This window comes from Pontibacter actiniarum (assembly GCF_003585765.1).
Taxonomy (GTDB): domain Bacteria; phylum Bacteroidota; class Bacteroidia; order Cytophagales; family Hymenobacteraceae; genus Pontibacter; species Pontibacter actiniarum.
Genome location: NZ_CP021235.1, coordinates 4,197,526 through 4,255,196, shown reverse-complemented (window position 1 = coordinate 4,255,196; position 57,671 = coordinate 4,197,526). Strand labels below are relative to the sequence as shown.

Below are 57,671 nucleotides of genomic sequence, written 5' to 3'. Positions count from 1 at the left end.
TCACCTGAACGAGTACCTGGAGAAGAACGGCATCGAAACCGTAGAAACCGACCTGGGCGAGTACATTGTGCAGCTGGCGGAACAGCGGCCTTACCATATTGTAACACCGGCCATGCACATGTCTAAAAAGGACATTGCCGACCTGTTTGTGCGAAAGCTGGGCATCCCTCCTACCGAGAATGCCGAAGAGCTGGTAGGCGTGGCCCGTAAGCTGCTGCGCGAGAAGTACACCTCGGCAGAGGTGGGGATTACCGGCGGCAACTTCCTCATCGCGGATGTGGGCGGCGTGGCCGTAACGGAGAATGAGGGCAATGCCCGCCTCTCCACTACGTTCCCGAAAACGCACATCGCCATTGTGGGCATTGAGAAAATGATCCCCTCGATCATGGACCTCGACCTGTTCTGGCCACTGCTGAGCACCAGCGGCACCGGGCAAAATGTAACGGTTTACAACTCCATTTTTACAGGCCCGCGCCAGCCGAAGGAGGCAGATGGCCCGGAGGAGATGTACGTGGTATTGCTCGACAACGGCCGTACCGACCTGCTGGCCCTGCCGGAGAAGCGCGAAGCCCTGAACTGCATTCGCTGCGGTGCCTGCCTTAACGTGTGCCCGGTGTACAAGAACATTGGCGGCCATACGTATGAGACCACCTACAGTGGCCCGATCGGATCGGTAATATCGCCGCACTACAACGGCATGGCCGAGCACAAGCACCTGAGCTTTGCCAGCTCCCTTTGCGGCGCCTGTACCTCCGTTTGCCCGGTTAAGATCAACATCCACAACCTGCTGCTGCTAAACCGCAAGCAGAGCGTGGACCAGGGCATGGCCGACAGCCAGGAAACCACCGCCTTTAAGTTCTGGCTAAAGGCCATGAAGAGCCGAAAGCTGATGAATATAGCACCTGCCAGCGTCAAAAACTTTGTGCTGCGGTATGTGCAGAAAGACACCTGGAGCAAACGCCGGGAGCCGCTGCAAGCACCTAAAAAGTCATTCAATCAGCTCTGGAAAGAGCAACGCGGATAAAACAGAAAAGCCTGCTGATAAAGCAGGCTTTTTTTGTCTGAATCAGGATTTGCAGGATTATAGGATGGGAGAAGATAAGGTATGGCGCAAGCGTCCGCTTGTGCCTTAGAGTAATCATGCAAAAAGGCACAAGCAGACGCCTGTGCCAGAAGCCAAAACGGCACGTTACCTATCCACCTCGCCCAGCACGATATCCACAGAACCGACGATGGCAATTAAATCCGCCACCATACAGCCCCGGCTGATTTCGTGCAGCACCGACAGGTTTACAAAACTTGGGGCGCGGCCTTTGGCCCGGAAAGGCACATCGCTCTTATCAGTCGTGCGGAAGTAGTAGCCTAGCTCGCCTCGTGGGGTTTCTCCCCGGAAGTACAGCTCTTTGCTGCCAGTCATGCGTATCTTTTTCGGGCAGGCGGCCTGCGGGTCAAAGTCAGGCGTGCGTTTATAGTCGCCGGTAAGTCGATCGAGGCACTGGCGGATGATCTTAACAGACTCGCGGCACTCCAGGGCGCGCACATAGTTACGGTCCCAGCAATCGCCGGTAGTGCCGGCCAGCCCCTGCCCTATGGGCACATCAAAGTCCAGTTCTGGGTAAACGCTGTAGCCATCCACGCGGCGCAGGTCGTGCTTTAGGCCTGAGCCACGCAGCATAGGGCCGGAGCAGGCATAGTTTATCGCCACATCCAGCGGCAGCACGCCTACGTTAGCTGTGCGGTCAATAAATATCTTGTTGCTTAAAAGTATCGTATCCAGCTCATCAAGCTTCGGCTGCAGGTATTCTATAAACTCGCGGCAACGCTCCTCAAAGCCAATCGGTAGATCATAGTATAATCCGCCCACCCAGATGTAGTTGTACAGCATCCGGGCACCGCACACCCACTCCAGCAGCCGCTGTATATGCTCCCTGTCGCGCAGCAGCCAAAGGAAAGGCGTGAAAGCGCCGATATCTATCGCATAGGTACCAATGGCTACAAAGTGCGAGGCAATACGGTTTAGCTCTGTTACCAACACACGTATGTACTCCACCCGCTTCGGAATCTGGTCGGTAATACCCATCAGCTTTTCCACGCCCATACACCACACATGCTCCGAGTTCATGGCGGCCAGGTAATCCATGCGGTCTACGTAGGGGATTGTTTGGTTATAGGCCATACTTTCGGCATGCTTCTCGAAGCAGCGGTGCAGGTAGCCAATGTGCGGCACCACCTCCTGTATGATTTCGCCATCGGTTACCACCTCCAGGCGCAGTACACCGTGCGTGCTCGGGTGCTGCGGCCCCATGTTCACAATCATCTCACCGGCCTTCAGCGCATCCTGGCTGAACTTGTTCGGCTCCGACTGCAGCAGGTAGTTTTTATAGATGGTGGACTGGCTCAATTCTGAATTAAAAATGATGAGTTAGAAATCAGATGCAAGGTCGGAAAAAAGGGGGATTTGTGCAGCAAAGGATAAAGCAGGTTTTGTACACTTTCATTAACTCTGGTGAAAAGTTAGCACAGGCATGTTCACTATATGTTCTAAAAAATAATTTTTATTAAATGTTACTTATTTATGTAAGTTTGAGATTCTAATAATCTACAATTTAAAGAAGAGAAATTCTTTAGTATTTTAAAATGAGTGCATTCAGAGAGTTCTATACAAGATTAGGATTGAAGGAAAATCCTTTTGCATCATTTACCACAGAAAATGAAGGCCAACGTTTCTCAAGAACGTTTGTAAAACCTAATGATTATGAAACAATACTTGAGAATTTTTCTCAGAAAAACTCAATCCTTTTAACCGGCGATAGAGGAACTGGTAAGACTGCTTTAATAAAAGATTTTGTTAGTAAGCTGAACAAAGACACTTCTGTAGTAACACATATCGTTGATTTTTCTCACCTTAGTCAAAGATATGAACTAAATGACTTTTACAAATTTGTAATATCAAATTTATCTGTTGCCATTTTTTCTGCACTTGCAGATAAGAGAAGAAGAATATCAAGGCTAGGAAAAGAAGATAAAATCCTGCTATGTTACCTCCTTAAGAACTTTGTTCCACAAATTTCAAAACGTCTGTTAAGAGAACAAATTGAAGAAGTCCAGATACAATGGCTTACAAGAACCTACAAGAAATTTGAAAACTTTGTAAGAGGAGTGTTTAACTACAGTGCAACAGCTGGAGGAGCTTTGATAGATGACTATATTGCAAAGCACTTTACAGGATTGCCACCTTTAACTGAGAGTGTAAAAATTAAAGATTACTTCCCAGAGCTTCCTATCAATATCGAGGAAGAATTTATCGATCAGGAGGTCTCTTATCAGTTGTTAGTTCGTGTATGTAAACTTGCTTCTAAGCTTGACTTTGAAAGAGTATTGGTAGTATTTGATAGGGTAGATGAAGATTCTAGATTTATGAATGACGCAGAATCTATATCAGATTTTATTGTTAAAATACTTACCGATAATAAATTCTTACTTGAAGAAAACTTTCAGGTAATTTTCTCTACTTGGGCAACACCATTTAACTTTATCAAAGATCAGGTACGAACACAAAAGCACTACTGCCCAACATTAACATGGACAACTGAAGACTTAGTTAAAGCACTTAACCAAAGATTACGTGCATATTCAGATAATAGAGTGCATGACTATAGGCAACTTTTTGCCGACACTGTCACACAGGATGAACTTAACCAAGTATTCAAGATTGCCAACAGCAATCCTAGAGACTTATGGCATATATTTAGTGCTTTATTTAAAGCTCAATTTAATTTAGATTCTCAATCTAATAAGATAGAAAGTAGCACAATCCCTATAGCACTAAATCAGTTCGTAACCACTTTTAACTACTACGAATATTACCCTAAGAAATCAAATGCTAGAGCTAATTCAATGGATATTTATTCCTACTCTAAGCATTTATTAAAGCTAGATTCTGAAATATTCACAAAGAATCAGTTAAACGAGAAGGCTCAAACTGGCAGCTCTACGAACAATTATGTCGTGGGGATGGAAAAGATAGGCCTCATTAGCAATGATAATCAACAAGGAGGAGTAGCATATTATAGAATAAAAGACCAAAAAGTGGTGTACGCACTTCAAAATGCACTAGAAATTATAAAGCAGTAAAAGTCCCCCGCTAGTGCGAGCTTGTAGCTTGTAGCTCGTACTTCCCAGAAACAACAGCACGAGCTGCAAGCTCGCGCTAGCCGAAAGAAAAGGATCCCACTAAGCCATGCACCTGCATCTCTAAACACCTCACTGCCGCAAGTTTAGCGGCAGTGGGGCTTATGCAAGCTTATAGCTTGTACTTCCTCACAAAGGGCCGGCAACAACCCATCTAACGCAAAAAACCATGAACACAAAACTATTAATGACCATAAGTGCTGTTACCATGGGTATGGCAGGCGTGGTGTTATCTTTTTTGCCTCAGGAAGTTTCCAGCAGTTTAGGGATGCCTGAAACTGCTGCCGTCATCTTGCAGGTGTTGGGCGCATTATACTTTGGCTTTGCCATGATCAACTGGACAGCTAAAGCAAACCTAATAGGCGGGATTTACAGCAAACCTGTTGCACTTGGCAACCTAGCCCACTTTGTTATCGGTGCCCTCGCGTTGGCTAAACTAACATTTAAGGACCCAAGCCTGAGCTACCTATGGGTGGCAGCACTGGTCTATTCAGTTTTTGCCGTACTTTTTGCCTATGTCTTCTTTACTACACCTGATTTGAAAAGTAAGTACAGTTAGCGGTGGCATTATAGCCCCCGCTAGTGCGAGCTTGCAGCTCGTACTTCCTACCAGAAACAACAGCACTAGCTGCAAGCTCGCGCTAGCGAAAAGCCAGCGAAAGAAAGCTTCTCTCGAAATCATGAACCTGCACCTCAGAACACTCACCCTTCACGATGCCGAGGCCATCGCCAACCTCTCTTCCCAACTGGGCTACCAAGCATCAGCAGAAACAAGAGTATGGCTGCAGGAAATCTTGGAGAGCAAAGACCACTGCGCCTTCGGGGCGGTGCTGGGTGATCAGTTAATCGGCTGTATACACGGGTTTTATACTTTGCGGCTGGAGTCGGGTGCGGGAGTGGGCCTGGCAAAAGGGAGTTAGCCAGGTAAGGGTGCGCTGTAAAACCTAAAGAGCCGACACACATACTTTTACAAAGCAATTGCCTCTAAGGAAGTATAAACACAAAAGGTTTTTACTATATTGTCTTTATAAAATACTTCCATGAAATTCGCTTATATCCTCCTGCTTGGCCTGCTGCTACTGGTCGACGTCCTGACTTTTACCGAGATAGCCTCGTTGGTGCGGCAGCCGTCCGACCTCCAGGTAGGCATTGGCCTAGGGCTGCTGCTAGTGCTGGTGGTAGCCAACTTCTTCGTCATCCGATTTTCCCTTAACAAACTTAGAGCCTAACCATGAACAACGCCCGCCAGCTCCTCACCTGGAGCCTCAGTTTCATCCTTATACTTGTTTTCTCCATCACCGCCATGAAATCCTGCACCCGCATTGATGCAGGCCATGAGGGGATATTGGTAAAGCTCTACGGCACCGACAAAGGCGTGCAGGACGTGAACCTGGTAACCGGCCGCGTGTGGTACAACCCTTTTACCGAGGAGGTCTTCCAGTTTCCGACCTTTGTGCAGACAGTGGATTACCCTGCCTTTACGGTAAACGCCAAAGACGGCTCCGTTTTCACGGTAGACCCAACCATCTCCTTCCGGGTGAGCCCCGGCGAGAGCCCGCGCATCTTCAGCAAGTACCGCAAGGACATTGAGTTGATCACCAAAACCACGCTGTTTAACTACACCCGCGATGCTTTCCGTATCCAGTTTAACCTCTACACCACCGACAGCATCATCTCGAACCGCCAGACTTTTGAGGATAAGGTACAGATCGCTTTAGACAAAGCCCTGCGCAAAGAGGGCTTCGAGCTGGAGCAAATGACCAGCGGACTGCAGTACCCGGATGAGATCGTGCGTGCCGTAAACCTGAAGAACCGTGCCGTACAGCAGGCCCTGCAGGTAGAAAATGAGCTGAAAGTGGCCGAGGCACAGGCCCGCAAAAAAATAGTGGAAGCCGAGGCCGAAGCCCGTGCCAACGAACTGCGCCAGCGCACCCTCACGCCTCTGCTCATCCAGCAACAGTTTATTGAAAAGTGGGACGGCAAAACCCCGCTCTACGGCAACTCCCCCACGTTCTTCAAAAACGTGCAGTAAGCATAGCCACATATAAAGAGAAGCCGCCGGAAGTACAACCGGCGGCTTCTCTTGTTTTGTCGCAGCACCAGGTCCAGCTATCCCTGCCCTTCCTGGGTAGAAAAGGTAGCTTGGTTGAAGATGCAGAAAACAGCAGCCAAACAAGTGTAGCCAACACTATAGCAGGTTTGGCTCTGTGAGCCAGTTGAGTTACAAACTCAACATCATGGTAAGACACGAGTTAAAAACTCGCGCCAGCAGGGGCAAAAGCAATGACTATGAAAGTAAAAACACAGCTAGCAGAGGCAGTCGAAGGCACAAGCGGACGCTTGCGCCAGAAGAGAGTGACAAAAGCATGACTGCAAAAAGTATAGCAGCAGATAGATAAATATGGCTTTGCTAGCCAGTCGAGTTACTGACTTGACACTATGATAAGACACAAGCCTGAAGACGTGCGCCAGCAGAGGTATTCAAGTATAAACAGAGGCAGCCTGAGACACAAGTGGGTCCTTGCGCCAAGAATGTATCATAATAGGGCAGCTCTGCCAGAACAACCACTACCTTACTCCGGCTTCTCGCGCTTGTCCGAGAAAGGCGTTGGCTGCCCTACTATCCACTGCGGCTCTCCTTTAAAACCATTCAGTTCGTTATGCTGATCGAAGGGTACTTTAATGCCGTGGTAGTACTCCTGCAGCTCGTAGTCTTTGCGAAGCGGGTGGCCCTCCCAGTCGGCGGCGCAGAGGATGCGGCGCATATCGGGGTGGTTTGTAAAGTAGATCCCTAACATGTCGAACACCTCGCGCTCATGCCAGTCGGCGGTGCGCCAGATGTGGCTGACGGTAGGTACTTGCGGCATGGGTTGGTCTGCCGTACTGTTGCGCGGCACCTGTACTTTCAGCGTCAGGTGGTGGTCGTAAGGAATGGAGTACAGGTTATAGGCAACCTCCATCGTGCCAGCTTCCGGCCCGTTATCCAAGCCTGTAACGCAGGAGAGGAAGTCAAAGTAGGTCTGTTCGTTGTCGTGCAGTTCCAGGCACACCTCTGCCAGGCGCTCCGGCGCTATCACCAGGTACGGTTGCAAACTATCGGCCTTTTCTGCCTGTATCAGCTCTGCCCCAAACAGCTGTACCAGCAAATCTCTTACTTCTTCGAAAACCACGCGCTATCCTTTTTATCAGGCCGCCAGCCGAAGGGCATTCGCCCTGGCCTGCAGCCCCTTTTAACTATCACCCAAAAATACGCAGAAATTCTAAAGTACAGGCACTGCACCGAGGCCTGCCCGGCACTTTACCGGTTCTCCCTTAGCAAAGCTTTTCTTTCTTTTAGGAAAACACTAATTTCAAGATTATCAATCAGAAGAGAACAATAAGCCCTAAACCCCAGTAGCAGTAGCGGCGGAAGAGCCCGGTTTCGCAGAACCAAGCCTGTCTCCTTACCTCAATAAACAATGGAATCAGAAAGTAAAAGCACAAAAACATATTTCAGAGGTGGTGGCGAGATGGGCGACCTAATCAGGCAGCTGGCTTGGGAGAAGACGCCGCTTGGGCCTGTAGCGGAGTGGCCACAAAGCCTGCGCACGGCTGTCAACATTATGCTGTCCTCTAAAATCCCGATGATGATCCATTGGGGGCCGGAGTTGATCCACTTCTATAACGATGGGTACGCCACCATTATGCAAACGAAACACCCGGGCGCCCTTGGCGAGCCGGCGTACCCGTGGTGGAGCGAGATGTGGGATTTTCTGACGCCAATCTTTGACCAGGTAAAGGCCGGTGAAACAACTTACTTCAAAGACCAGCTGGTGCTGCCAAACAGGAGCGGGTTTATAGAAGAGGCGTACTTTACCTTCTCCCACAGCCCTATTTATAACGAAGAAGGCGATGTAGCGGGCATTTACGCCACTGCCATCGAAACCACCAGCGATGTGGTGAGCCGGCGGCGACTGGCCATGCTGAGCCACTTATCCTCCTACAGCACCCAGATGCGGGAGCCAGCCGCTGCCTGCCAGGCCGTGAGCGATTCGCTGGCCACCAACCCCGAGGATGTTCCGTTTGCGCTGGTTTACCTGCTGGACGAAACCGGTGAAAAAGCGACCCTGGCAGGCATCACAGGAATAACAGCCGGAAAGAAAGAAAGCCCGGAAGTTGTAGACCTGCAAGAGGATGACGCCGCCTGCCCCTGGCCTTTGGCGCAGGCTACAAAAGCAGGTGCGCCAGTGCTGGTGACAGACCTACAGGAGCGGCTGGGCACACTAACTGCCGGTGCCTGGCCTGAGCCGCTAAAGCAGGCCATGGTGCTACCTATTACCAAAGTAGGGCAAAACGCCACCAGCTTACCCTATGCCATACTGGTGGCAGGCATTAGCCCGCGCAGGCAGGTAGACGAAGCGTACAGTTCCTTCTATACTCTGGTGGCTAACCACATCGGGCGGACCATTGCCAACGCCAAGGCTTACGAGGAAGAACGAAGACGGACCGAGGCCTTAGCCGCCCTGGACAAAGCCAAAACCGACTTCTTCCAGAATATCAGCCACGAGTTCCGCACGCCGCTTACCCTGATGCTGGGCCCGCTAGGCGATTTAATCGAGTCGGGTTTGCCTCAGGAGGCGCAGGAGCAGCTGGTGATGGTAGAGCGCAACGGCAAGCGCCTGCTAAAGCTGGTAAACAACCTGCTCAGCTATGCACAGGCAGAGGCCGGTCGCCTTAAGGCACAGTTTCAGCCGGTGGAGATTGCACAGGTAACACGCGACCTGAGCTCCTACTTCCGTTCGGCTATTGAGTCGGCGGGCCTGGTCTTTCACGTGAACCTCACACCTGTTACAGCGCCCGTGTACCTGGATGCGGATATGTGGGAGGGCATCATCTTTAACCTACTCTCCAACGCACTTAAGTTTACCTTCAAGGGCCAGATAAGCCTAACCCTGCAGCAGCAGAACGAGCAGGTGATTTTAACGGTGGCTGATACCGGCGTAGGTGTTCCTGCCGAAGAAGTACCCAGGCTTTTCTCACGTTTCCACCGCATAGCGGGTACCCATGGGCGCTCGCACGAGGGCTCCGGCATTGGCCTGGCACTGGTGCAGGAGCTGGTAAAACTGCACGGAGGCACCGTACGTGTAGCCAGTGCCCTAGGCGAAGGCACAACCTTTACAGTTACGATCCCAACAGGCAAAAGCCACTTGCCCGCTGCTTTGCTGGCCCCTTCCACAGCTGCAGCCGCTGACAGCCAGCCTCAACCACAAGCCCCCGGTAACTATGGGAGTAGCTTTGGGGCAGGCGCTGGCCTTACGTACCAATACAGCGCAGCATCTGACACGGCCAACGTCCGGTATGCACCGGAGGCAGAAGACGCTCCGGAGCACCCGCTGATACTGGTGGTGGACGATAACGAGGACATGCTGCATTACCTGAAGCGGGTGCTTGGGCAGGACTACCGGGTGCAAACAGCCGCTAACGGTGCCGCTGCCTGGAAGCTTATTCTGCAGAGCCATCCGGCGCTTGTTATTTCGGACGTCATGATGCCGGAGGTGGACGGCTTTGAACTGCTGGAACAGATCAGGTCTGATGAGCGCACAAGGCTACAGCCTGTAATGCTGCTGTCTGCCAGGGCTGGCGAGGAGGCACGTGCCGAGGGAATGGAGCACGGGGCTGACGACTACCTGGTGAAACCGTTTAAGACACGCGAGCTAAAGGCGCGCGTAAAGGCGAACCTAGAGCTTGCCCAGCTGCGGAGCAAACTGACGGCGGTAGTTACAAGTATGGCCGAAGGCTTTGCGGTGCTCGACCACCACTTGCGCTTTACCTTCACAAATGCCCGGGTGCTACGCCTTCTGGGCAAAGAGGGGGCGCACGTAAACGGCCAACTGCTGGAGAATGTGGTGCCAACGAGCGTGTTTAAAGCCCTTAAGGCACGAATCGCCCTTTCGCAGAAGGATGAGCTGACGCGTACATTTGAGTTTCTGGAGAAAGGAAGGAACCGCTGGCTGGAGGTACGCATCCACCCGCTTGCCGAAGGAACCGCCTTTCTTCTCACCGACATCACCTTCCGTAAGAAAGCCAAAAGCAGCCTGGAGCATACGCTGGAGGAGACAGCAAGCCGCAACACGGCGCTGATGAAGGTTAACGAAACGCTGGATAACTTCGTGAACATTGCAGCACACGACCTAAAGTCTCCCATCAACAACCTAAAAAGTTTACTGGAGCTCCACCAGCGGGAGTCGGACCCGGCAATGCAGCGGGCAAGCATCTCCAGGATTGAGACTTCTGTGAAGAAGCTGGACCTGACAGTTACCGGTTTGCTGAGCATTGTGCAGTTTCAGGCAAAAGGCGACCGCGGCACCCACGAGATTAAGTTTGAGGAGCTGTTTCGGGAGTTACAGGAAGAGTTTGCAGAAGAGCTACAGGCACAGAACGGGCAATTGGCCGCCGATTTCTACGAAGCGGAGTCTATTGTTTACATAGAGGCTTACCTGGTCAGCATCATCCGGAACGTGGTGCAGAACGCGCTCAAGTATAAATCGCCCACCAGGCCGCCTATTATCCACCTGCACACCGAGCGCGACCACGACACGGTACTGCTACGGGTATCGGACAACGGCATCGGCATTGATCTGGAGCGCTACGGGCACCACCTGTTTAAGCCGTTTAAACGCTTTACAAAAGCTGCAGAGGGCAACGGCCTGGGGCTGTACCTGGTAAAAAACATGGTGGAGCGAAACGGTGGCAGCCTGGAGGTGGAGAGTCGGCTGGCACAAGGCACCACTCTTAAGATATACCTGAAGGAATACGCCAGAACAGCTGTGCAGCCTACGTCAGCCCCCGAGGATCTGGCACTTTAAGCAAAAAGGCCTGTGGTTAGATAAACCACAGGCCTTTTTACAAGTATGAGTTGCGATTAAGCTTTGTCAGCATCTGCCACAGGTTGCCCCTGTTGCGCGCGTTTGGCCATGATCTGCTGTACAGCCCTCGGTGCACGCACCGTCTCCTTCCGGATGATCTCCTGCAGCTGCAAAAAGCCACCGATCAGCGCCTCCGGCCTTGGCGGGCAACCCGGCACATACACATCCACCGGTATAATCCTGTCCACCCCTTTCACCACATGGTAGCCGTGCTCCCAGTACGGTCCGCCGCAGTTAGAGCAGCTGCCCATCGAGATGACATAGCGCGGCTCCGGCATCTGCTCGTACAGGCGGCGCACGCGGTCGGCCATCTTAAAGGTAACCGTACCCGCCACGATCATCACATCCGACTGCCTTGGAGAAGCCCTGGGAATAATGCCGAACCGGTCCAGGTCATAGCCCGACGCGTAGGCCCCCATCATCTCAATAGCGCAGCAAGCCAGGCCGAAGCCCATCGGGAACAGCGAAGTCAGCCGCGCCCAGTTAAGCAAGTCGTCCAGCTTGGTTATTACAACACCGCCCTCTCCTGTCTTGTCCACTTTGTAGAATTAAGAATGATGAATTAAAAATTATGAATGGCCGTACTTTATACTTCTGAGTTGCCACCTGCTTTGCCTTTGGCCTCGTGGCGGGCGTTTACCTGCTGGTACACATCCATCGGTATTTTAGAGCGGCTCTGCGGAAGCACAGGCTTGGGCTTGATCCAGTCGAGGTGGCCTTTGGCCCAGGCATACGCCAGCCCCAGCACCAGCACCCCGATAAAGATAAACATCTCCACCAGGGAGAACCATCCCCACAACCCGTCGGTAGCCTCTATCAGTTCCCTGCGGCCAAACACCGTTGCCCACGGAAACAGGAAGGCCAGCTCTACATCAAAAATGATAAAGATAAGCGCCACCACGTAGAAGCGCGGGTTAAACTGCACCCATGCATTGCCTATCGGCTCCTCCCCCGACTCATAAGTCGCCAGTTTCTCCGCATTCGGGTTGCTGGGGCGAAGCAGCCTGCTGGTGAGCAAACCGATCACCACAAAAATGGCCCCGCCTACCAGGAAGAGTAAAATCGTACCGAAGTCTGATGTATAGTTTTCTGCCATTGTACTGCAGCTGTTTATGCAAAATTACGATAAAATATGAGATATGGCCGCATGCCCGGACGCGCACAAGAGTTGTAAATACAGAATGGCGCGGCTTACACGCTCCCCCCTGCTGGCGCGAGTTTTCAACTCGTGCCTTACTATGATGTTGAGTCTGTGACCCAACTGGCTTGCAAAGCCATACTTCCCGTTATTGCTTTCTACAACTTTCCTGGCGCAAGCGTCCGCTTGTGCCTCCAACTGCCTTGGCTATACTTGCTGCCACTGCTTTCCGCATCTTCAACCAGGCTATTCTTTCTAGCTGCCACTTATCCTCCAGCTCCCACTCACCTATCGTTTCAATTTATACTTTGGAGCGCTCAACCCAAGGACTGGGATCAATTCCAGTAGCCACTGTTTTTGCTATAGAACCTTTTGTTGTTCTTACTTCAGCCCCTCCTTTGACAAGGCGCTAGCGGCTACTAAACAAAACCCGCTGCAAACCTGTAACAGATAAAGCTACACCCACAAATCGAAAACAGACTGACACTATGCTAACCGGACGCGTAAACGCACCAGAGATCAACACAGAGTATGGCTGGCTCAACACCGACAGGAGTTGGTCGATCAAGGATTTTGAAGGTAAGATTGTGCTGCTGGACTTCTGGACCTTTGGCTGCATCAACTGCCAGCACATTGTCCCGGACCTGAAGCGGCTGGAGGAGGAGTTCTCCGATATGCTGGTGGTGGTGGGGGTACACTCGGCCAAGTTCGACGCCGAGAAGCAAAACGAGACCATCAGGCAAGCTATCCGGAAATTTGGCATTGAGCACCCGGTGGTCAACGATGCCGACTACAAAATTTGGGACCAGTATGGCGTGCGCGCCTGGCCCACCATTGTACTCATAGACCCTAACGGAAAAGTGATTGGGCAGCATGCCGGCGAAGGCGTGTACGACACCGTGCAGCCATATATCCGGAAGCTACAGGAAGAGTTTAAGGAGGTACTCCACCACGAGCCGGTTCATTTCCACGTGGAGCAACCGGCACAGACGACACTACACTTCCCGTCCAAGCTGATCTGCGACGCAGAAGGCAACATTTACCTCTCCGACAGCGGCCACAACCGCATTTTAAAGCTAGACCAGCAAGGCCAGGTGCTGGAAGTGATCGGCAGCGGCGAGCAAGGCTTTGGGAACGGCAGCTATACAGCAGCTACTTTTTACGAGCCTCACGGCTTGGCCCTGCACGGAAGTATACTATACATAGCCGACGCCAAAAATAACGCCATCCGCAAAGTTAACCTTGAACATAAAACGGTGGAAACGGCCGCTGGCACTGGTGAACTGGGCTACTATTTCCTGGATGACAAGCTGGACGAGCCTGTAAACCCCAACAGCCCCTGGGACCTGCTCATCTACGGAAACAGCATGTTTATCGCCAACGCTGGCAACCACCAGATTCTGCGCATGGACCTGGAAACGGAAAGTGTGTACCGCTTTGCCGGCAGTGGCCGCGAGGCCCTCACCGACGGCCCCCTCCGCGAAGCCGCGTTTAACCAACCCAGCGGCCTGGCCAACAACGGGCCGGTGCTCTATGTAGCCGATGCCGAAGCCAGCGCCATCCGCACCGTAAACACCGAGACAGGCATGGTGCTTACTCCCTTGGGCAGGGGCCTGTTTGACTTTGGCGACATAGACGGCGACACAGATGATGCACTGCTGCAGCATTGCGTAGGGGTGGAGAACATCGACAGCGATGTTTATATAGCAGACACATACAACGGCAAAATTAAAGTACTGGACCTGCAGCGCCGCCGGGTACGCACCCTCACCGACGGCTTGCACGAACCCAACGACCTCATGTTCCTAAACGGCCAGCTTTGGGTAACCAGCACCAACAGCCATCAATTGTTCACAGTTGACATCACTACTGGAGAAAAGCAGGAGGTTGTGGTGAGGCTGTAGCAGGTAGCTTTACCCCTCTCTACTCTCCAAGCCCTGCTAAGGGAACGTGGGCCAAACCTTTCCGAAGCGGCGCTGGCTGCTACTCTGCAGCTACACCATAAACTGGTAGCGAAGCCTTCTGTAAACTGCAGTTACGCCAGCTTTTGCCAGAGCATCCTGGCTAAGACCCTATGCCACTGCCTGCTCCAGAAGCAGCTGTTTTACCCGCACGGCCTGCTGCACGTGCCGCTCCTGGTGCACAACCACGAACTCCAGCGCCTCCCCTATCCGCAGGTGCAGGAGCTTAAAGAACTCTACCGGTACCGCACTTTTGTTGAGGTTGGCTTGCCCGGCACTCTGCAACAGGTCGAGCAGTTCCCTCTGGTGCTGCAAAAACTCCTCTACCGTGGCACGGCCCAATGCGCTGTTGCCGGGGTTCATGTGCTTTGCCGTTTTGTACTTCTTCTTATTCTGCGGCCGCACCATCTCTAACGACTTTTTGCCCAGCCAACTGTAGCCTATACTTTCCACACAGCTTGCGGCAGGGTGACCTGCGACGGCTTTGGCAAGGGCAGGGTTGTAGTAACGGCTGTAGCGGTTCAGGTGCTCCAGGCACTCCAATATGCTCCAACTAGCGGGAGAGGGCTTAAAGTTGAGGCTGCTCAGGTCCAGCGAAGCGAATTCGGCAGACACAGTTTCTCGCAGGCTCTCAGTGGTCCGGAAAAGTTGCTCCAGTGTGCTCATCGTATTTCATAGTTTATATTGTACACCACAAAGATACAGCAGGTTATAGCTCCCAATCCTTGATCGAAATCAAGATTTATACCTTCTCAATTCTATACAGCAAAATTTGGAGTTAGTGCAGGGACTCTCTCTTTCCTCGCACACTATCTACATAAAAGCTCTTTTTATTTGAAAATGATACAAAAAAATATATATTTCATGTCATAACCATTCACACCATTTTACTCAAAGCATAAATGAAAAAGAACTTATCAAAGTTAGTCCTAACCTTGGCAGCCGTCTGCTCCTTTGCTCTTTGTACAGCAGCACAAGGTGTCAACATCACTATTGATGGTGAGTCTATGCAGGCGTTCGGCAGAGACTACAATCATATGAAGGGATCGCCTTTTTTGTTCGAAGACTGGGTTAAAGGCACTGTTAAGCTCACAAACGGAATTGTGTACGAAAACGTAAGTCTTATGTATGATCAGGTAAAGGATCAATTGATCTTTAGCACAGAGGATGGGAAAAGCTTTTCTTTTATGTACCCTGTTTATGAATTTACCTTACAAAAGGAAATAACCAGCACAGTTACTGATGAACGAAAGTTCAGAAGTGGCTTTCCTCCTGTTGATGGTGCTAGTGCAGGAGCTTTTTACGAAGTGTTGAATGATGGTGAAACAATATTATTAAAAAGGGCCTCTAAGGCTATCGTAGAAGAGCGCCCCGATGGCTCCATTGTAAAAGAGAAGCTAATCAAAGAGAGTGTTAAGTACTATATTGCTTCGCCTGATAAAATGGTAAAAATAAATAAAAGCAAAAAGTCAATACTTGCTGCTTTTGAGGCCCCAAAACTACCTCAGGTTGAAACGTATATCAAGACAAACCGCTTGAGCCTCAAAGAGGAAGGGCACTTAATAAAGGTTCTGGCATATTACAATACCCTTTAATTTCCTCGGCTGCCTCTAAAACTAATCAAGATTTATACCTTCAGCCGGCTCAACGTTTCCGGCGACATGCGCAGGTAGGAGGCGATGTACTTCCTGGGGATGTGCTGAAACAGGTGCGGGCTACGTTGCATCACCCGCTGCAGGCGCTGCTCTGGTTCAGGCAGCAGCAGGTCTACCTCCCGCTCAATCTTGCCCAGCAGGGCCTTCTCCAGTTGTTCGTACCAAAACAGCCTGATGTTTGGCCGCTCTTCCATCAGCTGCATAAAATCAATCTTGCTGATGCCGAGCAATTCACTCTTTTTCAGGGCCTGTATATAGTACGCAGAGGGTTTGGCATCCACGAAGGAAGGAAAAGAAACAACCAGTGTGTTAGGATAGGCAAAACCTACGCAGATATCCTCGTCGGGGAGTGGGTAGTAGATGCGCAGCGCACCGCTGTTGACAAAGTATAAACCTTGCTCCACCTGCCCCTGCCGGATCAGGAAGGCGTGCCGGTTCAGCAGCACCCGCTTCTTCCAGAGCGGCTCAAAGGCGGCAACGTCTTCCACCGTGAAGTATGGGACCTGCTGGAGAAGGGCATGAAGCATAGGGGAAGGCTAAATCGTTAAGTAAGAAGCATGGCATTTCTTCCTGCACAGCACCTGTCGCCTGTTCTGCCTTCCTTATGTAAAAACGCTACAGAACGGCAGAGACAAGTGCTTGTACTCCTAAATTTACGGAAAGAGTTGCTGACCGGCACAGGGGAGGGCCACTATGTTACATTATACTTTCCTGCCCCCTTCTCCAATACCGAATGCAGGTAGCGCCACTTTGCCCCTACCTCCGCTGCTCAAACTTGCCAAACCCGTTGAGCTCTTCCTTCTCCTCCACCTCTACCTTCTCCACCCTTGCGCGTTTCGGGCCTTCGTGCGCCCACTGCTCCAGCTTCTGAAGGGCTTCAGGGGCTCCTTCGGCTTCCATATAAACCGTGCCATCGCGCTCGTTCTGCACGAAACCAGTCAGCCCTAGTTCTTCGGCTTTTTCTACCGTGCTGACTCTGAAAAACACGCCGTGCACCTTTCCATGCACCCGCATGGCTACTCGCTTTTTTTCTTTTCCCATAATACCAGTTTTCTGTCTTGCCAGCTCTGCGCCTCATGCCTAACGTACGCCTTTTAACTATTTCTGTTAACAGGCTCCGTAATACTGCCGGTAGGCTACAGCGCATTGCAGCTGCCATAAAGTACGGCAACCACCCCGGCCAGGGCGGCTGCCGCAGGTGCTGGTTCAGAATGGAGTACTACGGCCGGGTAGCGTACGAACGCAGTTCAGCCAGCCCGTGGCGGTAGCTGAAGTCGTTGAGCAGGCGTACAAACTCCGTCCGCTCCTGCTCGCTCAGGGCTGTAAAGAAAGCGTTATCAGTTTGCCGCTGCACCCGGAACAGCCCGTCCTGCACAGTCAGGTTCACGCTCACTTCGTAGGGGTAAAGCTTGTAGCGGTTGCGGAGGGCTTTCCAGTACTTTACCGCCAGGTGCGTTCTGTACTTGCCCAGCGGGGCATCGGCGGGCAGAAAAGGGAAGTCGCTGTGGCTACACTTGTTTTCGCTGAGCAGGTGCACCACGGCCATCACCTTCAGGCGGTCGTCGCTGAACGGAGGCACCGGTTCCTGGGCGTAGCACGCCCTATACCCCAGGGCCAGGCACAGTGCCCACAGCAGCAGGTTAATTTTTCTCATAGTTTTATAGGCGTACAGGTTCGTAGTATGCTGATAACCAAAGCATAACAGTGAGCAAAAGTATAATACAAACCCCTGTAAATCAGCAGTATTAAAAGAATTATTGTAAGCGCACCGGCCCGGCGAGGCAAACGTATAAATTACAGGGCAAGCATGCTGTTGCTGTAAAGCAGAGAAAACGCCAAAAGCAGGTACCTGGCACCGAACATTTCCTATGCCTGGCTTTGTTATGGTTTGGGTCATCTGAAAGCCTGATCTAAAAAATAGCTAACTTTAGCGCCCCACGTCGCTGGGGTTACGAACGGAATTAGAAAAAATACTATGTCATTACTATTCACTGATTTTAAGAGCTGGGAAAAGCATTGTGCCGAGACAGGCGAACCGCTTTACCAACCTGTGCTGGAGTACGAGGTCGAGCAGAAGGGCCGCAGCGAAGCATTTATATGGGAAAATATTGCCAACGCCTTTGAGGTGATGAAAGATGCCGTGCAAACCGGGCTGACGGAGGACATGAAGTCGCGCTCAGGCATGGTGAACAACAGCGCCAAAAAAGTGGCTAAGTCGCCGGTTACGGTGCTCTCGCCGGAGTTTCAGCTGCTGGTAGCGCGTGCCCTGGGCGCCAAGGAGGTAAACTCCTGCATGGGCCGCGTGGTGGCTGCCCCTACGGCGGGGGCCTCGGGTATTTTACCGGGCACACTGACCACCCTGCAGGAGCTGCACGGGCTGGAGGACCGGCTGATACACGAAGGCCTGCTCGTAGCAGCCGGCATTGCCCTGATTATTGAGCAGAACGCCTCTTTGGCCGGTGCCGTGGGCGGCTGCCAGGCCGAAACAGGCAGTGCCGCCGCCATGGCCGCAGGTGCCATTGTGTACTGCCTGGGCGGTGACGTAAAGCAGGTGTTTAATGCCGTGGCCATTACCATCCAGTGCATGCTGGGCCTGGTGTGCGACCCGGTGGCGGGGCTGGTAGAGGTGCCTTGCATCGTACGCAACGCCAGTGCGGCCGCCATCGCTTTCTCTTCGGCACAGCTAGGCATTGCGGGCGTAGACCCCGTAATACCGGTAGACCAATGCGTGGCAGCCCTTGGCGAGGTAGGCGAAAGCATGGAGCGCAAGTATAAAGAAACCGCTGAAGGTGGTTTGGCCAACACCCCGAGGGCCCGCGAAATAGAGAACTTTGTGCTGGTACAGGATGTGGAGATCCTGCCGGACGAGGACGAGGCAGACAGTTAGAAGCCAAGCCCGGAAGCACGAAGGAACGCCACGAAAGCCGCCTTTTGCTCTTCCGGGGCACAACACCACCTTCGACAGACACCGCGGCCGCCGCTATAAACACACAGCAATTCTGCCATTTAAGCCGTACCTTTGCAGCGACTTAAATCAGAATGCTTTTCTGTAAAACGATAAAGATATGATCAGAAGACCAAGACGAAACCGCCAAACGGAGGTATTACGCAACCTGGTGCAGGAAACTACGCTTAGCGTAAACGATTTCATATTCCCGCTCTTCGTAATCGAGGGGCAAAACCAGCGTGTGGAGGTTGCTTCTATGCCCGGTATCAGCCGTTTCTCCATCGATACGCTGCAGGAGGAGATCGCTTCCTGCGTTGACCTGGGTATTAAGGCGTTTGCCCCTTTCCCGAGCATCCCGGAGCGCCTGAAAGATAAGTATGCCACAGAGAGCCACAACCCAGACGGCCTCTACGCCAACGCGATCCGTGAGATCAAGCGCAACTTCCCGGAGGTGGTCCTGTTTACTGATGTGGCAATGGACCCCTATAGCTCCGACGGCCATGACGGCATTGTGGAGAACGATGAGATCCTGAACGATGAATCGCTGGAAGTGCTGGGTAAAATGGCCCTGGCGCAGGCGCAGGCAGGTGCCGATGTTGTTGCCCCGTCTGATATGATGGACGGCCGCATAGGCCATATTCGCCGCGTGCTGGATGAGCATGGGTACCAAAAAGTTGGCATCATGAGCTATGCAGCAAAGTATGCGAGCGCCTTTTACGGCCCGTTCCGCGATGCCCTGTCCTCCGCCCCTAAGAAAGGCGACAAGAAAACCTACCAGATGGACCCTGCCAACAGCCGCGAGGCATTGGTAGAGGCAGAACTGGACATAGCTGAAGGAGCAGACTCGCTGATGGTGAAGCCTGCCTTGGCTTACCTAGACATTATCAAGGCCCTGCGCGAGCGCTCCAACCTGCCCATTGCCGCCTACAACGTGAGCGGTGAGTACGCCATGGTAAAGGCCGCTGCCGAAAGAGGCTGGATTGACGGGGAAAAGGCCATGCTGGAAAGCCTGCTAAGTATAAAGCGCGCCGGCGCCGACATCATCCTCACTTACTTTGCCAAAGAGTTTGCACAGTCTCTGAAGAAGTAAACGCACTACAGCAGCTGCCATTTTTCGAAAGCGCGCCGGTTTGTTACCGGCGCGCTTTTGTTTTTCCCGCTGTTGCCCCGCCTGCCTCTCCCTAACCCGATGGCACACAAAGAGCTGTATTTATCTGCGGCAGCAGGAACGTCTTTGGCTTTAATCGACTTTAATACCTATATTGAAAGATACAACACCTCTACCGGTTTACCTTTATGAGAAGATTGCGCCTTTGGTTTATCGCCCTTGGTTTGGCGACAGGCACTACGGCATTTGCACAGCATAACAGCCTTACTCCCAAGGCCAACACAAAAGCGCTGCAACGTATTGCCACCTCTGCTGAGAAAGATTATAAAGCGAACCGGGCCAGGGCACTGGAGCTGGCGCGTGCGCGGGGCTGGGTGATAGAGAAGAAGTACAAAGACGGTTCGTTTATCTCGCTGCAGGGGCTGGATGCCAAAGGCATGCCCATTTACTACATTACCTACAACAACACCAGCGCGGCGGCAACCACCAGAACAGACCAGCTTTGGGCAGGCGGCTCGCTGGGCCTGAGCCTGAGCGGCAGCGGCAACAGCATTGCCAATAAACTTGCTATCTGGGATGGGGGCGGTGTGCGCACCACGCACCAAGAGCTGGCCGGCCGGGTTATCCAGAAAGATAAACCTTCGGAGCAGGATGACCATGCCACCCACGTGGCCGGCACCTTGATTTCCGGTGGCATCAACGCCCTGGCCAAAGGTATGGCCTTCGGCTATAAAACGCTGCAGGCCTACGACTTTAACAGCGATGACGCCGAAATGGCCGCTGCCGCCAAAGACCTGCTCATTTCAAACCATTCCTACGGCAGCATAGCCGGCTGGCGCTATAACTCCGACCGGGACGGGACCGACAAGGACCCTTACTGGGAGTGGTGGGGCAACCCTGAGATAAGTAAGGAGGAGGACGTAAACTTCGGCTATTATAACGAGGATGCTGCCACCTGGGACGAAATCGCTTACAACGCGCCCTATTACCTCATCGTGAAGTCGGCGGGCAACAACCGCGGCGAGCGTGGCCCCGAAGTGGGCAAGCCCTACTACCAGCGCAACAGCAACGGCTCCTTTAAGCTGGTGGGGGCACGCCCGGAGAACCTTAGCAGCAACGACAGCTATGATGTGGTCTCCACGACGGGTACGGCTAAAAACATACTGACGGTAGGTGCCGTGGCCGCTATCACAGAGGGTTATAATCAGCCTGCGGATGTGAGAGTTACAGACTTCAGCTCCTGGGGCCCCACAGATGACGGCCGTATAAAGCCAGACATAGTGGGTGACGGAGACAAAGTGCTTTCGGCGGTGGCAAGCAGCGATAGAAGCTATGAGGTGCTGAGCGGCACTTCTATGGCCGCTCCCAATGTGGCAGGTACCCTGCTGCTGCTGCAGGAGCACTACGCCGCCCTGAACAGCGGCCGTTTTATGCGCGCCGCCACCCTGAAAGGCCTGGCCATACATACCGCCGACGAGGCCGGGGCTGAGAACGGCCCGGACTACGTTTACGGATGGGGGCTGTTAAATGCGGAGCGTGCCGCCAGCCTCATCACCAACGGAAAGGCAGCCCACGTGCTGCAGGAAAAAGAACTGGCGCAGGGCACCACACAAACGCTGGAGGTAGTTGCCTCGGGTGCCGGCCCTCTGAAAGTTACCATCTCCTGGACAGACCCCAAAGGAGGTATCGTTTCGCTTGGCTCCACGGCGCTTAACAACCGCGCCCCAAGGCTGGTAAACGACCTGGATGTGCGCGTAACGGGCAAAGGCAAAACGTACCAGCCCTGGATCCTGGACCCTGCCAAGCCGTCCTTAGCAGCCAAAACCGGAGACAACACAGTAGACAATGTGGAGCAGGTACTGCTAACGGATGCCGTGCCCGGGGAGAAGTACACCATTACTGTTAAGCACAAAGGCACTCTCAGCAAAGGGCCTCAGGCGTATACCCTGCTGGTAAGTGGCGTGGGTGGCGCTGCTGTATGCGCCAGTACGCCAACTGAAAGCGAAGGGCCCAACATCACGAAGGTAACTCTGGGGGCGCAGTCCAAGAGCATTGCGGATGAGTGCGCCACTTACCGCGACGTAACAGGCACTGTGTTCGGCTTTGAGCCAAGCCAGACAAAACAGCTGCAGCTGCAGCTGGGCTCCTGCGGTGCCGCTGCAAACAAAGTAGCCAAAGTGTTCATAGACTGGAACGGCAACGGCAGCTTTGCAGATGCCGGAGAGGAAGCGGCCGCATCTGGTGTGCTGGCCGGAGAGACTGCATTTACAGCACCCATCACCGCGCCGGGCTTTGTACAGGAAGGCAACACGGTGCGCATGCGCATAGTAGTGCAGGAAACCAGCAATGCCGGCGCTGTCACGGCCTGTAGCAGCTACAACCGGGGCGAAACACAGGACTACCTCATCCGATTTGTAAAGCCGCAGCGTGACGTAGCCCTCACACGGGTAGAGCCTGTAGGCACCTTGCTGTGCGCCACCGCAGAGCAGGAGGTTATGGTTACGCTTCGCAACAGCGGCCTGGCGGAGCAGCAAAACATACCGGTACAAGTACGCGTGCTCAAAAACGGGCAGGAGCTGACGACGCTGACAGGCGTGTTTGCCGGCAAGCTGGCTCCCTTTGCCCAAGCGGAGCTGCTGCTCAACGGTGCTTTTGCCACAGAGGCGGGCGCTACCTACGAACTCGTGGCACAGGCAGCGTTAGCCTCCGACGCTGTAGCGGGCAATAACCAACGCGGCTACACTTTTACTGTTTCGCCTGATGCAGCTGCCCCCGCAGAAGCCTCGGCTTTCCGCTGCGGCTCTGACCCGATGTATACGCTGTCGGCACAGGGCGGCGGCACACCGTACTGGTACAGCTCCGCCACCAGCACAACACCGGTGGCGGCAGGCAACCAGATACAGGTGCCGGTTGCGCAGCTGGGCACGGCACTTTATGCTGCCTTCGATGATTTTGCAGGCACCGTAGGCGTCGCGAATAAGAATGTATTTGCTAACGGAGGCTACAACCAGTTCAGCCCCGATGTGATCGTATCGACACAGGCCCCTGTGGTGCTGGAGCAGACGCGGCTCTATATTGGGCACAGCGGCAAAATCACGTTCACCGCATACGATAGTAACGGGGCACCGGTGTCTTCCCGCACGCTGCATGTAACGGCTACACGCACAGTACCTGCCGAAGGCCCACAGCCAAACGACCCCAACGACCAGGGCCAGCTGTACTACCTGGGCCTGCAGCTTCCGAAAGCCGGCACCTATAACATTGCGATCTCCTATGAGGGCGGCGCCACTATTTTCCGAAACGATAAAGGCGTGCAGGGCTATCCTTTCAAAGCCTCTAACGTCTTCTCGATTATCGGCAACACTGCCACCACAGCTTCGCAAGGCTACTATTACTACTTCTACGACTTAAAAGTACGCTCCCTGGGATGCCCTGGCCCACGTGTGGCTGTAACTATCAAGAGTGGCACCCCGATTGAGCAGCCTGCCGTGACACGCAACGGGCAAGCGCTTGTATCCACTGCCCCGGACGGCAACCAGTGGTACCTGGACGGGGAGGCGGTAAAAGGCGCCACCGGCCAGAGCTTTACACCTGCCAAAAGCGGCAAGTATAGCGTGATAGTCTTTAAGGATGGCTGTATCTCGGATATGTCGCTGGCATTTAGCTATGAACTGGAGAGTGCCGAGCGCAATGCAGGGCCAGAGCTGATGGTGTTCCCTAACCCAAGTGCCGACGGTAAGTTCAGCTATACCGTGGAAACCAACGCGCCCGAAGACCTTACCCTGACGGTAGTGGACCTGCTGGGCAAACAGCTTTACACAACTGCCGTGAAAAATGTAAACGGGCAGCACAAAGGCGAGTTCGACATCTCGGCCTGCGCCAATGGCCTTTACATCGTGCGCCTGCAATACGGCGACCGCACCTACACCCGCAAGGTGATGATCAGCAGATAACCTTTAGTTTGAAAGGCCGGCACCTTACAGAGCCGGCCTTTTTTGTAGCCTGTACTGCTCAGGTCTGCACTAACAGCCTCACCGCTTCGGCGCAAGGCTTGTGTAACCGAACAGAGAGGCTACCAACGCAAACGGCCATACCTGCATGCAGGTATGGCCGTTTGCGTTGGTAAAGTAAAAGGGCGCTTTACAGGTCCTCCTCCCGCACCAGCATCAGCACCGCCGACTGGGGCACGATAAAGTACTTCTCACCAAGGTAGTTAATCTCGATGGCGTCGCGTTGCAGGTAAATGGCCAGGTCGCCCTCTTTAGCTTGCAGCGGGATGTAGCGCACCTCTTCCTCCTCCTGCCCCCACGACTCCTCGTCGTAGCCGAAGTCGGCAGGAATCGGGTAGCCGGGGCCTACCTTCATGATGTAGCCCTCCTGCACCTTCTCCTTTGCCTGCACGCCTGGCGGCAGGTACAGGCCGCTTTTAGTCTGGTCGCGGGCGGTCTTCGGCTTTATCAGCACGCGGTCGCCCACTATGATGATCTTCTCCAATTTATTCTCTTCTGAAATCCTCATCTGTATTGTATGCATCTTATAAAGGATCTGCGGTTACTTTAAATCGCATATCGGCTTTGATGGTAATATCTTCTGCTATCGGCTTCGAGATCTCGGCCTGCGTGCGGATCGTGTAGCTGTTGCCCTTGATGTACTCATCCAGTTTGGCATTGGTCGATTTCAGCTTCAGCACAGTAGTACCGGCGGGCACCTCGTCCAGGTAGGCGATCTTTACCTCCGGCTGCTTCTCACTGGAAATGTATAGCTCAATACGCTTCAGGAAATCGAAGTTCTGTGTTTCAGGCGCTGTTATCGTCAGCTCCAGCCTGTTCAGGCTCACGTCCTTCACCAGCCCGGCACGTGTCTTATTGTTTTTGAACGTCTCCTCTGAGTTTGTGGTGACGGTAAATGGTGTGGCCGGGATAAGGGCACCTAAAGGAAAACCAGACTCGATGGCAAAGGTTTCCTCTTCCTCAATGTAAAAGGTTAGCAGGTCATCGATCTTTTCACAGGCAGTGGCTACTACGACAAACAGCAGCACGAGCATCAGCAGCACTCTCTTCATCAATGGCAAGTATAAAGGGTATAAAACACTTACGGCGGGAGAGGCCGGAGCCAGAGCCCGCCTTTCCCGCCGTAAGTTACAAAACTAGCAGCAGTTTAGTCAAACATATCTCCTTTGCGCACGTTGCCGTCGCCATGCTCGTTCCAGCTCATCGGGTAGTTCTCGTCCAGGTACGGCAGGGCATCCACTGTTAAATGCAGCGGCTTAAAGGTATCGATCATCACGGCATACTCCTCTGTCTCCTTTTTGCCGATGCTTGCCTCCACGGTGCCCGGGTGCGGCCCGTGCGGAATACCGCCCGGGTGGATGGTAAAGGAGCCTCGGTCCACGCCTTTGCGGCTCATAAAGTTGCCCTCCACATAGTACAGCACCTCGTCGGAGTCTACGTTGGAGTGGTTGTACGGCGCCGGGATAGACAGCGGGTGGTAGTCGAAAAGGCGCGGCACAAAGGAGCAGATCACGAAGTTGTGCGCCTCAAAGGTCTGGTGCACCGGAGGCGGCTGGTGGATGCGGCCCGTGATCGGCTCAAAATCCTTTATGTTGAAGGCATACGGGTAAAAGTAGCCGTCCCAGCCCACGGCATCGAACGGGCTGAAGTCATAGTAGAACTGATGCAGCTCCCCCTCCTTCTTCACCTGTACCAGGTGCTCACCCTTATCGGTCTCGGTGATGAGCTCCACCGGCGGGCGCATGTCGCGCTCACAGAACGGTGCATGCTCCAGCAGCTGCCCAAAGTGGTTGCGGTAGCGGCGCGGCGTCTCAATCGGGCTAAACGACTCGATCACCAGCAGCCTTACCTGGCTGTCGCTCTTGTCGAAGCGGAACTTGTGGATGACCGTGCGCGGGATAACGAGGTAATCGCCGGGGCCAAACGGGATGCGCCCCATCTGGGTGAGCAGATCGCCGGTGCCGTCGTGCACGAACACCACCTCATCGGCCTGGCCGTTCTTGTAGTAGTAGTCCATCTCGTGCTCCGATGGGTTGCAGAGGCTGATGGCTACATCGTTGTTGAACAGCATGGTTTTGCGGGCGCTGAGGTAGTCAGGGCCAGTGGCGTTTACCTCCACGGTGCGCAGGTGCTGCGGCGCCAGCTTTACGCCCTCGGCTCTTTTCGGCGCGAAAGGCCTTGGCTCCCCGATGCGGCTGATCTGGGTGGGCGGGTTAATGTGGTACAGCAGCGACGAAACACCACTGAAGCCCAGCGTGCCCACCAGCTGCTCTGCATAGAGGCTGCCGTCGGGTTGCCGGAACTGTGTATGCCGCTTGTGCGGGATCTCTCCTAATTTATAGTAAAAGGCCATGTATGATTAGTTTTAAGGTGTCGTTGTATTATTCATATCTCGTAGCACGGCTCTGTTTTATAAACTTTTGGTAAAAGTCTTATCAGGGCATGTGATCATCTCCCTACCCCCTTCCCCAACTGGACATCCTCGGATGCGGGTATAAGAAGGGCAACTATTATTAGAAACTTTTGTCCTTATGTCACCGCATCCTTTATCAAAGAATCCTGATGCTTGCCACGAGGTACGCTAACGCTACATACTTCCTGCGGCCAGGCCCTGGGCCCGGCTAAAGTGCTTGAGCGCCTGCTGAAACTCCTCGTCTGACTGGTGCAGCACCGGGAAGAAGCCGCTATTGCCGTACACGCTGCGCGAGATAAACGCCTTCAGGTTGTTGCGAAGCAGGTTCTTCGACCGCCTGAACTCTGCATCGTTATAGGCCACACCGGAGGCGCGCGCCATCTGCACCACATCCTGCAGCATTTTATCGGTTACTTCAAAGCTCTTGTTAAACTTCTCGAAAGGCATTTTCTCCAGCTCCTTGCGGTGCTTCTGGTAGTACTCCAGGGTATACTCCCGGATGATGTTCTTGTTATACAGCTGGCTCAGGTACTCCGACAGCTCGGTGGTATCGCGGGGCACGAACACATCCGGCATAATGCCGCCGCCGCCGTACACAGGGCGGCCCTTCAGTGTTTTATACTTCAGCGAATCCACAAACAGGCTGCTGTCCGGGTGGAAGTACTCGCCGTTCTCGAAGCGGTTCAGGATGTCCATCTGGTAATCCTCCATCCCCTCGCCGTACGGTTTCTGGATGGAGCGCCCGCTTGGCGTATAGTAGCGCGAAATGGTCAGGCGCAGTTCGGAGCCGTCGTTCAGCGGGATCGGCATCTGCACCAGGCCTTTGCCAAAGGAGCGACGGCCTACAATCAGCGCCCGGTCATTGTCCTGCAGGGCTCCGGCCACAATCTCAGAGGCCGAGGCGCTGCCCTCATCCAGCAGCACGATCAGCGGGCCATCCTCAAAAGCGCCCTGCTCCTCCGCAAAGGTCTTGGAATCGTACTTGTCGCCTTTGCCATCGGTGTACACGATCATCTTGTTGCCAGACACAAACTCGTCGGCCATGCGGATGGCATGGTCCATGTAACCGCCGGGGTTGCCGCGCAGGTCCAGTATCAGCTGCTCCAGCCCTTTGCTTTTCAGGTCCAGCAGCGCCTCCTGAAACTCTTCGTAAGTGGTGGCCGAGAAGCGGCTCACTTTGATGTAGCCGGTCTTCTTATCCACCATATAGCTCACATCCACGGAGTAGGTCGGTATTTTGCTGCGCTCGATGGTGAAGGTGAGCGGCTTCTTCACCGCCTCGCGCTGAATGGTCAGGCTTACCTTGGTACCCTGCTTCCCCCGCAGGCGCTTAAAAACGCCCTCGTTGTTGATTCCCGTGCCGGCCACATTCTCGCCGTTTACCTTAATGATTTTATCGCCGGCCTGTATACCAGCCGCCTCCGATGGGCCGCCGCTCAGGGGCGTGATGACATAGATCGTATCCTTAAAGATGTTGAACTCTACTCCGATACCCTCAAAGTCGCCCTCCAGGTACGAGCGGGCCATGGCCAGTTCATCGGCTGGAATGTATGCGGTGTGCGGGTCCAGCTTGTGCAGCATTTCGGTGATGGCGAAGTCAGTGAGCTTCTCAATATCCACAGTGTCCACGTAATCGCGGTCTATGTAGCTGAGGATGTCGCGGAACTTCAGGTAACTTTTGGCGGTGCCCTGCGGGTTGTTTGAGGACGGCGCGAAGGTTGTGGCCCCCAGGAGCACGCCCACTACCAGTGCCATGCCGATAAACAGCGGCAGCTTTATCTGAAAAGGCGAGTTCCGAATCTCCTGTCTTCCATCCCCTTGCTCCATCTTATCCATAGTTCTTAAATAAATGTTCGGTAGGCCGCCACAGCACGCGCACGGCAAGTAGTGCAACAAATTACCTTAAATATACTGAAGGGCTCTATATCTATACAAATACAAAATTGTTAAAGTTGCGCCACGCTTTCGCTCCCTGCCTGTGTTAGCCGCGCAAAAAGCAGCCGCAACTATCAGATTAAGAATTAATCCGTTAACTTTGCAGCCTTAACCGCTGCTACGGCACTTTATACTTATGGCGAGGATTTTAGGGATTGATTACGGGACAAAGCGCGTGGGGCTGGCCGCTACGGATACGCTCCAGATTATCGCGAGCCCGCTAGAAACCGTTCACGCCAAAGATGTGTTAACATACCTAAAGGCCTATGTGCAGCGCGAGCCGGTAGAGGCTTTTGTGCTGGGCATGCCCAAGCGCCTTTCCGGCGAGGCCACGGATGCCACGCAGCATGTGGTGGGTTTCCAGCGCAAGCTGCTCAAGGAGTTCCCAGGCATCCCGGTGCACATCATCGATGAGCGCTTTACCTCCAAAATGGCGCAGCAGGCCATGCTGGCAGGGGGCCTTAAAAAGAAAGACCGGCAGGACAAAGGCACCGTAGACCGCCTGAGCGCCGCCATTATTTTACAGTCGTATTTAGAAAGCAGAAGTATATGATTTACCCAATTGTTGCCTACGGCGACCCCGTACTGAAAGAGGTAGCCGAAGATATTCCGCAGGACTACCCGAACCTGAAAGAGCTGGTGGAGGACATGTATGCCACCATGTACCATGCGCACGGCGTGGGCCTGGCAGCCCCGCAGATCGGCAAAAGCATTCGCCTCTTCGTGATCGACTCCGAACCGATGATGGACGAGGGCGACGAAGGCAAGGGTGTGAAGAAGGCCTTTATCAACGCAGAGATTGTAGAGGAAGACGGAGAAGAATGGGGCTTTGAGGAAGGCTGCCTGAGCATACCGGGTGTGCGTGAGGTGGTGTACCGCCCGGAGCGCATCGTGATCCGCTACTTTGATGAGGACTGGAACGAGCACGAGGATACGTACGACGGCATGACGGCCCGCGTGATCCAGCACGAGTACGACCACATCGAGGGTGTCCTTTTCACGGACCTGGTGTCTGGCCTGAAAAAGCGCCTGATCAAGAACAAGCTCTCCAAAATCTCAAGGGGCGAGGTAGACGCAGACTATAAGATGAACTTCGTGGGCTTATCCAAGAAGCGCTAAGCTAAAGCTATACTTTAGAAGATACAAAAACCGCCTGCTGCAGCTCCTGTAGCAGGCGGTTCTGCTTTTTATACGCAGCAGCAGCAGTTATTGCCCTCCAGCCTCGCCATAACGCATGCTCAGGATGCGCATGTGCTACCCTAACCCCACTTCTGAACCTTAAGCAACAGGCGTTCAACAACCTATCTCCCACCAGCATGCGTACACCGCAAGTATGGCCTCCAGATCAAAAGCTATACTTCTGCTGCTCACCGTGTTGCTGCCGCTCAACGGCTATACCTGGGGCTTTTTTGCGCACCAGCGCATTAACCGGCTGGCGGTGTTTGCCCTTCCGCCCGAAATGGTGGGCTTCTACAAAAAGCACATTCGCTACATTACAGAGAACGCCGTAAACCCCGACCGCCGCCGCTATGCCGTGGAGGGGGAGGCCGCACGCCACTACATCGACCTGGACGTGTACGGCGACAGCGCCCTGCAAAAAGTGCCGCGGTTCTGGCAGCAGGCTGTGGAGAAGTACACCGAAGACACCTTGCAGGCCTACGGCATTGTGCCCTGGCACATCAGCCTGATGAAATACCAGCTGACGCAGGCGTTTAAAGAACGGAACCTCGACCGCATCCTGCGCCTCAGCACGGAGATAGGCCATTACGTGGCCGACGCCTGCGTACCGCTGCACACCACCCAGAACTACAACGGCCAGTTTACCGGCCAGCGCGGCATACACGCCTTCTGGGAAACGCGGCTGCCCGAGCTCTTCTCCGACAACTATGACTTCTTTGTTGGCCAAGCCAGCTACATTGAGCAGCCGCAGCTACGTGCCTGGGACCTGGTAGCGAGCGCCCACACAGCCCTGGACTCCGTTTTATACTTTGAGAAGCAGCTGACGCAGGAGTTTGACCAGGAAAAGAAGTATAGCTTTGAGGTTCGCAACAACCTGACCACCCGCGTGTACTCCCGTGGCTTTTCAGAGGCCTACAGCGATAAGCTAAACGGCCAGGTAGAGCGGCAGATGCGGCTGGCAGTGCACACCGTCGCCAGTTACTGGTACACCGCCTGGGTAGACGCCGGACAGCCCGACCTCCGCACGCTGGGCAAACTCTCGCCCCAGGAACAGCAGCGCCTGGAGATGGAGAAAAAGGCCTATGAGCAAGGGGCGCACAAGCCCCGCGAAGAAGGCGACCTCTAGCCTACAGGCTCTGTTTCGTGCAGCCGGAGCAGGTTAAAGACCGTCTCCCCTTCGGCGTCTGCCTCATATACTTTTTTGAAGCGGGCATTCCACAGGATCTCGTCGTACAGGTAGGAGAAGCGGGAGTGGATGTACTGGCCAAACGATTCGTCATAGCCTTTGATCATGATCAGCACCTCCGCCCTTAGCTCCTCCAGCTCCGCCGGGGTCCTGTTGTAGAGCGGGCTGTCTTCGTCGATGTGGTGCACAATGGTCCAGTTGAGCGGAAAGAAGTGCAGCGAGGCCTGCTCAAGCTTCAGGTTATAGTAGTGGCGCTCAAACTTCTCGTCCTGCACCATCAGCAACACCCTTGCCTCCATCTCCATGAGCATGTTGTTGCGCTTGTTGGCAAGCCGGAACTCCAGCGTCTTTCCCTCCCCGTGAGGAGTGATAACAGCGTTGTCGCTGTAGAGGATACGCACGTTGGGCTTCGAGAACCGGCTAAACACCACCCCGGTGATAATGGCGAACCCTACCCAGCCCAGAAAGGCCTCTATGGTGACCACCAGGTTGACGGCCACGCCGTACGGCGACAGCACACCGTAGCCCACGGTGGTAAAGGTCTGCACACTGAAGAAGAACGCGTTCAGGAAAGGCGGCAGGTCAGGGTCTATCCCATGCAGGTTCTCCACCCCGCACCACAGGTACAGCAGCGCAAACAGGATATTGATGAAGAGGTATATTACCAGAATCAGCACCGACAGGCGCTCTACCGAAAGGCTGTTGAGGTACTGGTAGGTATCGTAAAGGCGTGGCTGGCTCCCCCGCTTCACAATGTTGAAGGAGCCGTCCTTGTTCATGAGCCGCTTTGTTCTGCCGGCGTATTTTCTTCCCAGGCCGAGGTCAATGGTTCGCCCAAACATAGTCTTCCCGTAGTGTTTGTTTAAAATGCTTGTCACGCAAAGGCCGCGTGGGGTGCTTGCCCCGCGCCTGCGTTTCCCTATCCGTCCAAATATAAGTATATTGCTGCATCACAAACTACCTACACACTTTAAATGACTAACCAAACTACACCCAAGCAGTTCCGGCTGCTACTGCTGCTCCTGGTGGCCCTGCTGGTGCAGCCGCAGGCGTGGGCACAGCAGCGCACCTCCGCCACCCTTCAAAAGCTGGACGCCTACTACCAAAAGGCCCTGAAGGCATGGGATGTGCCGGGCATGGCCATCGCCATCGTGAAAGACGACTCTGTGATCTTCTCGAAAGGCTACGGCGTGCTCAACAACAAGACCGGCGGGCAGGTAGATGCCAACACGCTTTTCGGCATCGCCTCTAACACAAAGGCCTACACCGCCGCCGCCCTGGCCACCCTGGTAGACCAGGGCAAACTGAAGTGGAAGGACAAGGTAAAAGACTACGTGCCTTACCTGCAGCTCTACAGCCCTTATGTAACCGAGAACCTGACCATTGAAGACCTGCTGAGCCACCGGGTAGGCTTTAAGACCTTCAGCGGCGATTTGCTGTGGTACAACACGACCTACAGCCGCCCCGAGATTATCAAACGCATGCGTTACCTGGAGCCGGTGTATGGGTTCCGTGATGGCTACGGGTACTCTAACCTGATGTTTATTACGGCCGGTGAGGTAATTGAGCGCGTGACAGGCAAGACCTGGGAGAACTACATCAAAGAGACTTTCCTGCAGCCGCTGGGCATGAGCCGCACCTATACTTCGGTAAACGACCTGAAGGGGGTGCAGAACGTGGCCTCCCCGCACGGCTTTGATGCGCAGGGCAAGCCTTACGCCACAACCCTCACCGCCTGGGACAACTGGAACCCGGCCGCCGGTATCTTTACCAGCGTTAACCAGGATGCACAGTGGCTGCGCCTGCAGCTGAACCGCGGCACTTACAAAGGCAAGGAAATCTTTAGCGAGGAGTCCAGCCGCAACATGTGGCAGGCACACAACCCGATCCCGGTGTCCAAGCAGGCGGAGGAAAACATTCCGTCCACCCACTTTGCCGCCACGGGCTTAGGCTGGTTTGTGAGCGACTATGAAGGGCACAAGCTGGTGTACCACGGCGGCGGCCACGAAGGCATGAACAGCCGCACCGTGCTGGTGCCGGAGGAGAACCTGGGCATTGTGATACTGACCAACAGCATGAGCAGCATCATGACGCCACTGGCCAACTACACGATCGATCAGTTTCTGGAGGTGGAGCAAAGCCGCGACTGGAGCCAGGAGTACCTGGATAAAGCCGCAGAGGCCAAGAAGGCAGCGGCTGAGGAAGCCGCTAAAAAGCCGAAGGAAAAGAAGCGCAAGAGCAAGCCGGCACGCGAGCTCTCGGCCTACACCGGCACCTACCACAGCCAGCTGTACGGCAACGCCACAGTAACGCTGCAGAACGGCAAGCTACACCTGCAACTGGAGCCGGCCCCTGCCCTCAACGGCACGCTGAGCTTCCTGGAGCACGACATCTTTAACCTCGACTGGAAAAACGACTTCGCCTTGCTGCACCCCACCAATGTGCGCTTTTTAACCGGCGAGGACGGAGGCATTGCCCAGCTGCGCCTGGATTCAGACAACCCGGACTTTCATTTCGATGAGCTGAAGTTTGAGAAGGTAAAGTAGGGTCCTTTTGTCTTCCCTACAAAGCCTGCTCAGGGCTTTGTAGGGAAGCAAGTGGAACTTAGGAAGCGAGAATGGCTACTGCGCTCACTACCGCGAAATAGGCTGCTATGATCCAATAAGCAATGGCATCACTGTTGGGATAGACTTTTTTCATGATCGACAACCTTAACTGTGAGAGATACGATTAAAGCAAGAGCACATAAAACCCTTACTACTAATAGTATACGATTATAATTAAGCTTATGTTGATCATGATGATTTAAGGAATTCAGGCAGGCAAACCCAAGGTAAAAAGCCTAAAACAAAGCCCTCTGCAACACCTGCAGAGGGCTTTGTTTTAAGAGCCTCCCCCGCTCCTGCAGGCATGCTGAAGGCACGCCATAAACACCATTCCCACCCCAGCCGTTTAGGTCCGGATCGGGCATAAAAAATGGCCGCTGCAAAACCGCAGCGGCCACTCTCTGTACTTTACTCAGCACCCTAACGAGGTTAGGGCTACTAGTGCAGCAGAGGCTATACCAGCTTTTTATAGCGAATGCGCTTCGGCTCTATATCGCCCATGCGCTTCTTCTTGTTCTCTTCGTACTCTGTGTAGTTCCCCTCGAACCAGTACACCTGGGAGTCGCCCTCAAAGGCCAGGATGTGCGTACAGATGCGGTCCAGGAACCAGCGGTCGTGGGAGATGATCACGGCACAGCCGGCAAAGTTCTCCAGCGCGTCTTCCAGGGCACGAATCGCGTTCACGTCCAGGTCGTTGGTAGGTTCATCGAGCAGCAGCAGGTTACCGCCTTCTTTCAGCGTCATGGCCAGGTGCACGCGGTTACGCTCACCACCCGACAGTTTCTCTACCTTCTTCTCCTGATCACCGCCCGAGAAGTTAAACTTGCTCACATAGGCGCGAGACACCACCTGGCGACCCGCCATGATCATATGCTCTGTACCGCCTGAGATCACCTCAAACACCGATTTGTTCGGGTCTAGCTGGGCATGCTCCTGGTCTACATAGGAAATCTGCACGGTAGAGCCCACGGTAAAGTCACCGGCATCCGGCTTCTCCTGGCCTGTGATCAGTTTAAACAGCGTTGTTTTACCAGCGCCGTTCGGGCCGATGATCCCCACGATACCACCCTGCGGCAGCGCAAAGTTCAGGTCCTCAAACAGCAGCTTGTCGCCGTAGGCCTTGCTCACATGGTTCACCTCTATCACCTGGGAGCCCAGGCGCGGGCCGTCCGGGATGAACAGCTCCAGCTTCTCTTCTTTCTGAGAGGCCTCTTCTCCGGCCAGTTTATCATACTGGCTGATGCGGGCCTTGGATTTGGCATGGCGTGCCTTTGGGGCCATCTTCACCCACTCCAGCTCGCGCTGCAGTGTTTTCTGGCGCTTGCTCTCTGTCTTCTCCTCCTGTGCCAGGCGGTTAGACTTCTGCTCCAGCCAGCTGCTGTAGTTGCCTTTCCACGGAATACCCTCGCCGCGGTCCAGTTCCAGAATCCAGCCGGCCACGTTGTCCAGGAAGTAACGGTCGTGGGTTACGGCGATCACAGTGCCTTTGTACTGCTGCAGGTGCTGCTCCAGCCAGTCCACCGACTCGGCGTCCAGGTGGTTGGTCGGCTCGTCCAGCAACAGCACGTCCGGCTCCTGCAGCAGCAGGCGGCACAGGGCCACGCGGCGCTTCTCACCACCCGACAGGTTACCGATGATGGCATCCTCCGGCGGCGTGCGCAGCGCATCCATGGCGCGCTCCAGGCGGTTGTCCAGTTCCCAGGCGTTCAGCTGGTCCAGGCGCTCCTGCACCTCGCCCTGGCGCTCGATGAGCTTGTTCATCTCATCGTCGGTCATTTCCTCGCCGAACTTCATGTTGATTTCGTCGAACTCCTTCAGCAGGTTCACCACCTCGCTTACGCCTTCCTCTACCACCTGGCGAACGGTTTTGGTCGGGTCCAGCTGCGGCTCCTGCTCCAGGTAACCCACGGTGTAGCCCGGAGACCACACCACCTCGCCCTGGAACTCCTTGTCTACCCCCGCGATGACCTTGAGCAAGCTGGACTTACCCGAGCCGTTGAGGCCCAGCACGCCGATCTTGGCTCCGTAGAAAAACGAGAGGTATATGTTCTTAAGTACCTGTTTCTTTGGCGGGTAGATCTTGCTTACCCCGGCCATTGAAAAAATAATGGTTTCGTTGCTCATGCTATAAATTATAGTGTTCTGCTAATATAACCTTAACAAAGGGCCGCGCTTTTGCGTGCCACCTGCAGGCGCACCCGGTAGAATACCTATCCGCCTGATTATTATTCCATAAAGAATTACAAATATCGGAAAAATTCATGTCTTTGCACTTCACAAAAGTGCGCCGAAATCATTAAACTTGTAAAAAACTGTATGGGTAAGGTATGCACTTACTGATTTTAGCACCAGACGGCCGGTATGTGCCGCCACTGTTAACGGGCTGCGGCACCGGCAAACGCTGCAGGCCAGCCTGCGTATGCTAAGGTTAGTTTATTTTCTGATGCCTTCCCCAACAATTACGTACGACGCACATAACCCAATCCAGTAAAATGGAAAACAACAACCTATTGGAAGAAGCCAAGAAGTATGGTTTCATTCAGGACCAGCAAGTGTGGCTAAAGCCCTTTATGAATTACCCGGCCAGACAGGTGGGTGAGGTGAAAGAAACGGAAGATGACTCGCTGGTGTACTTTGCCAAGCGCTTCGAGATGTTCCGCGACAAGGTAAACAGCCTGCTGGACCGTATTGCAACCTCTGAGAACAAAGGCTCTTTCCTGATGAAGGTCCTGCACATGAAGGAGCAGGTAGGCAGCTACGATGCCCTGGGCGACTTTGAGGAGATCTATCACACCCTGAGCAAGTCTGAGGAGGAGATAAACGAAACCATTAAGCAGAACCGCGAGAAGAACCTCTCTATCAAAATCGGCCTTATACAGGAGGCGGAGGCACACAGCGAGAGCATTGACTGGAAAGAGGCGACCGAGAAGCTGAAAGACCTGCGCACCACCTGGATCAAGACAGGCCCGGTGGAGAAGGAGCTGACAGATGAGATCGAGGAGCGCTTCCGCAACGCCGTGGAGAACTTCTTCGAGCGCAAGAAGAACTTCTTTGAGGATAAGAAGCGCATGCAGAACCGCGCTTACGAACGCTACAGAGAGCTCATCAACCAGTCTTACGCCATTATGAACTCCGAAGAGTGGGAGGAGACAACGGCCAAGCTGAAGCAACTGCAGAACCAGTGGAAAGAAGTGGACGGCACCCTGCCGCGCAAAACCATGACCAACCTCTGGAACAGCTTCCGCAAGGCGCACAACCACTTCTTTGAGCGCCTGAAACGCAAGATACAGAAAGAGAAGAACGCCTCGAGAGAGCAGTTCTACGAGCAGAACTACGAAAGCAAGCAGGCGCTGGCCTCTCAGGCGGAGCAGCTGCTGCAGGAGTACAGCCTGGGCGAGGCCGTAAAGCGCGCCAAGGAGCTGCAGGCGGAGTGGAAGAAAGTAGGCCCGGTAAGCCCGGAGGTGTCGGACGCCGTGTGGGAGCGCTTCATCAAAGCGTGCGACCGTGTGTTTGAGATGAGCAGCCTGGAGCACTACATCCGCAAGCGCCAGCAGGCCAGCAACGAGACCTTCTCAGAAACCGATGGCCTGCAGGCCCGCATCAACGCCCTGAAAGACTTTATCAAGTCAGACAGGAACGAGCTGGAGGTGCTGGAGACAAACCTGGGCAAGCTGAACGACTCCCCTAGCAATGACACGTTCCGCAACATGCTGAAAGGGAAGATCCGCAACTTCAACAGAAAGATCGGCACCAAGACCGCCCTTATTGAAATGTTCCAGAGCCAGCTGAGCGCCATCTCACGCTAGCCCACGCTATACACTACAAAAAGCGCCTGCTGCCCCTGCAGCAGGCGCTTTTTGCGTTTTTACCGCCGGGGCCCACCGCCGCTTACAGCTCGTGTTACAACCACTGCTGAACCCCTGAAAATTATTGTGCGCATTTTGAACATTTGTGTTTTATTTGCGTTGTGTTGTTAAAAACAGACAAAAAAGCAATTAATATTTCGCAAAAATTTTTGTTCTTGTTTTTATTCATACTTTTGCAAACTATTTTAATTAGCCAATAAGTTAAAGGAGAAAATACTATGTACTGGACACTTGAATTAGCTTCATACCTGGAGGACGCACCCTGGCCAGCAACTAAAGACGAGCTGATCGACTTCTCTATCCGCTCAGGCGCACCGATGGAGGTTGTAGAGAACCTGCAAGCGCTGGAGGATGACGGACAGCCTTACGAGAACATCGAAGAGATCTGGCCTGACTACCCGACCAAAGAGGACTTCATGTTCAACGAGGACGAGTACTAGTCTAATTAAGAATGATGAATTACGAATTATGAATGGTTCGTACGCCTGTAATTCATAACTCATAATTTAAAATTCATAATTGAGCAAAGCTTGATCGTTGACGCACAAAACTTGGTTGCGGGTTATGGCCAGAGGGTCCTGATCCGCAACCTTTCTTTTTCTATTCCCTCGCCTGCCTTTGTAGCCATCATCGGGCACAATGGGGCGGGTAAAACAACGCTTTTCCGGGCCTTTCAGGGGAAAATAGACTATGAGGGGCAGCTACTGGTGCAGGGGCATAACCTGCGGCACCTTTCCAACCCGTCCGCCAAAGGCCTGCTGGCCTACCTCCCGCAGAAGAACACCATCAACTTTCCTATCAAGGTGCACGACCTGGTCGTGATGGGCCTGTTCCGCAAGAAGCGCTTCTTTGAGCACTACGGCCCGGATGACTACGCGCTAGCGGCACGTACGCTAGAGCAGCTGCAGCTCTCCCACCTCATCGACCACGATTTTACCACACTTTCCGGCGGCGAGCAGCAACTGGTGTGGCTGGCCCAACTCATGCTGCAGGATGCAGGCATTAACCTGCTGGATGAGCCGACACAGCAACTGGACGTGTACTACAAGAGCAAAGTGTTCAGCCTGCTGCAGGAGTGGGTTGTGCAAAGCGGCAAAACGATCCTTTGCATTACGCATGACCTGCAAAACCTGCAAAGCCTGCGGGGCTACCTGCTCAACCTGTCCAAGCCAACGCCTGTGCTGGAGGCCATCTCCCCGGAAGCGGTGCAGGAGAACCAGGCTTTCCTGGAGGCTGGCCGGCAGCCTGCTCTGTAGCAGAACAGGCTCAGCACGCAACCCCGCCCCCTACCCCTGTAGGTCCTGGCTGGCAAAGGCCTCTGCAAGTATAAGGTCCTCGGGCGTGGTGATTTTGATGTTGCGGTAACTGCCTTCCACCAGCGTGATTTTCTCCCCTGTGCTTTCCACCACCGAGGCATCATCGGTAAAGTGCTCCTGCTCGGGCTGCTCATAGGCTTTGCGAAGGATGCTTGCCCGGAAACACTGCGGCGTTTGCACCAACTTGTACTTTGCACGCGGCACGGCACGGCTTCCGCTCTCCGTCAGCTCCCGTATAGAGTCTTTCGGTGATACGGCCACCACCGCGCTCCCCTGCTGCTCCGCCGCCTCAAAGGCAGCCTTGATTGTCTCTGTTTCCACAAACGGGCGCACCCCGTCGTGCACCGCGACCAGGCCCTCCCCCATCACCGCATCCAGGCCGTTTTTTACAGAGCCAAAGCGTGTGGCACCACCCGGCACCGTCATGTGGAAGAGCTTAAAAGTATGTTTGCGGCACAGCTCACGCCACGTGTTTAGCTGCTCCTGGGGCAACACCACGATCAACCTGATAGCCGGGTTATACTTGTAGAACCGCTCTATGGTGTGCATCAGGACCGGTTTGCCCGCCACTTCCAGAAACTGCTTCGGGGTATCGCGCTGCATCCGGCTGCCGGAGCCTCCCGCCACGATGATTGCATATTGGGGTAATTGTGCCATAGCTGCAAAGATAGGTTTTTGGGTGCTGAGTTCCGAGGCATGTGTAGCGGCCGCACCCGGGGGCCATACAAAACAAAAGCCCCGGCTGTAAGGCCGGGGCTTTTGCGCTTCAGAAACAGTTTATACTTACAGAATCAGCATTACGTCGCCGTAGCTGAAGAAGCGGTAGTTCTCTTTCACGGCCTCCTCATAGGCTTTCATCACCAGTTCGTAGCCTCCGAAAGCGGCAGCCATCATCAGCAGTGTGCTTTCCGGCATGTGGAAGTTGGTTAGCAGGCAGTTGGCGATCTTAAAGTCGTACGGAGGGAAGATGAAACGGTCTGTCCAGCCTTCGTTAGCCTTAAGGCGGCTGTTAGCCGAAACCGACGACTCCAGGGCGCGCATGGTGGTGGTACCGATGGCACACACACGCTTCTTGCTGTCCAGCGCCTTGTTTACACGCTCAGCAGTAGCGGCAGGCACCATAAAGTTTTCGGAGTCCATCTTGTGCTTGGTCAGGTCCTCCACGTCTACCGGGCGGAAAGTGCCCAGGCCTACGTGCAGCGTAACCGGCTCCACATCCACCCCTTTAATCTCCAGGCGCTTCATCACCTCTTTTGTAAAGTGCAGCCCTGCCGTTGGGGCAGCCACGGCACCTACGTTCTTGGCATACACCGTCTGGTAACGCTCACGGTCTTCCGGCTCTGCCTCACGCTTAATGTACTTTGGCAGTGGCGTTTCGCCCAAATCGTTAATGGTTTTGTAGAATTCTTCATCCGGACCGTCAAAAAGGAACTTGATCGTACGGCCGCGGGAAGTAGTATTATCGATCACCTCGGCTACCAGGTCGCTGTCGCCGAAGTATAGTTTGTTGCCTACGCGGATCTTGCGGGCCGGGTCTACCAGCACATCCCACAGGTGGATTTCCTTGTTCAGCTCGCGCAGCAGAAAAACTTCAATCTTAGCCCCTGTTTTCTCTTTGTTACCGTACAGGCGGGCCGGAAACACTTTGGTATCGTTCACCACCATCACATCCCCTTCGTCGAAGTACTCCAGGATGTCTTTAAACACGCGGTGCTCGATTTTACCAGAGTCGCGGTGCACCACCATCATGCGCGATTCATCGCGGTTTTCGCTAGGGTGCGTGGCCAGGTAACTTTCGGGGAGATCAAACTTAAATTCAGATAACTTCATATATCAAATATTACGGTATTTGGTTTCCAATCTATAGGGTACCATCCGGTTACACAACAGTTGAACCGCCCGCCGGGGTTCATAAGCAACCGTCACTAAAAAACAAAAAATCAAGGCGCAAATTTACTCAGTTTGGCCGAATTATTCTTACTTTTAAGAAAATTACTTCGATACGTTATACCCTGACACAAGAAAAGCACTATGATATACCTGCGTTTGATAGCGGAGAGCTTCCGGTTTGCCTGGCAGGCTTTGCGCGCCAACCTGCTGCGCACCATCCTGTCGCTGCTGGGGGTTACCATCGGTATCTTCGCGATCATTTCGGTGTTCACGCTGGTAGACTCGCTGGAGCGGAACGTGCGCGACAGCATGAGCTTTGTCGGCGACAAGGTTATTTATGTGGAGAAGTGGCCCTGGTCCACGGGGGGCAACTACCCCTGGTGGAAGTACTTTCAGAGGCCGGAGGCCACGGCGCGGGAGTTCAGGCTGCTGCAGGAGCGCATTACCACCAGCAACGGCGTGGCTATCTTCGCCAACAAAGGGGGCAACACCTTTAAGCAAGGCAACAACAGCTACTCCGACGGCACCCTGATGGGCGTTTCCTATGACTACCCGAAGGTAAGCGAGGTGCCCGTGGTTGACGGCCGCTACTTCACCCCGCAGGAGGCCGACGCCGCCCGCAACGTGATCGTGATCGGCGATGAGGTGGCCAACTCCCTGTTCCCGTACGGCAGCCCCATTGGCCAGGACCTGAAGGTGGGGGGCCAGAAATTCACCGTGGTAGGCGTAATAGAGAAACAGGGAGAGAACATGTTCGGGATGCCAAACATGGACCAGATGGGCATGATCCCGTACAGCACCTTCTCCAAAATGTACGATGTAGGGCCAAGCGGCATGGGCTCCACTATTGCCTTAAAGGGCCGCGAGGATGACCCGGGCCTGCTCGAGCTGGAGTATGAAACCAAGGGAGTGATGCGCAACATACGGGGCCTGCGCCCGCGCGACGAGGACAACTTTGCCATGAACCGCCCCGAAATGCTACAGGATGCCATTGGCGGCTTCTTTGACGTGGTGGGGCTGGCAGGCTGGGTGATCGGCGGCTTTGCCATACTGGTGGGTGGCTTCGGCATCGCCAACATCATGTTTGTGTCGGTAAAGGAGCGGACCAACATCATTGGCATACAAAAATCGCTGGGGGCTAAAAATTATTTTATCCTGTTCCAGTTTCTGTTTGAGTCGGTGTTTTTGAGTTTGTTAGGCGGTGGCATCGGTATCCTGCTGGTGTTGTTGCTCACGCTTATCCCGCAGGATATCATGAAGGTTACCCTGTCGGCAGGCAACATTATACTTGGCCTTGGCGTATCGGCGGTGATAGGCATGCTTTCGGGCATCATACCTGCCGTACTGGCCTCAAACCTAGACCCGGTTATTGCAATCCGATCCAAATAGATATATTTACGTCCCTGGCTCTGCCGTGCTCCCTCACTGCACCGCCGGGCCATGGGCTGATTTTAAATAGGTGATGACGCGCGCCTGCGGGAAAGCAGGCGCAGGAGGGTAACCCCTCCGTAGAAGATGACGAGAAAAAATTTATGACAAAGCTTAGAAAAACAAGCAAGACCAAGCTGCACGAAGAATCAATCAATACCGGCAGCGGGCAAACCATTCTGAAACCGGATGTAAACGAGAATAAGGCCAGATCGGTAACCGACCTGCGCGAGAGCGGACAGTCCACGGCTGCACCGGCCTCTGAGGAAGACAGAAAGATACGCCAGGCCTTTGTAGACAAAGACTGGAACGAGATTAAAATCGCCGACTCCTGGCAGATTTTCAAAGTGATGGCTGAGTTTGTGGACGGTTTTGAGAAACTGGCTAAAATCGGCCCTTGCGTGTCGGTGTTCGGCTCGGCCCGCACCAAATCCGACAACAAGTACTACATCATGGCCGAGGAGATCGCCGCTAAACTGGTGCGCCACGGCTACGGTGTGATCACGGGCGGCGGCCCGGGCATTATGGAGGCTGGCAACAAAGGCGCTCACTCCGAAGGAGGGCGCTCGGTAGGCCTGAACATCCAGCTGCCGTTCGAGCAGTTCAACAACATCTACATCGACTCCGACAAGCTCATCAACTTCGACTACTTCTTTGTGCGCAAGGTGATGTTCGTGAAGTATGCCCAGGGCTTTATCGGCATGCCGGGCGGCTTCGGCACACTCGACGAGCTGTTTGAGGCGATCACGCTGATCCAAACGAAAAAAATCGGCGCTTTCCCGATCGTACTGGTGGGCCGCTCCTACTGGGAGGGCCTGTTTAAGTGGATCGAGGACGTGATGCTGCACACAGAGAACAACATCAGCGCCGAGGACCTGGACCTGGTGCACATTGTGGACGACGCTACCGAGGCCGTGAAGATCATCGACGACTTCTACAGCAAATACCTGCTGTCTCCAAACTTCTAAGAGAAGCGAGAAGCGCTTGTTGTACTTACACAGAAGCCCGCTGCCCAGGTAGCGGGCTTTTTGCTTTTAAGGGGATGAAGCCGCACCTACCTTCCCGTACCCTTATCGTATACGCCTTTATGAGTATCCGAAAAATGCTTAACAGAAAAGCGAAAGCAGAGATAAAGAAGGACCTGAAGGTACAGGAAAAGCTGAATGTTGAGGTTAAAGACAGCCTGGCGATGGAGCGCACGAAGCTGGCTAACGAACGCACCCTGCTTGCCTACAGCCGCACGGCGATGGCCCTGGTGCTGGCCGGTCTCACCTTTATGAAACTGTTCGAGGACATGCTCTACCAAAGCATCGGCTTCGTTTTTATACTTGCCGGGCTTGTGATGGCGGTGTTCGGCTACCGCAGGTTCTGCAAAAAGAAGGAGAGCATCACCCGCTACGCCCACGCCTACACGCCTACCAGCCCGGTGCACGCGGAGGTAACCGCACAGGAAAAAGCAGAGGCGACCTAGCCGCCCCCCTGCAGCGGCGAAAACCGTTAGGCGCAGGAAGTGCCGCCAAGCACTGCTTCTGCCCGACAGAATGACCTGATGACACGCCTATGCCAAACGCTGACAAAGAAAAGATCAAAAAGCTTAAGAAGAAGCTTAAGCTACAGGAGCAAAAGAACAGGGAGATAAGGGATGAAATGGCCACCCAGCGCACCATCTTCGCCAACGAGCGCACCCTGATGGCATACTTGCGTACTGCCATGGCGATAGTAGCCGGAGGTTTTGCGGCCATCAAGTTCTCTAACGACCTATACCTGGAGATAGCGGGTGTTGTGTTGCTGCTAACCGGGCTTGTGCTGGCACTGTACGCTTTTTACAGGTACAGGCAAAAGCAGAAGGCCATCGAAGGGCAGCGCCAGCACTACGCCCCTACCAGCCACCACCACGCCAGCCTCCACCAAAACAGGTACAGGGGCTCCGACCTGCAGGATTAACCGATAGGCATTCCGCACAGGCTAAACCTATTCCCCCTGATTTCTGTTAAGAATGGTTAGGGTTTTGCAGCAGCAGAAGCCTAAGATTGTGTAACTTTGCTATTTAAGAACAACCCATTTCGAATGGCTTTAAACCAGGAGCAACCAACCACTACCACCGGCACCGATACTTCTGCCGTTATGCCCGGCTCAAACGGCGATGCACAGCAGATTGAAGTATACGGCGCCCGCGAACATAACCTTAAGAACATCTCTATCAAGCTGCCGCGCTACAAGCTGGTCGTTTTTACCGGCATCAGTGGCTCCGGCAAGTCCTCGCTGGCTTTCGATACGATCTACGCCGAGGGGCAGCGCCGCTACATGGAGACTTTCTCGGCCTACGCCCGCTCCTTTATGGGTGGCCTGGAGCGCCCCAACGTCGACAAGATCGAGGGGCTGTCGCCGGTCATCTCCATTGAGCAGAAAACCACCAGCCGCAACCCCCGCTCTACCGTAGGCACCATCACCGAAATCTACGACTTTATGCGCCTGCTGTGGGCCCGCACCGCCGAGGCCTATAGCTATGTAACCGGTGAGAAGATGGTGCGCCAGAGCGATGACCAGATCGTTAACCACATCCTCGAGAACTTCGACGGCAAGCGCATTGTGGTGCTGGCCCCGGTGGTAAAGGGCCGTAAGGGCCACTACCGTGAGCTGTTCCAGCAGATCCGCAAGATGGGCTTTATCCGGGCCCGCGTGGACGGCGAACTGGTGGAGATCGCCCCGAAGATGCAGGTGGACCGCTACAAGATCCACGACATAGAGATCGTGATCGACAAGATCGTGGTGAAGGAGGAGGACCGCTTCCGCCTCTCCGGCTCTATCCAGAATGCGCTCACGCACGGCAAGGGCACGGCGCTGATCCTGGATGCGGACGCCGACAAGACACACTTCTTTTCGCGCCACCTCATGGACCCCGCCACCGGTATCGCCTACGACGATCCGGCCCCGAACTCCTTCTCCTTTAACTCCCCTTACGGCGCCTGCCCGGTGTGTAACGGCCTGGGAGAGATACAGGAGATCACGGAGGAAACCGTTATTCCGGACAAAGAGCTAAGCATACGCCGCGGGGGTATTGCCCCGCTGGGCGAGTACCGCGACATCTGGATATTTAAGCAGATCGAGGCGCTGTTTAAGCACTTTAAGGCCTCGGTGGCCACCCCGATAAAAGACCTGCCGGAGGACCTGCTGCAGGTACTGCTCTATGGCCTGGAGGAAGACCTGGAGGTAAAAACCAAAAAGGGCAACTATGTGGTGGAGTTTGAGGGCATTATCAACTTCCTGAAAAACCAGATGGAGTCCGACTCCGACAGCATCCGCTCCTGGGTAGAGGACTTTACCCAAACCACCACCTGCCCCGAGTGTAACGGCTATCGCCTGAAAAAGGAGTCGCTGCACTTCAAGATCGCGGATAAGAACATCGGGGAGCTGTCTGTGCTGGACATTACCAAGCTGGCCGCCTGGTTTGAGGCGCTGGAAGACAGGATGAGCGAGCGCCAGAATGTAATCGCCAAAGAGCTGCTGAAGGAAATCCGCAAGCGCATTGGCTTTTTGCTGGATGTGGGCCTGGACTACCTGAGCCTGCACCGCCCTGTGCGCACCCTTTCCGGCGGCGAGAGCCAGCGCATTCGCCTGGCCACGCAGATCGGCACGCAGCTGGTGGGCGTGCTCTATATTATGGATGAGCCAAGTATAGGCCTGCACCAGCGCGACAACGAGCGCCTGATTAACGCCCTGAAGGACCTCCGCGACCTGGGCAACTCCATCATTGTGGTGGAGCACGACAAGGACATGATTCTGCAGTCTGACTACGTGGTGGATATCGGACCGGGCGCAGGCATCCATGGAGGCCAGGTCGTGACGGCCGGCACCCCGGAAACCATGATGAACGCCGGCACCACCACTGCCGACTTCCTGAGCAACCGCCGTGGCATTGCCGTGCCGCGCGAAAAACGCCCGGGAACAGGCCAGACGCTCCGGCTGATCGGTGCCACAGGCCATAACCTGAAAAATGTAACGCTGGAGCTGCCGCTGGGCAAGATGATCTGCGTAACGGGCGTATCGGGCAGCGGTAAGTCCTCGCTGATACACGACACGTTGTACCCAATCCTGAACACGCACTTCTTCCGGGCCAAGCGGGAGCCGCTGCCTTACAAAAGCATAGAAGGGCTGGAGCATATCGACAAGGTAATAGAGGTAGACCAGTCGCCGATTGGCCGCACGCCGCGCTCCAACCCGGCCACCTATACGGGCGTCTTCACCGACATCCGCAGCCTTTTTGCGCAGCTGCCGGAGGCCAAGATCAGGGGCTACACCCCGGGCCGCTTCTCGTTTAACGTGAAGGGCGGGCGCTGCGAAGCCTGCGAAGGCGCGGGTATGCGCACGATAGAGATGAACTTTCTGCCGGATGTGTATGTGCCGTGCGAGGTATGCAAAGGCAAGCGCTACAACCGCGAAACGCTGGAGGTGCGCTTCAAAGGCAAGAGCATAACCGATGTGCTGGAGATGACTGTGGAGCAGGCGGTGGAGTTTTTCGAGAGCCAGCCACGCATCCTGCGCAAGATCCAAACGCTGAACGAGGTGGGTTTAGGCTACATCACCCTGGGCCAGCAAGCTACCACCCTCTCCGGTGGCGAGGCACAGCGTGTGAAGCTGGCAACGGAGCTATCGAAGAAAGACACCGGGCAAACGCTCTACATCCTGGATGAGCCAACCACGGGCCTGCACTTTCAGGACATTGAGCACCTGACGGAGGTTTTACACAAACTTACCAACAAGGGCAATACCGTACTTATCATCGAGCACAACCTCGACCTGATTAAGGTGGCGGACTATGTCATTGATATTGGCCCTGAGGGCGGCGAGGGCGGCGGCACGATTGTGGCGGCAGGCACTCCAGAAGAGGTCGTGGCGGCGGGAAAAGGCTATACTTCCCGCTTCCTGGAGGAGGAGCTGAAGACCAGCCACTATACCGAAGGCCCATCAGCCCCGCAAGACTAGCGCCCTCTAAAAAGCTGAACCATAAAAAAGCCCCCGCTACCTTCGTAGCGGGGGCTTTTTTTAAATATTGTCGATGGAGTCCTGCAGTTCATCTAAAATCTCCTGATGCCGCCTTAGCAGCGGCAACTGCTTGCTTGCATACTGCTTCAGGCCCATCACCTGCCCGTGCTCGGCCATATCCTCGTAACGGTCTACCAGTTGCTTGTTTAGCGCCACAATCTGGTTGAGGTAAGCCAGGTCAAACGTTATACCGGACTTCTCTGTTACCTGCTCATACATTTCGTGGTGGGCGTTCCCCAGGGTGGTAGGCAGAACAAAGTTGCTTTGCGTCGCTACCTCGCGCAGGTCGTTTAGCATGTTTTGGTGCGCCTGCACCATCTCCTGCGCCAGCTCTTTCACCTCCGGGCTGACAGCCATGCCGGTGGCCGCCTCTCCCAGCTGCACCTCTAGCAGGCTGGCACTGGCCGCCTCAGCGGCATAAAGGGCGTCGTTTCTCATATCCTCCTGCACACCAGCCGCCTCAAACTGCTGTACGCTTTGCTCGGCGGCCTGCTCAATGCTGTCGTCGGAGCTGCAGGCGGTAACGGTGCATAGCCATACGAGGGCGGCAAGGCAATTCAGTATCGTTCTTTTCATGGGTAATGGTCTTGGCTTAAAACATAAAGCATCTGCAAGATAAGACTTACAGATGCTTTATTATAGTTAATTAAACCGACTTTGGTTACTATTTGTTGTTATTCACGTTGTTTTGGATCTGCTTTGCGCGGTCCAGGTGCTGGCGCAGCGTTGGCAGCGTAGCATCTGCGAAGCTCTTCACCTCCTGGTCTTCTATGTTGTTCGCGGCATCCTCAAACAGGCTGACCGTGTTCTCGTGGGAACTCACCATCAGGTCCATATACGCCTGGTCGAACTCGTTGCCTGTTTTGTCGCGCAGGTTCTGCAGCTTGTCCATGTGCTCCTGGCTCATGCTATCCGGCAGCACGATGTTTTTCTGTTGCGCCAGTTGCTTCATTTGCTCTGAGGCTTTCTGGTGCTCCGTCACCATCATCTGGCCGAAGTCTTTTACCTCCTGCATCTGCCCCTTTTCCTGAGCCAGCTGCCCCGACTGGATTTCCAGCATGTTGCTGCTGGCAGCCTTCGTCATGAAGTCAGAGATGTTAGTCATCTGGTCTTCCATAGCTGTGTCTTCAACCTGCTGCTCGTTTGTCTGCTGTGCTTCTTCTACAGCGCCTTGCTCCTGGTTACAAGATGCCATACCAAATAGGAAAGCACTCAGTATCAAACCTGTTGATGCGATCTTTTTCATAATTTTATACTATCTGATTCTTGTTTCATTTTTAACAGAGTGGGTATACGCCTTCGTTGCCACAGAGTTCTACAATTGCCGGCAGGCTCTGCCTGACACTGCTTTTCTCTCCGCCTTTAAGCAGAAGCAGCAAAAAAAATGCGCCAGCCTCTGCTTAGAAGCTGGCGCATTTAGTGAACGATGGACCAAACCTACGCCAGGTGCACTCATTTCTCCACCCTTGTGCTGTGTAGGCATGAGTGCTTTGAGCGGCATGGCACAACACACCTTTACTTATGAAGTACGGGCGTAGCCCAGCAAAGTACACGAAGTAAAGAAGCCAGGCAATACTGCCTGGCTCTCCTGTTATACGTTTTATACGTTTCGCGCTATCCCCGCACCTTACTCAGGCACCTTTAAACTGTGGCCGGCGCTTTTCATTAAAGGCGGTTACGCCCTCTTTGTAGTCTTCGGAGTTACCGGCTATCTTCTGGCAGTGCGCCTCATAGTCCAGCATTTCATCCAGGGTGGAGCTGAAGGATTTGTTCAGCATCTTCTTCATCAGGCCAATGGCTTTGGTTGGGCCAGAGGCATAGCGGGCGGCAAGTTCGGCCACGGCAGCATCCAACTCTTCCGGCGCCACCACCTTGTTTACCATGCCCAGCTGCAGCGCTTCCTCTGCCGATACTTTGGAGCCCAGGGTGCTCAGCTCAAACGCCTTTAGCGAGCCCACGGCACGCGGCAGGAAGAACGAGGAGCCCGAGTCCAGCACCAGGCCTACGTTTACAAACACCTCAATCATACTTGCCGCCGTGGAGGCCACCACCAGGTCACAGGCCAGGGCAAGGGAGCAGCCGGCACCGGCCGCCACGCCATTTAGCTTGCCAATAATAGGCTTTGGCAGGTTGCGCATCGCTCTAATGATGGGGTTGTAGCGCTTCTCCAGCGACTCAGACAGGTCTCGCTTGCTGGCACCGGCGATTGCCTTCAAGTCCTGCCCTGAGCAAAAGGCCTTGCCGGCCCCCGTCAGCACGACCACACGCACCTTCTCGTCGCGGCTTACCTGTTTCAGGGCATCCTGCAGGTCATAGCTTTGCTGGTCGTTGAAGGCGTTGAAAACATCGGGGCGGTTCAGGGTGATGGTGGCTACCCCTTCCTGCACATCATATAAAAGACACTCGTAGTTCATGTGTATAATGATTTCGTTGTTTTATCAAAGATAAGAAATACGGCCTGATCTGCAAGGTAAGCCAACCCTCCTGCCGCAGCACCTCGGAGCCTTCCTTCAGCAACGCAGGCTATCACAGACAAGCGGTTTGTACTTGCCCGGATGCCTCTTTAGTACAGCGCCACCGTTGCCGCGGAGAGCGCCAGCAGAAACCCGCTGCCGAAGCCGGCATACACCTGCGCCGGCGTGTGCGCCTGAAGCGCCAGCCTCGCCGACAGCACCGCCCCTGTCAGGAAAATGGCAATGGCAATCGGGAAGACGAGCATTGCCTCCGGCGCCAGGTTGTTTAGCACCAGCAGCAGGCCAAGGCCGCCGCCCATGCCCACACTGTGCGCACTTATCTTCCAGAACTGCGAAATGGCGAAGGTCAGAAAAACAGAGGCGGCAATAATGCCCATCACAAAGTAGAAAATGGCATCGTAAGCGGACTCGCGGTAGAGCAGAAAGGTGGTGGCGGCGTAGCAAATAGCGGTGAACAGCAACGGCAGGGCCCGCTGCTCGCGCCGCCTCATCTCAACGGAGTCGAGCTGCCCGAAGCGCACCATTACCACGGCTGCGGCCCCAGGTATAAGGCACGTGGTGAAGAAGATCATGGCCAGCACGACCCAGCGCACCTGCAGGGGCAGCGTGAGCATGGACGACGGCATGTAATAAAGTATAACTGCGAAGAGGTACGTGGGTAGCAACAGCGGGTGAAACAGTACTGACAGCACCTGCGCAAGCGAACGGTTCACTATTTGAGTTCTGAGTTATAGATTAGAAATTATGAATGGGCACTAAGGTAAAGTAAAGCATTAACATAACGCTATACCCGCTGCTACTGCTTTATGTTTTGCTGCGGACTGCGCTACAACAGGTCCTGTACCTTCTGCCACATTTCCTGGCTTACCGGAATGCCTTCTTTCTCGTTTTCCCGGCGGGTGTTAAGCGTGCCCTCCCCGGGGTAACGGATGTCGCCCTTTCCTTCGGCTGGCCGGCTGCTTTTGGTATAGTCCACGATGCTGTTAAGTATGGCTTCCTCTACGTTCTCAGCATCCAGGCACAGGAAAAACTGCGATACGCCTGCTTCGTTGCCACTCTTGGTAACCTCTGCCACGTTACGCCCACCGCTAAGGGACGCCACCAGCACATCCAGCATAAAAGATAAGCCTGAGCCTTTCCAGAAACCAATGGGCAGCGGCCTTTCTGACTCTCTTATCTTGCCGGGGTCTTTGGTGCTGTTGCCCTCTTTATCAAAGCCCCCGTCTACCGGCAGCTGCTCTCCTTTGAGTTCATACTCCTGCATTTTGCCGTACGAGAACTGCGAGATAGCCATGTCCAGCACCAGGTGGCCTTCTTTTCGGGGTACAGCTATTACCAGCGGGTTGTTGCCCAGCCGCGGATCTTTGCCGCCAAAGGGAGGCATGTTGGCAATGGAGTTTGTGGCGCAGATACAGATACAGCCGGCATCAGCAGCTTGCCAGCCATACGTGCCCCCACGCATCCAGTGGTTCGTGTTACGCACCGCTACGCAGCCCATGCCGTTTTTCTTTGCCAGCTCTATCGCTCGCGCAGTTGCTTTTATGGCAACGTACACGCCGGGAGCCATATTTCCATCCCACTGCTCCACTACCCCATGCTGGTTTATTTGCTCAGGTTCGGCGTCTGTACTTATAATACCGTCCTTCACCATCTGCACAAACACCGGAAAACGGTTCAGGCCATGGGAGTACACTCCGTCCCGGCTGTTTTCCGCAAACACCTGGGCACAAAGCGCAGCTTTTTCCTCGCTAAAGCCGTTTTTCAGCAGCACCTTTTTAAACTGTGCCCTTAGTTCTTCAAAAGATACCCTTGCTTGTTTTTCCTGTTCCATACAGGCCGGTGTACGTAGGCAGCTATGGCTCAGGTTAGAAAGAAGGACCTTGGCTGGTAAAAGAAGTCGGCTCTAGTCCCTAAAACAGGAGTGGGAAACTGGTTGGAGATCTGTCTGCAGAAGCTATCTGAACTGTTCCCAGTCCTTGGGTTGAGTGCCTCGAGAGTGATGCGGTGCCCGTAAGGGTAGCCCGCAGCGGAGCGAGGGCAGCTTCAATTGCACAGCGCGATGCGGGAAGACGAGGCCCCGCTCACATAGGGCCCCTACCCCAGCCGTGAGCGCTCCAGAGCCAAAGGTGAAACAATAGGTGAGTGGGAGCTGGAGGATGAACGGGAGCTGGAAAAGAATAGCTTGGTTGAGGTTATAGAAAGCAGAGGCTATGGAAGTATAAGCAGGGGTAGCCTAAGGCACAAGCGGACGCTTGCGCCAGGGAAGTAAAAGACTCAACTTTTGGTAAATAGCAGGTGTAAGTGTGGCTTTGCAAGCCAGTCGAGTTGCAAACTCGATACTATAGTAAGTCACAAGTCTGAAGACTTGCGCCAGTAACAGTAACAGTAACAGTAACAGTAATTAGCTGGGGCACAGGCGGACGCTTGCGCCAGGTGCGGGGCCAGCGGAGGGAATGTAGTCATTCCTCTCTCCTGCCGAATCCATCATTTATAATTCAGCATTCATCATTAACTGAAAGCTACAGCTCTTTGCGCAGGCGGGCTACCGGGATGTTCAGCTGCTCTCTATACTTGGCAACGGTGCGGCGGGCAATGTTATAGCCTTTCTCGTTCAGGAGCTTCTCTATCTTTTCATCGGAGAGTGGTTTGCGCTTGCTCTCGTTGTCGATGATCTCCTTGAGGATGTGCTTTACTTCGCGGCTGCTGGCATCTTCGCCGGAGTCGGTGGCAATGCCTTCCGAGAAGAAGTACTTCAGCGGGTAAATCCCGAACTCCGTCTGCACGGCTTTGCTGTTGGCCACACGGCTAACGGTAGAAATGTCCATGCCAATCTCCTCGGCAATGTCCTTCAGGATCATCGGGCGCAATTCGCTTTCATCCCCCTCCAGAAAGAAGTCGTGCTGGTACTTGATGATGGCCTCCATGGTGCGCAGCAGCGTGTTCTGGCGCTGGCGGATGGCATCGATAAACCACTTGGCCGCATCCAGCTTCTGCTTCACAAAAGTCACTGTTTCCTTCAGCTTCTTGTCCTTCTTGTCCGACTTGTCATAGGCATCGAACATATCAGAATAGGAACGGCTGATGCGCAGGTCCGGCGCGTTGCGCGAGTTCAGCGACAGCTCCAGCTGCCCGTTGTTGTTGGTAAGTATAAAATCCGGAATGATGTACTGTACGCGTGTCATGCTGGCGCCAGCTCCGCCCGGTTTCGGGTTCAGGCGCACAATCAGGTCAACGGCCTTCTTTAACTCCTCCTCGCTGATGCCAAACTTGCTCTGGATTCTGGAGTAGTGCTTTTTGGTGAATTCATCGAAGGACTCCCGAATGATGCGCTCGGCAAGCACGGTGGTCTGGTCCTGCTCCCGGCGCTCCAGCTGGAGCAACAGGCACTCCGGCAGATCACGGGCCGCGATACCGGCAGGGTCAAAGCTCTGAATCAGGTGCAGCACCTGCTCTATCTCCTCCTCGGATGTTTCGATGTTCTGCGAAAAGGCGAGGTCGTTGGCAATGGAGCTCAGGTCGCGGCGGATATACCCGTCGTGGTCGATGCTGCCGATAAGCTGCATGCCTATGTTGTACTGCTTGTCGTCCAGGTTCAGGAAGCCGAGCTGGTCCATCAGGGCGTCGGTGAGGGTCGAGGTCATGGCAATCGGCATCTCCTTGTCCTCATCGTCGCCGCCACGGTCGCCCTGCATTTTGTAGCCGCTGATCTCGTCGTCGTTCAGGTAGTCGTTTAGGTCAAGGTCCTCGTCTTTGCTGTAGTCCTCGTCACTGTCGTACTCATCCGACTCGCTGTACTCTTCGGCAGGTTCCTCGCGGCCTTCCTCCAGGGCAGGGTTTATCTCCAGCTCCTCTTTAATGCGCATCTCCAACTCGGCAGTAGGTATCTGCAGCAGCTTGATAAATTGTATCTGCTGCGGCGATAGCTTCTGGGATAAAAGTTGTCTTAAATCGAGTCGCTGCATAGTTTTTAACCAAAAATCCGCGCCCTTGTGCGCACTTCCAAATTTAGGATAATTTTACTCGCATTTACAAAAAAGGTTAAATTATCGTTACTTTGAGGGATTTTCCAGAAAACGTCAGTATCAGGGCCTAAGGCACAAGACTTAGAGGGCAAACTGGCACTGCAACCAACAGCAGGAGTTGCGGCTGCAGCGGTTTTCCTTTACAAGCCGGGCAACGCTTTTGCAGCAATTAAATGGCTAGCAAAGCATTAAGAATGTACCCGTAGTCTTGTATCTTGCTACTTACGGCCTGATACTCCAAAACAACCATATACATGCAACGCACAAAAGTTAAAGATTTGCTACAGGGTGCCGAGGTGGGCAAAGAGGTCCTGCTGAAAGGCTGGGTGCGCACGAAGCGCGGCAACAAGTATGTGAACTTCATTGCCGTAAACGACGGCTCCACCATAAATAACCTGCAGGTAGTAGCCGAGGCGGAGAAGTTTCCCGAGGAGGCACTGAAAGACGTGACCACCGGTGCCGCCATTGCCGTAACCGGCGAGCTGGTAGCCTCGCAGGGCAAGGGCCAGGCCTACGAAATCCAGGCGACAAGCATAGAGGTGCTGGGCAAAGCCGACCCGGAGGCATACCCGCTGCAGAAAAAGGCGCACTCGCTCGAGTTCCTGCGCGAAATTGCGCACCTGCGCTTCCGTACCAACACGTTTGGCGCTGTGTTCCGTGTGCGTAACGCCATGGCTTTTGCGGTGCATAAATTCTTCAACGAGAAGGGCTTTGTATACATGCACACCCCGATCATCACGGCTTCCGACGCAGAGGGTGCCGGGGAGATGTTCCAGGTAACCACCCTGGACCTGAACAACCCGCCACGCACCGAAGACGGCAACATTAACTTTGAGGAGGATTTCTTCGGCCGCGCCACCAACCTGACGGTTTCCGGGCAGATGGAGGGCGAAGTGGCTGCCATGGCCTTCAGCGATATCTATACGTTCGGCCCGACGTTCCGTGCCGAAAACTCCAACACGACGCGCCACCTGGCAGAGTTCTGGATGATTGAGCCGGAGATGGCTTTCTACGACCTGAAAATGAACGCTGACTTGGCGGAGGAGTTTATCAAGTACGTTATCCGCTACGCCCTGGAGAACAACCGCGAGGACATTGAGTTCCTGGCGCAGCGCCAGGCGGAAGAGGATAAGAGCAAGCCGCAGAACGAGCGCCAGGAAATGACGCTGATCGAGAAGCTGGAAATGGTGGTGAACAACGACTTTGAGCGCATTACTTATACCGAGGCGATTGACATTCTCCTGAACTCGAACCATTACAAGAAAAAGAAATTCCAGTACGACGTTAGCTGGGGCATTGACCTGCAAAGCGAACACGAGCGCTACCTGGTAGAGAAGCACTTTAAAAAGCCGGTCATCGTAACGGATTATCCTAAGGATATCAAGGCTTTCTACATGCGCCTGAACGACGATGGCAAAACCGTGGCAGCCATGGACATACTTGCCCCGGGCATCGGGGAGATCGTAGGCGGTTCGCAGCGCGAGGAGCGCATGGACGTGCTGGTGGAGCGCATGAAATCTGTGGGCATTAACCCGGATGACATGTGGTGGTTCCTGGATACCCGCCGCTTCGGTGGCTGCCCGCACGCAGGCTTCGGGCTTGGCTTTGAGCGCGTGGTGCAGTTCGTAACAGGTATGGGCAACATCCGCGACGTGATCCCTTTCCCGAGAACACCGCAGAACGCAGAGTTTTAAGCAAGATCATACTTACAGGAGAGCCCGGCTATACGTTAGCCGGGCTTTTTTTGTGGAGAACAGTTGGCAGAAATTCCGTACCTTTTCTTTTAGCCTCTAATACAGATAAAATATGAAGAAATTTTACACTGCTTTTCTCCTGCTTCTGTTCCTGGCGGGCAAAGGTTTTTCTCAGAGCTCCGGTGCGGCCCCGGCTCAAGCCAAGTACTTCGGGGTGAAAGCAGGGGCCAACCTCAGCAACTTCACCGGCGACGCAGAAGGCACCTCTACACAGGCCGGCTTCCACGGGGGCCTCTACGCCCTTTACATGGAGTCGCAGCATTTCGGTATCCAGCCTGAAGTCTACTATTCTGCCCAGGGCGCAGCGATTGAAAACGGGCACCTGCGCCTGCACTATGTAACAGTACCCATTATGTTGAAGGTTTTCCCCGCACCGGCTTTCAGTGTGCAGGCAGGGCCGTATGCCGCGCTTTTGCTTTCCAGCAAGGTAGAGACAGATAGTTACCCGGCGCAGTACAATGGCAATGGGCAAGACTTTGGGCTGGCCTACGGGCTGTCCTTTGGCAACGAGAGCAAGTTCACCGTCAGTGCCCGCCACCAGATCGGGTTGTTTAACCTGAACGACGAGGAAGGAAAAATCAAGAACCAGGTGTTTCAGGTTTCCTTAGGCCTTTGCATCAGCCGCAAATAAGGGCAAGGCCGCCTGGTTAAATTACAGGAGCGCGGAGGGCGCTTCGCAGTAGCTGTTAGTTAATTGTAATAAGAACGACAAAATGATAAGAGCCTTGCTCACAGCCATAGCTGTAGTTGCTATTTCCTCACAGCTATTTGCCCAGGAGAAAAACCAAGTTGAAGCAACCTACGCTTATGCACTCCAGCTGTATGAACAGCAGCAAACAAAAGCAACAGCCTCTGAATTTGAGAAGGTAATAGCACTGAATCCGAGACATAAGGACGCCATGTATAACCTGGCGGTAATTAACTTTGACCTCGGCAATAAAGACAAAGCAATTGAACTTCTACAAGCCTGCGTAAGAATGCGTGACAGAGACGCTGCCAATCTGCTGAAGGAGCAGTTACAAGAGAAGATCGCCTTTGCTGACACCATGCACTTTGAAGATATGGATGTAGTGCCCAAAGTAGTGCTAAGCTCTGTTCCTGAAGATATATTAAACGGCAAAGGCTTGAACAAGACACTTGAAAAGTCAATACTCAGCGAGCTTAAGAAGTCCAAGGTGCTGCGCAAGCAGTTTAGGGCGGGCACCACCCTCCTCCCCCTGTCCTTATACTTTGGCAAGGACGGAAAGCTTGATGCAGAAATAGTGGGCCCTAAAAGGAATGCAGCTGCTCAACAAGAGATTACAGAAGCGTTCAATAGGGCAGTCCAGATTGTACCTGGCAAACATGAAGGGAAAGAAGTTGTTGTTTGGGGCTTGACTCTACCTGTTACCATGTAAAACTACTTCAATTAACACGGCACAGGCTACATCTTGTTCACAGCCTGTACTTGGCGTTAACTTATGCTATGCCATAATAACGTATTTTTACAATATAAAGCCTGACAGGCAAAGCAGCAGGAGCTACTAATTTTTCTGGCGCTTTGCCTGTATATTTTTATACTTTGGCCAAGTATTTGCACGTTGTAAAATCATATATCTCAACCTTTTATATTATGCGTAAACTACTCTTCAGCCTACTCTTTGTGGGGGCCTTTGCCACGGCGGCCAATGCCCAGAAAGAGTTCGCCAATATAGAACTGCCAATGAACCGTGCAGAGGACCTTGTATCTGTGGCAGACGATAACGGTAACGTGGCCATGTACTATTACCAGGGCGGCGACCTGAACTTTGTGCTGCTCTCTCCGAACGGGGAGAAGCTGGCGCAGCACCAGATTCCGTACCGCTACTCAAAAGACCCGCAGATTCTGGGCACGCGTGTAACACATGATGAATTCATCTTCTACAGCCGTTACACCAACGGCCGCCGCGAGTATGTGCGCCCTTTTGCCGTAAACCGCCGGACTGGGGCTTTCCGCAGCCTGCAGGACGTGCAGCTGCAGCTGGACCGCAACGTGAACTTCGTAGGCGGCTTCGGGGATGACGAGCACTTCTACATGCTCTACACCGATAAAGACAGCAACTTCCACCTTTACCGCGACTCGGACCAGCAGGTGGCGACCATGGAGCATAAACTGTTTAAAACAGACCAGCTGCCCCGCACCCGAGACCGCTACGCCCGAGAGTCTGGCATGATCTACGTGCACCCCGACCTGGAGCGCAACGTGTTTACCGGCCATCACCGCAGCAAGATTTACTCCCGCGGCGATAAGCTGCACATGATCTTCGATGCCTATGAACTGCGCGGCAAAGGCGGCGATGCTGCCACCACCGAAATCCTGACGCTGGACTGGAACACCGGCCAGACGAACTACCGCACCCTGCCGGCAGTGGAGCAGCGCAACTCGCCAAGCTTTAACTCCTTTCTCTACCAGGACAAGCTCTTTAGGGTGAACCTGGAGAAGGATAAGTTTAAACTGACAGCCTACGACTTTAACACGCTGCAGCCACTAAAGGAGTATAACTATACGGACAACGAGGAGATCGCCATCAAGTCCACGCCTGTACACCAGCGCGGCTCCGGCGGCCTGTTCTCGTCCGGAGACGAGATCATCGAAAAGCAGGACAAGGTGATGAAGAGCCTGGCC

At 54.0% G+C, this 57,671-nt stretch carries 50 protein-coding genes (2 of these 50 only partly in view); 28 read left to right on the top strand and 22 right to left on the bottom strand.

Features of this window, described 5'->3' with window-relative positions:
- Positions 1-1,024: the 3' portion of a LutB/LldF family L-lactate oxidation iron-sulfur protein gene (locus tag CA264_RS18345; protein ID WP_025608856.1), read on the top strand. It extends 350 nt beyond the left edge of the window; only the last 1,024 of its 1,374 coding nucleotides appear in the window; the start codon falls outside the window, past its left edge; it ends in the stop codon at positions 1,022-1,024.
- Between the two features lie 165 nt (positions 1,025-1,189).
- Here CA264_RS18345 and CA264_RS18340 read toward each other — a convergent pair whose 3' ends face one another.
- Positions 1,190-2,401 (bottom strand): NADH-quinone oxidoreductase subunit D, encoded by a 1,212-nt coding sequence (locus CA264_RS18340; protein WP_025608855.1) that lies wholly within the window; start codon positions 2,399-2,401, stop codon positions 1,190-1,192.
- 236 nt (positions 2,402-2,637) lie between these two features.
- On the opposite strand from CA264_RS18340, the gene CA264_RS18335 reads away from it, so the two are divergent.
- The 5 genes from CA264_RS18335 (at position 2,638) to CA264_RS18315 (ending at position 6,223) form a co-directional block, all read left to right on the top strand.
- Positions 2,638-4,134, top strand: coding sequence for a P-loop ATPase, Sll1717 family (locus CA264_RS18335; protein WP_025608854.1), 1,497 nt, complete (start codon positions 2,638-2,640; stop codon positions 4,132-4,134).
- A gap of 226 nt (positions 4,135-4,360) precedes the next feature.
- Positions 4,361-4,750, top strand: a complete 390-nt coding sequence (locus CA264_RS18330) for a hypothetical protein (RefSeq protein ID WP_025608853.1) — start codon at positions 4,361-4,363, stop codon at positions 4,748-4,750.
- 121 nt (positions 4,751-4,871) lie between these two features.
- A complete protein-coding gene (locus tag CA264_RS18325) occupies positions 4,872-5,111 on the top strand; it encodes a hypothetical protein (RefSeq protein WP_157593738.1) in 240 nt (79 codons plus the stop codon).
- Between the two features lie 120 nt (positions 5,112-5,231).
- Positions 5,232-5,420 (top strand): hypothetical protein, encoded by a 189-nt coding sequence (locus tag CA264_RS18320; RefSeq protein ID WP_025608851.1) that lies wholly within the window; start codon positions 5,232-5,234, stop codon positions 5,418-5,420.
- Positions 5,421-5,422: 2 nt separating this feature from the next.
- The gene (locus tag CA264_RS18315; RefSeq protein WP_025608850.1) at positions 5,423-6,223 is read left to right on the top strand and encodes an SPFH domain-containing protein; all 801 of its coding nucleotides are present in this window, start codon (positions 5,423-5,425) and stop codon (positions 6,221-6,223) included.
- A 541-nt stretch (positions 6,224-6,764) separates the two neighbouring features.
- Here the strand turns inward: CA264_RS18315 and CA264_RS18310 are convergent.
- The gene (locus CA264_RS18310; protein WP_025608849.1) at positions 6,765-7,361 is read right to left on the bottom strand and encodes an NADH-quinone oxidoreductase subunit C; all 597 of its coding nucleotides are present in this window, start codon (positions 7,359-7,361) and stop codon (positions 6,765-6,767) included.
- Positions 7,362-7,649: 288 nt separating this feature from the next.
- Between CA264_RS18310 and CA264_RS18305 the strand changes: the two genes are divergently transcribed.
- Positions 7,650-11,036 carry an ATP-binding protein gene (locus CA264_RS18305; protein WP_025608848.1) on the top strand — a complete coding sequence of 1,129 codons (3,387 nt, stop codon included), beginning with the start codon at positions 7,650-7,652 and terminating at the stop codon, positions 11,034-11,036.
- 56 nt (positions 11,037-11,092) lie between these two features.
- Here the strand turns inward: CA264_RS18305 and nuoB are convergent, their stop codons facing one another.
- Both nuoB and CA264_RS18295 read right to left on the bottom strand, forming a co-directional pair.
- On the bottom strand, positions 11,093-11,635 hold the full coding sequence (nuoB, locus tag CA264_RS18300) for an NADH-quinone oxidoreductase subunit NuoB (protein WP_025608847.1): 543 nt from the start codon (positions 11,633-11,635) through the stop codon (positions 11,093-11,095).
- 47 nt (positions 11,636-11,682) lie between these two features.
- Positions 11,683-12,192, bottom strand: a complete 510-nt coding sequence (locus tag CA264_RS18295; RefSeq protein ID WP_025608846.1) for an NADH-quinone oxidoreductase subunit A — start codon at positions 12,190-12,192, stop codon at positions 11,683-11,685.
- A 530-nt stretch (positions 12,193-12,722) separates the two neighbouring features.
- Between CA264_RS18295 and CA264_RS18290 the strand changes: the two genes are divergently transcribed.
- Positions 12,723-14,138 (top strand): thioredoxin-like domain-containing protein, encoded by a 1,416-nt coding sequence (locus CA264_RS18290; RefSeq protein ID WP_025608845.1) that lies wholly within the window; start codon positions 12,723-12,725, stop codon positions 14,136-14,138.
- Between the two features lie 168 nt (positions 14,139-14,306).
- Here the strand turns inward: CA264_RS18290 and CA264_RS18285 are convergent, their stop codons facing one another.
- Entirely contained in the window at positions 14,307-14,861 is a 555-nt protein-coding gene (locus CA264_RS18285) for a DinB family protein (protein ID WP_025608844.1), read from the bottom strand.
- Between the two features lie 236 nt (positions 14,862-15,097).
- Here CA264_RS18285 and CA264_RS18280 point away from each other — a divergent pair, with 236 nt between their 5' ends.
- Positions 15,098-15,790 (top strand): hypothetical protein, encoded by a 693-nt coding sequence (locus tag CA264_RS18280; RefSeq protein WP_025608843.1) that lies wholly within the window; start codon positions 15,098-15,100, stop codon positions 15,788-15,790.
- 32 nt (positions 15,791-15,822) lie between these two features.
- On the opposite strand, the gene CA264_RS18275 is transcribed toward CA264_RS18280, so the two are convergent.
- The 3 genes from CA264_RS18275 to CA264_RS18265 all read right to left on the bottom strand — a co-directional run bounded on the left by CA264_RS18275 (position 15,823) and on the right by CA264_RS18265 (position 17,504).
- Entirely contained in the window at positions 15,823-16,377 is a 555-nt protein-coding gene (locus CA264_RS18275) for a Crp/Fnr family transcriptional regulator (protein ID WP_025608842.1), read from the bottom strand.
- A gap of 229 nt (positions 16,378-16,606) precedes the next feature.
- On the bottom strand, positions 16,607-16,891 hold the full coding sequence (locus CA264_RS18270; protein ID WP_025608841.1) for an acylphosphatase: 285 nt from the start codon (positions 16,889-16,891) through the stop codon (positions 16,607-16,609).
- A 178-nt stretch (positions 16,892-17,069) separates the two neighbouring features.
- On the bottom strand, positions 17,070-17,504 hold the full coding sequence (locus CA264_RS18265) for a hypothetical protein (protein WP_025608840.1): 435 nt from the start codon (positions 17,502-17,504) through the stop codon (positions 17,070-17,072).
- Positions 17,505-17,825: 321 nt separating this feature from the next.
- On the opposite strand from CA264_RS18265, the gene sdaAA reads away from it, so the two are divergent.
- From sdaAA to CA264_RS18250, 3 genes are all read left to right on the top strand, one after another.
- On the top strand, positions 17,826-18,737 hold the full coding sequence (gene sdaAA, locus CA264_RS18260; protein ID WP_025608839.1) for an L-serine ammonia-lyase, iron-sulfur-dependent, subunit alpha: 912 nt from the start codon (positions 17,826-17,828) through the stop codon (positions 18,735-18,737).
- A gap of 178 nt (positions 18,738-18,915) precedes the next feature.
- Complete coding sequence (hemB, locus tag CA264_RS18255) at positions 18,916-19,887, top strand: porphobilinogen synthase (protein WP_025608838.1); 972 nt, start codon at positions 18,916-18,918, stop codon at positions 19,885-19,887.
- A 206-nt stretch (positions 19,888-20,093) separates the two neighbouring features.
- A complete protein-coding gene (locus tag CA264_RS18250) occupies positions 20,094-23,858 on the top strand; it encodes a S8 family serine peptidase (protein ID WP_036777260.1) in 3,765 nt (1,254 codons plus the stop codon).
- Between the two features lie 187 nt (positions 23,859-24,045).
- On the opposite strand, the gene CA264_RS18245 is transcribed toward CA264_RS18250, so the two are convergent.
- The 4 genes from CA264_RS18245 to CA264_RS18230 all read right to left on the bottom strand — a co-directional run bounded on the left by CA264_RS18245 (position 24,046) and on the right by CA264_RS18230 (position 28,164).
- Entirely contained in the window at positions 24,046-24,423 is a 378-nt protein-coding gene (locus CA264_RS18245) for a co-chaperone GroES (protein WP_025608836.1), read from the bottom strand.
- Between the two features lie 16 nt (positions 24,424-24,439).
- Complete coding sequence (locus CA264_RS18240; RefSeq protein ID WP_025608835.1) at positions 24,440-24,967, bottom strand: hypothetical protein; 528 nt, start codon at positions 24,965-24,967, stop codon at positions 24,440-24,442.
- 95 nt (positions 24,968-25,062) lie between these two features.
- Positions 25,063-26,268 (bottom strand): homogentisate 1,2-dioxygenase, encoded by a 1,206-nt coding sequence (locus tag CA264_RS18235; protein WP_025608834.1) that lies wholly within the window; start codon positions 26,266-26,268, stop codon positions 25,063-25,065.
- A gap of 234 nt (positions 26,269-26,502) precedes the next feature.
- Positions 26,503-28,164 (bottom strand): S41 family peptidase, encoded by a 1,662-nt coding sequence (locus tag CA264_RS18230; RefSeq protein WP_025608833.1) that lies wholly within the window; start codon positions 28,162-28,164, stop codon positions 26,503-26,505.
- 235 nt (positions 28,165-28,399) lie between these two features.
- On the opposite strand from CA264_RS18230, the gene ruvX reads away from it, so the two are divergent.
- From ruvX to CA264_RS18215, 3 genes are all read left to right on the top strand, one after another.
- Positions 28,400-28,816, top strand: coding sequence for a Holliday junction resolvase RuvX (gene ruvX, locus CA264_RS18225; protein WP_025608832.1), 417 nt, complete (start codon positions 28,400-28,402; stop codon positions 28,814-28,816).
- Complete coding sequence (gene def, locus CA264_RS18220; RefSeq protein ID WP_025608831.1) at positions 28,813-29,382, top strand: peptide deformylase; 570 nt, start codon at positions 28,813-28,815, stop codon at positions 29,380-29,382. Before ruvX ends, def begins: the two co-directional genes overlap by 4 nt.
- A 214-nt stretch (positions 29,383-29,596) precedes the next feature.
- The gene (locus tag CA264_RS18215; RefSeq protein WP_025608830.1) at positions 29,597-30,568 is read left to right on the top strand and encodes a zinc dependent phospholipase C family protein; all 972 of its coding nucleotides are present in this window, start codon (positions 29,597-29,599) and stop codon (positions 30,566-30,568) included.
- Here CA264_RS18215 and CA264_RS18210 read toward each other — a convergent pair.
- The gene (locus CA264_RS18210) at positions 30,565-31,470 is read right to left on the bottom strand and encodes an ion channel (protein ID WP_025608829.1); all 906 of its coding nucleotides are present in this window, start codon (positions 31,468-31,470) and stop codon (positions 30,565-30,567) included. The two genes, CA264_RS18215 and CA264_RS18210, sit on opposite strands and share 4 nt — an antisense overlap.
- 132 nt (positions 31,471-31,602) lie before the next feature.
- On the opposite strand from CA264_RS18210, the gene CA264_RS18205 reads away from it, so the two are divergent.
- Positions 31,603-33,174, top strand: a complete 1,572-nt coding sequence (locus CA264_RS18205) for a serine hydrolase (protein ID WP_025608828.1) — start codon at positions 31,603-31,605, stop codon at positions 33,172-33,174.
- Positions 33,175-33,687: 513 nt separating this feature from the next.
- On the opposite strand, the gene ettA is transcribed toward CA264_RS18205, so the two are convergent.
- Positions 33,688-35,358 carry an energy-dependent translational throttle protein EttA gene (gene ettA / locus CA264_RS18200; protein WP_025608827.1) on the bottom strand — a complete coding sequence of 557 codons (1,671 nt, stop codon included), beginning with the start codon at positions 35,356-35,358 and terminating at the stop codon, positions 33,688-33,690.
- A 368-nt stretch (positions 35,359-35,726) separates the two neighbouring features.
- On the opposite strand from ettA, the gene CA264_RS18195 reads away from it, so the two are divergent.
- From CA264_RS18195 to CA264_RS18185, 3 genes are all read left to right on the top strand, one after another.
- On the top strand, positions 35,727-37,040 hold the full coding sequence (locus tag CA264_RS18195; RefSeq protein WP_025608826.1) for a DUF349 domain-containing protein: 1,314 nt from the start codon (positions 35,727-35,729) through the stop codon (positions 37,038-37,040).
- A gap of 278 nt (positions 37,041-37,318) precedes the next feature.
- Complete coding sequence (locus CA264_RS18190; RefSeq protein ID WP_025608825.1) at positions 37,319-37,540, top strand: DUF2795 domain-containing protein; 222 nt, start codon at positions 37,319-37,321, stop codon at positions 37,538-37,540.
- Between the two features lie 90 nt (positions 37,541-37,630).
- Positions 37,631-38,356 (top strand): ABC transporter ATP-binding protein, encoded by a 726-nt coding sequence (locus CA264_RS18185; protein WP_025608824.1) that lies wholly within the window; start codon positions 37,631-37,633, stop codon positions 38,354-38,356.
- A 30-nt stretch (positions 38,357-38,386) separates the two neighbouring features.
- Here CA264_RS18185 and CA264_RS18180 read toward each other — a convergent pair whose 3' ends face one another.
- Together CA264_RS18180 and queA are read right to left on the bottom strand one after the other, a co-directional pair.
- Positions 38,387-39,073: a 2-C-methyl-D-erythritol 4-phosphate cytidylyltransferase gene (locus CA264_RS18180; RefSeq protein ID WP_025608823.1), complete on the bottom strand. Its 687-nt coding sequence runs from the start codon at positions 39,071-39,073 to the stop codon at positions 38,387-38,389.
- 126 nt (positions 39,074-39,199) lie between these two features.
- Positions 39,200-40,246 (bottom strand): tRNA preQ1(34) S-adenosylmethionine ribosyltransferase-isomerase QueA, encoded by a 1,047-nt coding sequence (gene queA, locus CA264_RS18175; protein ID WP_025608822.1) that lies wholly within the window; start codon positions 40,244-40,246, stop codon positions 39,200-39,202.
- Between the two features lie 201 nt (positions 40,247-40,447).
- On the opposite strand from queA, the gene CA264_RS18170 reads away from it, so the two are divergent.
- The 5 genes from CA264_RS18170 (at position 40,448) to uvrA (ending at position 46,717) form a co-directional block, all read left to right on the top strand.
- On the top strand, positions 40,448-41,695 hold the full coding sequence (locus CA264_RS18170; RefSeq protein WP_025608821.1) for an ABC transporter permease: 1,248 nt from the start codon (positions 40,448-40,450) through the stop codon (positions 41,693-41,695).
- 143 nt (positions 41,696-41,838) lie between these two features.
- Entirely contained in the window at positions 41,839-42,702 is an 864-nt protein-coding gene (locus CA264_RS18165) for an LOG family protein (RefSeq protein WP_025608820.1), read from the top strand.
- A 134-nt stretch (positions 42,703-42,836) separates the two neighbouring features.
- Entirely contained in the window at positions 42,837-43,205 is a 369-nt protein-coding gene (locus tag CA264_RS18160; RefSeq protein ID WP_071784630.1) for a YidH family protein, read from the top strand.
- Between the two features lie 89 nt (positions 43,206-43,294).
- Positions 43,295-43,678, top strand: a complete 384-nt coding sequence (locus tag CA264_RS18155) for a YidH family protein (protein WP_025608818.1) — start codon at positions 43,295-43,297, stop codon at positions 43,676-43,678.
- Between the two features lie 123 nt (positions 43,679-43,801).
- The gene (gene uvrA, locus CA264_RS18150; protein WP_036777257.1) at positions 43,802-46,717 is read left to right on the top strand and encodes an excinuclease ABC subunit UvrA; all 2,916 of its coding nucleotides are present in this window, start codon (positions 43,802-43,804) and stop codon (positions 46,715-46,717) included.
- A 60-nt stretch (positions 46,718-46,777) separates the two neighbouring features.
- On the opposite strand, the gene CA264_RS18145 is transcribed toward uvrA, so the two are convergent.
- The 6 genes from CA264_RS18145 to rpoN form a co-directional block, all read right to left on the bottom strand.
- On the bottom strand, positions 46,778-47,353 hold the full coding sequence (locus CA264_RS18145; RefSeq protein WP_025608816.1) for a DUF4142 domain-containing protein: 576 nt from the start codon (positions 47,351-47,353) through the stop codon (positions 46,778-46,780).
- Positions 47,354-47,441: 88 nt separating this feature from the next.
- Positions 47,442-48,023 carry a DUF4142 domain-containing protein gene (locus CA264_RS18140; RefSeq protein ID WP_025608815.1) on the bottom strand — a complete coding sequence of 194 codons (582 nt, stop codon included), beginning with the start codon at positions 48,021-48,023 and terminating at the stop codon, positions 47,442-47,444.
- 385 nt (positions 48,024-48,408) lie between these two features.
- Positions 48,409-49,191 (bottom strand): enoyl-CoA hydratase-related protein, encoded by a 783-nt coding sequence (locus CA264_RS18135; RefSeq protein WP_025608814.1) that lies wholly within the window; start codon positions 49,189-49,191, stop codon positions 48,409-48,411.
- Positions 49,192-49,340: 149 nt separating this feature from the next.
- The gene (locus tag CA264_RS18130) at positions 49,341-49,964 is read right to left on the bottom strand and encodes a hypothetical protein (RefSeq protein WP_025608813.1); all 624 of its coding nucleotides are present in this window, start codon (positions 49,962-49,964) and stop codon (positions 49,341-49,343) included.
- A 113-nt stretch (positions 49,965-50,077) separates the two neighbouring features.
- Complete coding sequence (yiaK, locus tag CA264_RS18125; protein WP_025608812.1) at positions 50,078-51,082, bottom strand: 3-dehydro-L-gulonate 2-dehydrogenase; 1,005 nt, start codon at positions 51,080-51,082, stop codon at positions 50,078-50,080.
- Between the two features lie 688 nt (positions 51,083-51,770).
- Positions 51,771-53,213, bottom strand: coding sequence for an RNA polymerase factor sigma-54 (rpoN, locus tag CA264_RS18120; protein ID WP_025608811.1), 1,443 nt, complete (start codon positions 53,211-53,213; stop codon positions 51,771-51,773).
- A gap of 314 nt (positions 53,214-53,527) precedes the next feature.
- Here rpoN and asnS point away from each other — a divergent pair, with 314 nt between their 5' ends.
- The 4 genes from asnS to CA264_RS18100 form a co-directional block, all read left to right on the top strand.
- The gene (asnS, locus tag CA264_RS18115; RefSeq protein WP_036777255.1) at positions 53,528-54,967 is read left to right on the top strand and encodes an asparagine--tRNA ligase; all 1,440 of its coding nucleotides are present in this window, start codon (positions 53,528-53,530) and stop codon (positions 54,965-54,967) included.
- A gap of 112 nt (positions 54,968-55,079) precedes the next feature.
- A complete protein-coding gene (locus CA264_RS18110) occupies positions 55,080-55,658 on the top strand; it encodes a porin family protein (RefSeq protein ID WP_025608809.1) in 579 nt (192 codons plus the stop codon).
- 82 nt (positions 55,659-55,740) lie between these two features.
- Positions 55,741-56,424 carry a tetratricopeptide repeat protein gene (locus CA264_RS18105; protein ID WP_025608808.1) on the top strand — a complete coding sequence of 228 codons (684 nt, stop codon included), beginning with the start codon at positions 55,741-55,743 and terminating at the stop codon, positions 56,422-56,424.
- 215 nt (positions 56,425-56,639) lie between these two features.
- Positions 56,640-57,671: the 5' portion of a hypothetical protein gene (locus CA264_RS18100; RefSeq protein ID WP_051364514.1), read on the top strand. Its footprint extends 534 nt past the window's final position; 1,032 of the gene's 1,566 nt are visible here — the first part of the coding sequence; the start codon lies at positions 56,640-56,642; the stop codon falls past the right edge of the window.

Excerpts from the sequence above, each read along its gene's own strand:
- CA264_RS18335 (WP_025608854.1), top strand. The coding sequence starts at position 2,638 with ATGAGTGCATTCAGAGAGTTCTATACAAGATTAGGATTGAAGGAAAAT.
- CA264_RS18330 (WP_025608853.1), top strand. The coding sequence starts at position 4,361 with ATGAACACAAAACTATTAATGACCATAAGTGCTGTTACCATGGGTATG.
- CA264_RS18325 (WP_157593738.1), top strand. The coding sequence starts at position 4,872 with ATGAACCTGCACCTCAGAACACTCACCCTTCACGATGCCGAGGCCATC.
- CA264_RS18320 (WP_025608851.1), top strand. The coding sequence starts at position 5,232 with ATGAAATTCGCTTATATCCTCCTGCTTGGCCTGCTGCTACTGGTCGAC.
- CA264_RS18315 (WP_025608850.1), top strand. The coding sequence starts at position 5,423 with ATGAACAACGCCCGCCAGCTCCTCACCTGGAGCCTCAGTTTCATCCTT.
- CA264_RS18305 (WP_025608848.1), top strand. The coding sequence starts at position 7,650 with ATGGAATCAGAAAGTAAAAGCACAAAAACATATTTCAGAGGTGGTGGC.
- CA264_RS18295 (WP_025608846.1), bottom strand. The coding sequence starts at position 12,192 with ATGGCAGAAAACTATACATCAGACTTCGGTACGATTTTACTCTTCCTG.
- CA264_RS18290 (WP_025608845.1), top strand. The coding sequence starts at position 12,723 with ATGCTAACCGGACGCGTAAACGCACCAGAGATCAACACAGAGTATGGC.
- CA264_RS18285 (WP_025608844.1), bottom strand. The coding sequence starts at position 14,861 with ATGAGCACACTGGAGCAACTTTTCCGGACCACTGAGAGCCTGCGAGAA.
- CA264_RS18280 (WP_025608843.1), top strand. The coding sequence starts at position 15,098 with ATGAAAAAGAACTTATCAAAGTTAGTCCTAACCTTGGCAGCCGTCTGC.
- CA264_RS18275 (WP_025608842.1), bottom strand. The coding sequence starts at position 16,377 with ATGCTTCATGCCCTTCTCCAGCAGGTCCCATACTTCACGGTGGAAGAC.
- CA264_RS18270 (WP_025608841.1), bottom strand. The coding sequence starts at position 16,891 with ATGGGAAAAGAAAAAAAGCGAGTAGCCATGCGGGTGCATGGAAAGGTG.
- CA264_RS18265 (WP_025608840.1), bottom strand. The coding sequence starts at position 17,504 with ATGAGAAAAATTAACCTGCTGCTGTGGGCACTGTGCCTGGCCCTGGGG.
- sdaAA (WP_025608839.1), top strand. The coding sequence starts at position 17,826 with ATGTCATTACTATTCACTGATTTTAAGAGCTGGGAAAAGCATTGTGCC.
- hemB (WP_025608838.1), top strand. The coding sequence starts at position 18,916 with ATGATCAGAAGACCAAGACGAAACCGCCAAACGGAGGTATTACGCAAC.
- CA264_RS18250 (WP_036777260.1), top strand. The coding sequence starts at position 20,094 with ATGAGAAGATTGCGCCTTTGGTTTATCGCCCTTGGTTTGGCGACAGGC.
- CA264_RS18245 (WP_025608836.1), bottom strand. The coding sequence starts at position 24,423 with ATGAGGATTTCAGAAGAGAATAAATTGGAGAAGATCATCATAGTGGGC.
- CA264_RS18240 (WP_025608835.1), bottom strand. The coding sequence starts at position 24,967 with ATGAAGAGAGTGCTGCTGATGCTCGTGCTGCTGTTTGTCGTAGTAGCC.
- CA264_RS18235 (WP_025608834.1), bottom strand. The coding sequence starts at position 26,268 with ATGGCCTTTTACTATAAATTAGGAGAGATCCCGCACAAGCGGCATACA.
- CA264_RS18230 (WP_025608833.1), bottom strand. The coding sequence starts at position 28,164 with ATGGATAAGATGGAGCAAGGGGATGGAAGACAGGAGATTCGGAACTCG.
- ruvX (WP_025608832.1), top strand. The coding sequence starts at position 28,400 with ATGGCGAGGATTTTAGGGATTGATTACGGGACAAAGCGCGTGGGGCTG.
- def (WP_025608831.1), top strand. The coding sequence starts at position 28,813 with ATGATTTACCCAATTGTTGCCTACGGCGACCCCGTACTGAAAGAGGTA.
- CA264_RS18215 (WP_025608830.1), top strand. The coding sequence starts at position 29,597 with ATGGCCTCCAGATCAAAAGCTATACTTCTGCTGCTCACCGTGTTGCTG.
- CA264_RS18210 (WP_025608829.1), bottom strand. The coding sequence starts at position 31,470 with ATGTTTGGGCGAACCATTGACCTCGGCCTGGGAAGAAAATACGCCGGC.
- CA264_RS18205 (WP_025608828.1), top strand. The coding sequence starts at position 31,603 with ATGACTAACCAAACTACACCCAAGCAGTTCCGGCTGCTACTGCTGCTC.
- ettA (WP_025608827.1), bottom strand. The coding sequence starts at position 35,358 with ATGAGCAACGAAACCATTATTTTTTCAATGGCCGGGGTAAGCAAGATC.
- CA264_RS18195 (WP_025608826.1), top strand. The coding sequence starts at position 35,727 with ATGGAAAACAACAACCTATTGGAAGAAGCCAAGAAGTATGGTTTCATT.
- CA264_RS18190 (WP_025608825.1), top strand. The coding sequence starts at position 37,319 with ATGTACTGGACACTTGAATTAGCTTCATACCTGGAGGACGCACCCTGG.
- CA264_RS18180 (WP_025608823.1), bottom strand. The coding sequence starts at position 39,073 with ATGGCACAATTACCCCAATATGCAATCATCGTGGCGGGAGGCTCCGGC.
- queA (WP_025608822.1), bottom strand. The coding sequence starts at position 40,246 with ATGAAGTTATCTGAATTTAAGTTTGATCTCCCCGAAAGTTACCTGGCC.
- CA264_RS18170 (WP_025608821.1), top strand. The coding sequence starts at position 40,448 with ATGATATACCTGCGTTTGATAGCGGAGAGCTTCCGGTTTGCCTGGCAG.
- CA264_RS18165 (WP_025608820.1), top strand. The coding sequence starts at position 41,839 with ATGACAAAGCTTAGAAAAACAAGCAAGACCAAGCTGCACGAAGAATCA.
- CA264_RS18160 (WP_071784630.1), top strand. The coding sequence starts at position 42,837 with ATGCTTAACAGAAAAGCGAAAGCAGAGATAAAGAAGGACCTGAAGGTA.
- CA264_RS18155 (WP_025608818.1), top strand. The coding sequence starts at position 43,295 with ATGCCAAACGCTGACAAAGAAAAGATCAAAAAGCTTAAGAAGAAGCTT.
- uvrA (WP_036777257.1), top strand. The coding sequence starts at position 43,802 with ATGGCTTTAAACCAGGAGCAACCAACCACTACCACCGGCACCGATACT.
- CA264_RS18145 (WP_025608816.1), bottom strand. The coding sequence starts at position 47,353 with ATGAAAAGAACGATACTGAATTGCCTTGCCGCCCTCGTATGGCTATGC.
- CA264_RS18140 (WP_025608815.1), bottom strand. The coding sequence starts at position 48,023 with ATGAAAAAGATCGCATCAACAGGTTTGATACTGAGTGCTTTCCTATTT.
- CA264_RS18135 (WP_025608814.1), bottom strand. The coding sequence starts at position 49,191 with ATGAACTACGAGTGTCTTTTATATGATGTGCAGGAAGGGGTAGCCACC.
- yiaK (WP_025608812.1), bottom strand. The coding sequence starts at position 51,082 with ATGGAACAGGAAAAACAAGCAAGGGTATCTTTTGAAGAACTAAGGGCA.
- rpoN (WP_025608811.1), bottom strand. The coding sequence starts at position 53,213 with ATGCAGCGACTCGATTTAAGACAACTTTTATCCCAGAAGCTATCGCCG.
- asnS (WP_036777255.1), top strand. The coding sequence starts at position 53,528 with ATGCAACGCACAAAAGTTAAAGATTTGCTACAGGGTGCCGAGGTGGGC.
- CA264_RS18110 (WP_025608809.1), top strand. The coding sequence starts at position 55,080 with ATGAAGAAATTTTACACTGCTTTTCTCCTGCTTCTGTTCCTGGCGGGC.
- CA264_RS18105 (WP_025608808.1), top strand. The coding sequence starts at position 55,741 with ATGATAAGAGCCTTGCTCACAGCCATAGCTGTAGTTGCTATTTCCTCA.